56 protein-coding genes and 1 pseudogene (2 of these 57 only partly in view) are annotated in these 57671 nt (G+C 67.7%); 29 read left to right on the top strand and 28 right to left on the bottom strand.

Translation table 11 applies throughout. From position 1 onward, the window contains the following. Together xseA and OG225_RS29020 are read right to left on the bottom strand one after the other, a co-directional pair. Positions 1-1215, bottom strand: partial view of an exodeoxyribonuclease VII large subunit gene (gene xseA, locus OG225_RS29025; protein WP_405178148.1) — the 5' portion only. Its footprint begins 117 nt before the window's first position; the window shows 1215 of its 1332 coding nt (coding positions 1-1215); the start codon lies at positions 1213-1215; its stop codon lies off the left edge, out of view. A gap of 136 nt (positions 1216-1351) precedes the next feature. After that, on the bottom strand, positions 1352-2023 hold the full coding sequence (locus OG225_RS29020) for a lipid droplet-associated protein (RefSeq protein WP_405178147.1): 672 nt from the start codon (positions 2021-2023) through the stop codon (positions 1352-1354). A 111-nt stretch (positions 2024-2134) separates the two neighbouring features. On the opposite strand from OG225_RS29020, the gene OG225_RS29015 reads away from it, so the two are divergent. Next, complete coding sequence (locus OG225_RS29015; protein WP_216914310.1) at positions 2135-3145, top strand: 4-hydroxy-3-methylbut-2-enyl diphosphate reductase; 1011 nt, start codon at positions 2135-2137, stop codon at positions 3143-3145. A 15-nt stretch (positions 3146-3160) separates the two neighbouring features. On the opposite strand, the gene OG225_RS29010 is transcribed toward OG225_RS29015, so the two are convergent. Then, entirely contained in the window at positions 3161-4105 is a 945-nt protein-coding gene (locus tag OG225_RS29010; RefSeq protein WP_405178146.1) for a DUF6542 domain-containing protein, read from the bottom strand. Between the two features lie 134 nt (positions 4106-4239). Beyond that, positions 4240-5397 (bottom strand): DNA recombination protein RmuC, encoded by a 1158-nt coding sequence (locus OG225_RS29005; RefSeq protein ID WP_405178145.1) that lies wholly within the window; start codon positions 5395-5397, stop codon positions 4240-4242. Positions 5398-5607: 210 nt separating this feature from the next. On the opposite strand from OG225_RS29005, the gene OG225_RS29000 reads away from it, so the two are divergent. Both OG225_RS29000 and OG225_RS28995 read left to right on the top strand, forming a co-directional pair. After that, a complete protein-coding gene (locus OG225_RS29000; RefSeq protein ID WP_405178144.1) occupies positions 5608-6786 on the top strand; it encodes an exonuclease SbcCD subunit D in 1179 nt (392 codons plus the stop codon). Continuing rightward, complete coding sequence (locus OG225_RS28995) at positions 6783-9932, top strand: AAA family ATPase (RefSeq protein ID WP_405178143.1); 3150 nt, start codon at positions 6783-6785, stop codon at positions 9930-9932. The genes OG225_RS29000 and OG225_RS28995 overlap by 4 nt, the downstream gene beginning before the upstream one ends. A 59-nt stretch (positions 9933-9991) precedes the next feature. Here OG225_RS28995 and OG225_RS28990 read toward each other — a convergent pair whose 3' ends face one another. From OG225_RS28990 to OG225_RS28975, 4 genes are all read right to left on the bottom strand, one after another. Next, positions 9992-10498, bottom strand: a complete 507-nt coding sequence (locus OG225_RS28990) for a methylated-DNA--[protein]-cysteine S-methyltransferase (protein WP_405178142.1) — start codon at positions 10496-10498, stop codon at positions 9992-9994. A 38-nt stretch (positions 10499-10536) separates the two neighbouring features. Further along, entirely contained in the window at positions 10537-12111 is a 1575-nt protein-coding gene (locus OG225_RS28985) for a DNA-3-methyladenine glycosylase 2 family protein (protein ID WP_405178141.1), read from the bottom strand. Between the two features lie 217 nt (positions 12112-12328). Next, positions 12329-12625, bottom strand: coding sequence for a YbdD/YjiX family protein (locus tag OG225_RS28980; RefSeq protein WP_405178140.1), 297 nt, complete (start codon positions 12623-12625; stop codon positions 12329-12331). Next, on the bottom strand, positions 12622-14886 hold the full coding sequence (locus OG225_RS28975; protein WP_216914324.1) for a carbon starvation CstA family protein: 2265 nt from the start codon (positions 14884-14886) through the stop codon (positions 12622-12624). Before OG225_RS28975 ends, OG225_RS28980 begins: the two co-directional genes overlap by 4 nt. 262 nt (positions 14887-15148) lie before the next feature. On the opposite strand from OG225_RS28975, the gene OG225_RS28970 reads away from it, so the two are divergent. From OG225_RS28970 to OG225_RS28960, 3 genes are read left to right on the top strand one after another with little or no spacing between them, the layout of a single operon-like run. Then, positions 15149-16420, top strand: a complete 1272-nt coding sequence (locus OG225_RS28970) for an ABC transporter substrate-binding protein (protein ID WP_405178139.1) — start codon at positions 15149-15151, stop codon at positions 16418-16420. Next, entirely contained in the window at positions 16417-17343 is a 927-nt protein-coding gene (locus tag OG225_RS28965; RefSeq protein ID WP_405178138.1) for a carbohydrate ABC transporter permease, read from the top strand. Before OG225_RS28970 ends, OG225_RS28965 begins: the two co-directional genes overlap by 4 nt. Continuing rightward, positions 17343-18353 (top strand): carbohydrate ABC transporter permease, encoded by a 1011-nt coding sequence (locus OG225_RS28960; RefSeq protein ID WP_405178137.1) that lies wholly within the window; start codon positions 17343-17345, stop codon positions 18351-18353. The genes OG225_RS28965 and OG225_RS28960 overlap by 1 nt, the downstream gene beginning before the upstream one ends. Before the next feature lie 132 nt (positions 18354-18485). On the opposite strand, the gene OG225_RS28955 is transcribed toward OG225_RS28960, so the two are convergent. Together OG225_RS28955 and OG225_RS28950 are read right to left on the bottom strand one after the other, a co-directional pair. After that, positions 18486-18908, bottom strand: coding sequence for a VOC family protein (locus tag OG225_RS28955; protein WP_216914332.1), 423 nt, complete (start codon positions 18906-18908; stop codon positions 18486-18488). Positions 18909-18912: 4 nt separating this feature from the next. Continuing rightward, positions 18913-19755 (bottom strand): helix-turn-helix domain-containing protein, encoded by an 843-nt coding sequence (locus OG225_RS28950; protein WP_405178136.1) that lies wholly within the window; start codon positions 19753-19755, stop codon positions 18913-18915. A gap of 827 nt (positions 19756-20582) precedes the next feature. On the opposite strand from OG225_RS28950, the gene OG225_RS28945 reads away from it, so the two are divergent. From OG225_RS28945 to OG225_RS28930, 4 genes are all read left to right on the top strand, one after another. Continuing rightward, positions 20583-21500 carry a zinc-binding alcohol dehydrogenase family protein gene (locus tag OG225_RS28945; RefSeq protein ID WP_405178135.1) on the top strand — a complete coding sequence of 306 codons (918 nt, stop codon included), beginning with the start codon at positions 20583-20585 and terminating at the stop codon, positions 21498-21500. Between the two features lie 95 nt (positions 21501-21595). Beyond that, the gene (gene ychF / locus OG225_RS28940; RefSeq protein WP_405178134.1) at positions 21596-22675 is read left to right on the top strand and encodes a redox-regulated ATPase YchF; all 1080 of its coding nucleotides are present in this window, start codon (positions 21596-21598) and stop codon (positions 22673-22675) included. A gap of 480 nt (positions 22676-23155) precedes the next feature. Beyond that, positions 23156-23374 (top strand): type II toxin-antitoxin system VapB family antitoxin, encoded by a 219-nt coding sequence (locus OG225_RS28935; RefSeq protein ID WP_405178133.1) that lies wholly within the window; start codon positions 23156-23158, stop codon positions 23372-23374. Then, positions 23371-23784: a PIN domain-containing protein gene (locus tag OG225_RS28930; protein ID WP_405178132.1), complete on the top strand. Its 414-nt coding sequence runs from the start codon at positions 23371-23373 to the stop codon at positions 23782-23784. The genes OG225_RS28935 and OG225_RS28930 overlap by 4 nt, the downstream gene beginning before the upstream one ends. Before the next feature lie 287 nt (positions 23785-24071). Here the strand turns inward: OG225_RS28930 and OG225_RS28925 are convergent, their stop codons facing one another. Further along, a complete protein-coding gene (locus tag OG225_RS28925) occupies positions 24072-24917 on the bottom strand; it encodes a hypothetical protein (protein ID WP_405178131.1) in 846 nt (281 codons plus the stop codon). A gap of 287 nt (positions 24918-25204) precedes the next feature. On the opposite strand from OG225_RS28925, the gene OG225_RS28920 reads away from it, so the two are divergent. After that, entirely contained in the window at positions 25205-26512 is a 1308-nt protein-coding gene (locus tag OG225_RS28920; RefSeq protein ID WP_405178130.1) for a hypothetical protein, read from the top strand. A gap of 48 nt (positions 26513-26560) precedes the next feature. Here the strand turns inward: OG225_RS28920 and OG225_RS28915 are convergent, their stop codons facing one another. Continuing rightward, a complete protein-coding gene (locus OG225_RS28915) occupies positions 26561-27022 on the bottom strand; it encodes a hypothetical protein (RefSeq protein WP_216914343.1) in 462 nt (153 codons plus the stop codon). A 358-nt stretch (positions 27023-27380) separates the two neighbouring features. Between OG225_RS28915 and OG225_RS28910 the strand changes: the two genes are divergently transcribed. From OG225_RS28910 to OG225_RS28895, 4 genes are all read left to right on the top strand, one after another. After that, positions 27381-27929 (top strand): VanZ family protein, encoded by a 549-nt coding sequence (locus tag OG225_RS28910; protein WP_405178129.1) that lies wholly within the window; start codon positions 27381-27383, stop codon positions 27927-27929. Positions 27930-27969: 40 nt separating this feature from the next. Beyond that, on the top strand, positions 27970-28689 hold the full coding sequence (locus tag OG225_RS28905) for an SMI1/KNR4 family protein (RefSeq protein WP_405178128.1): 720 nt from the start codon (positions 27970-27972) through the stop codon (positions 28687-28689). A 144-nt stretch (positions 28690-28833) separates the two neighbouring features. After that, on the top strand, positions 28834-29511 hold the full coding sequence (locus tag OG225_RS28900; RefSeq protein WP_405183401.1) for a HEAT repeat domain-containing protein: 678 nt from the start codon (positions 28834-28836) through the stop codon (positions 29509-29511). After that, the gene (locus tag OG225_RS28895; protein WP_405178127.1) at positions 29505-30533 is read left to right on the top strand and encodes a MerR family transcriptional regulator; all 1029 of its coding nucleotides are present in this window, start codon (positions 29505-29507) and stop codon (positions 30531-30533) included. The genes OG225_RS28900 and OG225_RS28895 overlap by 7 nt, the downstream gene beginning before the upstream one ends. A gap of 52 nt (positions 30534-30585) precedes the next feature. On the opposite strand, the gene OG225_RS28890 is transcribed toward OG225_RS28895, so the two are convergent. From OG225_RS28890 to OG225_RS28875, 4 genes are all read right to left on the bottom strand, one after another. Continuing rightward, on the bottom strand, positions 30586-30954 hold the full coding sequence (locus OG225_RS28890; protein WP_405178126.1) for a hypothetical protein: 369 nt from the start codon (positions 30952-30954) through the stop codon (positions 30586-30588). A gap of 44 nt (positions 30955-30998) precedes the next feature. Next, positions 30999-31793: a 2-phosphosulfolactate phosphatase gene (locus OG225_RS28885; protein WP_405178125.1), complete on the bottom strand. Its 795-nt coding sequence runs from the start codon at positions 31791-31793 to the stop codon at positions 30999-31001. A gap of 57 nt (positions 31794-31850) precedes the next feature. Further along, entirely contained in the window at positions 31851-32294 is a 444-nt protein-coding gene (locus OG225_RS28880) for a nitroreductase/quinone reductase family protein (RefSeq protein WP_405178124.1), read from the bottom strand. An 88-nt stretch (positions 32295-32382) separates the two neighbouring features. Beyond that, positions 32383-32793 (bottom strand): VOC family protein, encoded by a 411-nt coding sequence (locus OG225_RS28875; RefSeq protein ID WP_405178123.1) that lies wholly within the window; start codon positions 32791-32793, stop codon positions 32383-32385. Between the two features lie 113 nt (positions 32794-32906). Here OG225_RS28875 and OG225_RS28870 point away from each other — a divergent pair, with 113 nt between their 5' ends. Then, positions 32907-33368 carry a hypothetical protein gene (locus OG225_RS28870; protein ID WP_216914361.1) on the top strand — a complete coding sequence of 154 codons (462 nt, stop codon included), beginning with the start codon at positions 32907-32909 and terminating at the stop codon, positions 33366-33368. A gap of 235 nt (positions 33369-33603) precedes the next feature. Beyond that, the gene (locus OG225_RS28865) at positions 33604-33936 is read left to right on the top strand and encodes a 2Fe-2S iron-sulfur cluster-binding protein (RefSeq protein WP_405178122.1); all 333 of its coding nucleotides are present in this window, start codon (positions 33604-33606) and stop codon (positions 33934-33936) included. 5 nt (positions 33937-33941) lie between these two features. On the opposite strand, the gene OG225_RS28860 is transcribed toward OG225_RS28865, so the two are convergent. From OG225_RS28860 to OG225_RS28845, 4 genes are all read right to left on the bottom strand, one after another. Beyond that, positions 33942-35624: a serine/threonine-protein kinase gene (locus OG225_RS28860; protein WP_405178121.1), complete on the bottom strand. Its 1683-nt coding sequence runs from the start codon at positions 35622-35624 to the stop codon at positions 33942-33944. A gap of 121 nt (positions 35625-35745) precedes the next feature. Then, positions 35746-36519, bottom strand: coding sequence for a hypothetical protein (locus OG225_RS28855; RefSeq protein ID WP_405178120.1), 774 nt, complete (start codon positions 36517-36519; stop codon positions 35746-35748). Next, entirely contained in the window at positions 36516-37076 is a 561-nt protein-coding gene (locus OG225_RS28850; RefSeq protein ID WP_405178119.1) for a hypothetical protein, read from the bottom strand. Before OG225_RS28850 ends, OG225_RS28855 begins: the two co-directional genes overlap by 4 nt. A 103-nt stretch (positions 37077-37179) precedes the next feature. Then, on the bottom strand, positions 37180-37662 hold the full coding sequence (locus OG225_RS28845; RefSeq protein WP_405178118.1) for a MarR family winged helix-turn-helix transcriptional regulator: 483 nt from the start codon (positions 37660-37662) through the stop codon (positions 37180-37182). Between the two features lie 74 nt (positions 37663-37736). Between OG225_RS28845 and OG225_RS28840 the strand changes: the two genes are divergently transcribed. Beyond that, positions 37737-39182, top strand: a complete 1446-nt coding sequence (locus OG225_RS28840; protein WP_405178117.1) for an MFS transporter — start codon at positions 37737-37739, stop codon at positions 39180-39182. A 10-nt stretch (positions 39183-39192) separates the two neighbouring features. Here the strand turns inward: OG225_RS28840 and OG225_RS28835 are convergent, their stop codons facing one another. After that, positions 39193-39489 carry a WYL domain-containing protein gene (locus tag OG225_RS28835; protein WP_405183400.1) on the bottom strand — a complete coding sequence of 99 codons (297 nt, stop codon included), beginning with the start codon at positions 39487-39489 and terminating at the stop codon, positions 39193-39195. Between the two features lie 88 nt (positions 39490-39577). Then, positions 39578-40192, bottom strand: a pseudogene (locus tag OG225_RS28830) (helix-turn-helix transcriptional regulator); the annotation flags it as partial. 85 nt (positions 40193-40277) lie between these two features. Between OG225_RS28830 and OG225_RS28825 the strand changes: the two are divergent. The 4 genes from OG225_RS28825 (at position 40278) to OG225_RS28810 (ending at position 43963) form a co-directional block, all read left to right on the top strand. Beyond that, positions 40278-40931, top strand: a complete 654-nt coding sequence (locus OG225_RS28825; protein WP_405178116.1) for a TIGR03086 family metal-binding protein — start codon at positions 40278-40280, stop codon at positions 40929-40931. Between the two features lie 95 nt (positions 40932-41026). Then, positions 41027-41635, top strand: coding sequence for a CHAP domain-containing protein (locus OG225_RS28820; protein WP_405178115.1), 609 nt, complete (start codon positions 41027-41029; stop codon positions 41633-41635). A 269-nt stretch (positions 41636-41904) separates the two neighbouring features. Then, the gene (locus OG225_RS28815) at positions 41905-43059 is read left to right on the top strand and encodes a hypothetical protein (protein ID WP_405178114.1); all 1155 of its coding nucleotides are present in this window, start codon (positions 41905-41907) and stop codon (positions 43057-43059) included. A gap of 196 nt (positions 43060-43255) precedes the next feature. Beyond that, positions 43256-43963, top strand: coding sequence for a DUF1906 domain-containing protein (locus OG225_RS28810; protein ID WP_405178113.1), 708 nt, complete (start codon positions 43256-43258; stop codon positions 43961-43963). Positions 43964-43981: 18 nt separating this feature from the next. Here OG225_RS28810 and OG225_RS28805 read toward each other — a convergent pair whose 3' ends face one another. Together OG225_RS28805 and OG225_RS28800 are read right to left on the bottom strand one after the other, a co-directional pair. Then, a complete protein-coding gene (locus OG225_RS28805; protein ID WP_216908886.1) occupies positions 43982-44341 on the bottom strand; it encodes a hypothetical protein in 360 nt (119 codons plus the stop codon). A 131-nt stretch (positions 44342-44472) separates the two neighbouring features. Further along, the gene (locus OG225_RS28800; protein ID WP_405178112.1) at positions 44473-45246 is read right to left on the bottom strand and encodes a hypothetical protein; all 774 of its coding nucleotides are present in this window, start codon (positions 45244-45246) and stop codon (positions 44473-44475) included. Positions 45247-45646: 400 nt separating this feature from the next. Here OG225_RS28800 and OG225_RS28795 point away from each other — a divergent pair, with 400 nt between their 5' ends. Further along, entirely contained in the window at positions 45647-46909 is a 1263-nt protein-coding gene (locus tag OG225_RS28795) for a mannosyltransferase (protein ID WP_405178111.1), read from the top strand. On the opposite strand, the gene OG225_RS28790 is transcribed toward OG225_RS28795, so the two are convergent. Beyond that, the gene (locus OG225_RS28790) at positions 46848-47144 is read right to left on the bottom strand and encodes a 4a-hydroxytetrahydrobiopterin dehydratase (protein WP_405178110.1); all 297 of its coding nucleotides are present in this window, start codon (positions 47142-47144) and stop codon (positions 46848-46850) included. The genes OG225_RS28795 and OG225_RS28790 overlap by 62 nt on opposite strands. Before the next feature lie 142 nt (positions 47145-47286). Continuing rightward, on the bottom strand, positions 47287-47463 hold the full coding sequence (locus tag OG225_RS28785) for a hypothetical protein (RefSeq protein WP_405178109.1): 177 nt from the start codon (positions 47461-47463) through the stop codon (positions 47287-47289). A gap of 156 nt (positions 47464-47619) precedes the next feature. Here OG225_RS28785 and typA point away from each other — a divergent pair, with 156 nt between their 5' ends. The 5 genes from typA (at position 47620) to OG225_RS28760 (ending at position 53139) form a co-directional block, all read left to right on the top strand. After that, positions 47620-49515: a translational GTPase TypA gene (typA, locus tag OG225_RS28780; protein WP_405178108.1), complete on the top strand. Its 1896-nt coding sequence runs from the start codon at positions 47620-47622 to the stop codon at positions 49513-49515. 222 nt (positions 49516-49737) lie between these two features. Beyond that, positions 49738-51483, top strand: coding sequence for an ABC transporter family substrate-binding protein (locus tag OG225_RS28775; RefSeq protein WP_405183399.1), 1746 nt, complete (start codon positions 49738-49740; stop codon positions 51481-51483). Beyond that, positions 51480-52355 (top strand): N-acetyl-1-D-myo-inositol-2-amino-2-deoxy-alpha-D-glucopyranoside deacetylase, encoded by an 876-nt coding sequence (mshB, locus tag OG225_RS28770; protein WP_308165221.1) that lies wholly within the window; start codon positions 51480-51482, stop codon positions 52353-52355. The genes OG225_RS28775 and mshB overlap by 4 nt, the downstream gene beginning before the upstream one ends. 128 nt (positions 52356-52483) lie before the next feature. Then, complete coding sequence (locus tag OG225_RS28765; protein ID WP_198654518.1) at positions 52484-52642, top strand: hypothetical protein; 159 nt, start codon at positions 52484-52486, stop codon at positions 52640-52642. Next, positions 52639-53139, top strand: coding sequence for a hypothetical protein (locus OG225_RS28760; RefSeq protein ID WP_405178107.1), 501 nt, complete (start codon positions 52639-52641; stop codon positions 53137-53139). The genes OG225_RS28765 and OG225_RS28760 overlap by 4 nt, the downstream gene beginning before the upstream one ends. A 10-nt stretch (positions 53140-53149) precedes the next feature. On the opposite strand, the gene OG225_RS28755 is transcribed toward OG225_RS28760, so the two are convergent. After that, positions 53150-54985 (bottom strand): APC family permease, encoded by a 1836-nt coding sequence (locus tag OG225_RS28755; protein ID WP_405178106.1) that lies wholly within the window; start codon positions 54983-54985, stop codon positions 53150-53152. Between the two features lie 194 nt (positions 54986-55179). Here OG225_RS28755 and OG225_RS28750 point away from each other — a divergent pair, with 194 nt between their 5' ends. Next, entirely contained in the window at positions 55180-56745 is a 1566-nt protein-coding gene (locus OG225_RS28750; RefSeq protein ID WP_405178105.1) for an FAD-binding oxidoreductase, read from the top strand. 13 nt (positions 56746-56758) lie between these two features. On the opposite strand, the gene OG225_RS28745 is transcribed toward OG225_RS28750, so the two are convergent. Next, a protein-coding gene (locus OG225_RS28745) for a PH domain-containing protein (protein ID WP_405183398.1) crosses the window boundary here: on the bottom strand, positions 56759-57671 show its 3' portion. 680 nt of this gene lie beyond the right edge of the window; the window shows 913 of its 1593 coding nt (coding positions 681-1593); the start codon falls outside the window, past its right edge; the stop codon is at positions 56759-56761.

The raw sequence follows: 57671 nt of genomic DNA, 5'->3' as shown, positions 1-57671 counted from the left end.
CCGCACGCGCAACTGACTGCCCGCGGGCGCGTCGTCGATACCGCGCACCACATGCCGCTCGCGGCCGGAAACCCGCTGCACCACAGCGTAGCCACGCGCCAGCGTCGCGGCCGGGCCGACCGCGGTGAGTTTCTCCCGCAGGTGCCGTGTCGTCGTGGACTCGGCGCCGATCAGATGGTCGGCGCAGCGTCGGGCCGCGATCCTGAGCCGTTCGACCTCCTCGGTGCGCCGGTCGATATCGCGGAGTGGATCGGCGAGCACCGGCCGCGACCGCAACTGCGCGAGCGCCGCGGTCTCGCGGTCGACCCAGCCGCGCAGCGCCGCCGCAGCGCGATCCCGCATATCGCGCACCCCGGCGAGTTCGGCCGCGGCGTCGGGCACGATCCGCTTCGCGGCGTCGGTGGGCGTGGCCGCGCGCATATCGGCGACCAGATCGCAGAGCGGATTATCCGGTTCGTGACCGATCGCGCTGACGATGGGCGTCGTCGCCGCCACGATCGCCCGGCACAGCGCCTCGTCGGAGAAGGGCAGCAGATCCTCCACGCTGCCGCCGCCACGGGCGAGCACGATGACGTCGACCGCGGGATCGCGATCCAGTTCGGCCAGTGCCCCCAGGATCTGCGGTACCGCCGTCGGACCCTGCACCGCGGTATTGCGGACATCGAAAAGTACTGCGGGCCAACGATTCCTGGCCACCATCAGCACATCGCGCTCGGCGGCGCTCGCCCGGCCGGTGATCAGCCCAACGGTGCCGGGCAGGAAGGGGACGGGACGTTTCAGACGCGGATCGAACAACCCCTCGGCGGCCAGCAGCGCCTTGAGCCGCTCGATACGCGCGAGCAGTTCGCCGACGCCGACCGGACGGATCTCGATCACGCGCAGCGAGATCGTGCCGCGCCCGACGAAGAACGACAGTTTGCCGAAGACGACGACCCGGCTGCCTTCCTGGAGCGGAACCGGCGATCTGCGGATCAACTCCGGGTCGCAGGTCACCGACAGCGACATGTCGGCGGAAGGATCGCGCAGGATGAGGAACGCGGTGCGCGTGCCCGGCCGCAGGTTCATCTGGGTGATCTGACCCTCCACCCAGATACTGCCGAGCCGGTCGATCCACTGCGAGACCTTGAGCGCGACCGTACGCACCGGCCACGGTTGTTCGGCGGAATTGGCTGGCGTCGCGGCACCGGTCCGCGCCGCCGTGCCGTCCTGAGTCATGCCGCCAGATATACGCGCCGGGTCGGACACGAACGCAACGGGTCGGGCGATTCGTCGCCGCGGCCCCGCGTCGAGCGCTCGGAACCGAGGCGCGGAGGTCGGCCGCGCGCGCTTCGCCGCCGTCGCGAGACCGGGCTCACTGGGCGCGGACGGTGGCGATCCGATTGGTCAGCATCGTGACGAACGGCGCCCTGTCCAGGGTGAGCTGTTCGTAGTCGAGCAACTCGGCGAGTTCCTCGACCGAGAGCATGCGCAGCCGGGCGCGCAATTGCGCCAGGGTCATGTTGGCGTAGTCGTAGCGCGTGGCGACCTCGGGTGCGACGACCTCGGGCGTTTCCTCGGCGATACCGACCGCGGTGTCGGCTGCCGTGGCGCCGGTCACTGTGGCGTCTGTCACCGGGGTATCCGTCACCGCGGAGTCGTCCTGCTCGTCGACCGTCGGTAGCGCGACCGGGTGCCCGTTCGTCTCACTCGCCACGGCGGGCTCGTCAGCGGTGTACAGATCGAAACGGCTGGTCCGCGCCGGATTGGCGAACGCCGGTTCCGCGGAGGAATCGGAGTCGAGATCCTCGTCGAAGGTGGCCCACTCCGGCCGTTCCTGCTCACCGCTGCCCAGACGATCGAAAACCGCGTCGCCCTTGAGTGCGAGGCTGGTCACGAACTGCTGGATATGCATGGAGGTCTGGAGCAGCTGGCTGATGGCGGTGATCGGAAAGTTCACGGCCGCCGTGGGCAGCCTGCGAGTCTCTTCCAGGGCGTACACGGCGGCACCGGCGGCGACCCGGGCCAGGAACGGAGGTCGGAACATGGTTCTAGCCTGCCCGATACGCCCGACGATGCAAAGGGTGGGTGTCACAGACAGATTGTCGCGTGTCCCTCCACCCGGCTCGCAACCGCCCGACGCAAGTAAGCTGTCGTCATGTCTTCGGCCATCCCCTTGAACGTCGGAATCGCCCGCTCGGCCGGTACCGGAACCGCGCTCGCCGACGGCGAGAAACGAGTCCTACTCGCGGAGCCACGCGGCTACTGCGCGGGTGTCGATCGCGCGGTGGAGACGGTGGAGAAGGCCCTGGAGAAGCACGGCGCCCCCATCTACGTGCGCAAGGAGATCGTGCACAACCGCCACGTGGTGGAGACCCTGCGTGAACGCGGTGTGATCTTCGTCGACGAGACCGACCAGGTGCCCGACGGGCAGGTCGTGGTCTTCTCCGCGCACGGCGTGTCGCCCGCGGTGCACGATTCGGCCGCGGCCAGGAATCTGCACACCATCGACGCGACATGTCCGCTGGTCACCAAGGTGCACCAGGAAGCCAAACGATTCGCCCGCGACGATTTCGACATCCTGCTGATCGGCCACGAGGGCCACGAGGAGGTCGAGGGCACCGCGGGGGAGGCACCCGATCACGTACAGCTCGTCGACGGCCCCGATGCCGTCGACAAGGTCACCGTGCGTGACGAGAACAAGGTGATCTGGCTGTCGCAGACCACCCTCAGCGTGGACGAGACCATGCAGACCGTGCAGCGGCTGCGCGAGCGGTTCCCACTGTTGCAGGATCCGCCGAGCGACGACATCTGCTACGCGACGCAGAATCGCCAGGTCGCGGTGAAGGCGATGGCGCCCGAATGCGATCTGGTGATCGTCGTCGGTTCGCGCAACTCCTCCAATTCGGTGCGGCTGGTCGAGGTCGCTCTCGGCGCGGGCGCGAAGGCCTCGTACCTGGTCGACTACGCCCGCGAAGTGGATCCGGCCTGGCTGGCCGGGGTGCGCACGGTCGGCATCACCTCGGGTGCGTCGGTGCCGGAGATCCTCGTACGCGGTGTGCTCGACATGCTCGAGGAACACGGCTTCGCCGACGTACAACCGGTCACGACGGCCAACGAGACCCTGGTCTTCGCCCTGCCGCGAGAACTGCGCACCGCCCGCCACTGACGGACGGGCACGCGCTCAGAGGTTCTCCGGCTTCCGGCGTTCGTTGCGCTGCGACTCCCGGTCGCGATACCGGACATTGGGCTGCGGGTGCGGTGGCACCTCGCCTCGGGGGCGACCGCCGCGTGGCACCTCGCTCTCGGCGCGCGCCGGCATCGCGGCCGCGGGGCGGGCCGTCCGTCCCGTCACGGGCCGACCGCCCTCCCTCGGACGGCCTTTGGTCGCGACCCGGGGCGGGGTTTCCGCCACCTCCGCGCTCGGACGCCTGCCGCCGGGGCGCGGCGGTTCGTACTTGTCGGTCTTCTGATCGCTGATATCGACGATGGGCTCGGGATCGGGCCGTTTGGGACGTCGTTTGGCGGCCTCGGGCGGCGCGGCCTTCGCGGGCCTCGCGTTCTTGGCCGGGGCTTTCGACTTGGCGGATTTGGCCGGGCTCGCGGATTTCGCCGGGCGGGAGCGATCGGCCGAGCCGTTGCGTCCCCAACTCGATCCGCGGCGCGCCTCGTCACCGCGTTCCTCGGCTTCGGCCCGCCGATGCAGGTAGATGCGCAGGCCACCGATCGCCAGACTCAGCGCGGTGGCGAGGAACATCGTCGGGAACCGCTCCACCAACGGGATCGCGAGGTTGAGCAGGATGTCCTTGATACCGCTCGAGTTACTGCCGGTCAGCTGTTGATACGACAGCGGAACCGCCAGGAACAGCAGCAGCGGCGGCAACACCATCGCGGTGAACAGGCCGCGATAGCGGACCGCGAGAACCGCGGCAACGCAGCCCGCGACATACAGCGCCGCGAAGGTGCCGGTCAGTTCCCCGGTGTTGCCGTTTGCATCGATCAGGAACCCCAGGAACGTGCACGCCGCCGCAATCAGGATCGCCGCACCGGCCGGGACACCCGGCACCGACGGCAAGATCGAACGTTGCGGCGCGGGCACCCGGGATCGCACACGTTGGGAAGCAGCCACGCTGAGAACACTAACCGGCGTGGCGCGTGTCGGCGTTACGGCACGGCCAGCGGCGCCGTCGTCGATCGATCGGCGCGATGGTCGTCGCCGGTCGACGGACGCGGGCGGCGGGTGGTCGAGCGGTGCGCGTACCACTACTCCTCCGCGTCGGCGAAGGCCGCCGCCCTCGGCATCGATTCCAGCTTGCCGATCTCGGGAATCGGCTGCTCAGCGATTTCCAGGTCGTGCAATTTCCTGGCCGTCACCATGACACGAGATTCTACCGACGCCACGGTGTAGTTGAATGCCTCGACCGCCTTGCCGAGTTGCGATCCGAGCCGATCCAGGTGTTTACCGGTCATTCCGAGCCTGGTGTAAAGCTCTCTTCCCAATTGCTGGATCGTCGCGGCGTCGCGCGAGAGCGCCTCCTGCCGCCAACTGAAGGCCACCGTGCGCAACAACGCGATCAGCGTGGTCGGGGTCGCGAGGATCACATTGCGACCGAAGGCGTGCTCGAGCAATCCGAAGTCGGCGGTGAGCGCGGCATCGAGGAACGGATCACCCGGGATGAAGAGCACCACGAATTCCGGGGCCGGATCGAAGGCGGCCCAATAGGCCTTGGCCGCCAACTTGTCGACGTGCACCCGCAGGTGTTTGGCGTGCCGGGCCAGCAGATCGGCGCGCAGATCCGGATCATCGGCCGCGCACGCGTCGAGGTATGCCTCGAAGGGCACCTTGGCGTCGACCACGATGCTGCGGCCACCCGCCAGATGGACCACCAGATCGGGGCGCACCGTCGCGGTCCGTTCGTTGTCACCGTCGTCGCGGGTGGCCCGGCTCACCTGGGTGGAGAAATCGCAATGCCTGGTCATACCAGCCAGTTCGACGACCCGTTCCAATTGGATCTCGCCCCAGCGCCCGCGTACCTGCGGCGCCCGCAGCGCGGAGACCAGCTGATTCGTCTGCCCGGCCAGCTGGTGCGAGGTGCGCTGCATACCCGCGACCTGTTCGCGCAGACCGGAATACGCGTCGACGCGCTGGTGCTCGACATGCTGGATGTGGCGTTCGAGCGCCCCCACCGCCTCGCGCAACGGTTCGACCATCGCGCCGATCGCGTGCGAATGCCTGCGCGCGGCGTCTTCGTTCGCCGCGGTGAGGGAGTGGCGTAGCAGCCGTTCGTTCTCACCCGCCGCCTCCAGTCTCGCTTCGGCGGCGACCGCCCTCCTGCCCGCCCGCGCGGAATGACCGAGCCAGCCGAGTCCCACTCCGGCGGCGAATACCAGCATCAGTGCGACGAGCATCGGTGCGGTCATAGCGCAGATAGTGCCGTACGTCACCGACAGGAATCAAAGCCGACCGGCTACCGATGGGCGACGCGTCCGCAAATCCTCGGCGCCACGGTGGAATCCACGTCGGGGTGGGAAAGGAAACACCGCCGGACACGCCGGTCCGAACGCGGCAATTCCGACACCCGGGTCGGGGCGATTGAATTCTGTCGGTGGGTACGCCTACGGTTTCGCCCCATGCGGATGCTGCACACCTCGGACTGGCACATCGGGCGTACCTTCCACGGCGTCGATCTGTTATCCGACCAGGAGCGCGCGTTGGGCGCGGTCGCGGAGCTGGTCGCCGAGGAGTCCGTCGACGTCGTGCTGATCCCCGGCGACATCTACGACCGATCGATTCCGAGCGCGGACGCGATCGCGGTGTGCGACCGGGGATTCGAGGCGATCCGCGCCGCGGGCGCCACGATCGTGGCCACCTCGGGCAATCACGATTCGCCGACACGTCTCGGCGCGGGCGCCAGTTTCGCCGCCGCGGGTGGTCTGCACCTGCGCACCACCGTCGCCCAGGCCGATCGGCCGGTCCTGCTCGCCGACGAGCACGGCGACATCGCGATGTACGGCATCCCGTACCTCGAACCCGAGATCACCCGCGCCGAACTCGGTGTGCCGCAGGCGCGTTCGCACGCCGACATCCTGGACGCGGCGATGGCCAGAATCCGCGCCGACCTCGCGCGACGCGGCGATATCCGTTCGGTGATTCTCGCGCACGCCTTCGTCGTCGGCGGCGCGGCGACCGGGTCGGAGCGGTCCATCTCGGTCGGCGGCGTCGAGACGGTTCCGCTCTCGGCGTTCACCGGGATCGACTACGTCGCCCTCGGCCACCTGCATTCGCCACAGACCCTCTCGGAATCGGTGCGCTATTCGGGTTCGCCGTTGCCGTACTCCTTCGCGGAGAACTCACATCGCAAGGCGGTGTGGATCATCGATCTGGACGAGTCGGGGCTGCGGGAGGTCCGGCGTCGCGACCTTCCCTCGGTGCGTGGCCTGAGCAGGCTCACCGGCACACTCGACGAACTGTTGGACGACCCGGCCCATGCCGAGGCGCAAGAACATTACGTCTCGGCGACCCTCACCGACACCGCCCGTCCCGTCGATCCGCTGCGTAAGCTCCGAGAACGGTTTCCGCACGTGGTGCACGTCGAATGGGCACGCCCGGAAGGCAATCCGGAACTGCGTTACCGCGAGCGCGTGCGCGGCAGGCGTGATACCGAGGTGGCGCAGAGCTTCCTCACCGATGTGCGCGGCGCACCGAGCGCGGGCGAGATGGCCTGGCTGGAAAAGGCACTCGCCGCGGCGGTCGCTGAACCCGACCGGCAGCCCGCTGCGCTGCCGCTCGCCGGGGAACTCACCGCGTGAGGCTGCATCGGTTGGAGATGACCGCATTCGGCCCGTTCGCCGAGCCGACCGTCATCGACTTCGACACACTGGGATCCGACGGACTCTTCCTGTTGCACGGGCAGACCGGCGCGGGAAAGACCACCGTGCTGGACGCGATCGCCTTCGCCCTCTACGGCAGCGTGCCGGGGGCGCGGGGGGAGAGCAAACGCCTGCATTCCGATCACGCCGACGAGCAGACACCGCCACGGGTGGTGCTGGAGGCCGTGATCGGCGGCAGGCGACTGCGGCTGACGCGGTCACCGGAATTCGTGCGGCCGAGTAAACGTGCCAAGGGCGGCTTGGTGAAGGAGAACCCCACCGCGACACTGGAATGGCTCGACGGTCCCGGCGTCAACCTGTCCCGGCTCACCGATATCGGCAACGAGGTCATCCGCCTGCTCGGTATGAGCGCCGACCAGTTCTTCCAGGTCGTCCTGCTGCCGCAGGGGGATTTCGCGCGATTCCTGCGGGCGCACAACGAGGATCGCGAGAAGCTGCTCGAAAAGCTTTTCGACACCGAACGTTTCGGCACCGCCGAGCAGTGGCTCGCCGAGAAGCGCCGCGCCTCCGAGGCCGAGATGAGACGGCGGACCGATTCCATCCGGCGTCTCATCGACAATGTGGCGATGGCGGCGGGGCGCAATGTCACCGAGGTCGTCGAACCCCACGAGGCGGTCACCTGGTCACAGGATCTGCTGGCCGCCGCCAGAGTCGATCTGACGACCGCCACCGCGGAATCCGAACGGTGCCAGCGGGATTCGGCGCGGATCCGATCCGAGGCCGAGGAACAGCGGCGCCTCGACGAACTACGCCGCCGGAGGGGAGCCGCCCGGGCCACCCTGGACGGTTACCTCGCCGGGGCGGACCATCGAGCGGCATTGCGCGCCGAATTGGAGTCCGCCCGTCGCGCCCAGCCGGTCACCGAAGCGATCGATGAGGCGAGAGCCGTGGTCGTCACCGCCCGAAAGCACGAGAAACGGCGGCGCGAGGCCGAGGACGCGCTGGTGACCGCGCTGATGGACCCCGCGGCCGCCGATCTCGGTCGGGCCGAACTGCTCACGACGCCGCCCGCCGGTACGGCGCGCGATGCGGACGACCGTGAGATCTCGCGGGCCGGTGATCGGCAGCCGGGAACACCTACCGGGCGGGGCACGACGGTGCGTCCCGACACCGATATCGATGCGGCGATCCGGCGCTGGAGCGCGCAGACCGGAGCGCTGGACGAGGTGCGCGGCGACGTCGACATCGCAGCCGGCCTGAGCAGGGAATTGACCGAACTGCGCGGCGAGGAGACCGCGCTCGCGGTCCGCATCACCACGGTCAACCGACGTCGCGAGGAACTGCCCGCGGCGATCGCCGCCGCGGAAGCGCGATCGCGCGAGGCCGCCACCGCCGCGGCCACCCTGCCCTCGGTGCGGACCGAACTCGAACGATTGCAGACGGCGGTGTCGGCCGCGGTCGAATTGGCCACCCGCCGAACAGCACTCGACCACGCCCGGATCGAATTCGAATCCGCCAGGTCCGATCACAATGATGCCAAAGAGCGGGTGCTCGACCTGCGTGAACGTCGTCTCGCCGGTATGGCGGCGGAATTGGCGGGTCAACTCGTCGACGGGCAGCCGTGCGCGGTCTGCGGTTCCGAGGACCATCCGGACCCGGCGCGCCCGACCGCGCACGCGGTATCCGAGGCGTCCGAGGACGAGGCCGTCGCCGCCGAACGGGTCGCCGAGGAAGCACGCAATCGAGTGCAGACACAGATCACGGAGCTGGAAAGGGAGATCGAGAAATTCAAGGCCGCGGGCGGTGACGCCGATCGGGTCGAACTCGCCGCCGCGCTGCGCGCCTGCACCGACCGCTACCGCGACGCCGAGGATATGGCCGAACTGGTCGACGGATTCGACGCCGAGCTGGCACGGCTGCGCGCCGAGCAGACCGGCCTCCTGGACGAATTGCGCGCCGCCGATACCCGGCGCAGCACCGTGTCCACGCGGATCGCCGGTGCGGCAGCCCGTCACACCGAACTCGCCGAACGGCTGCGCGCCGCAGCCGGTGCGGACCGCACCATCGATGATCGCCGTCGCCGTATCGACGCCCTGATCGGCGCCGCCACGGCGCTGCGCGAGGCCGTGGCAGCCGTCGTCAAGGCAGGTGAACAGGTGGTCGTCATGGCCGAACGCGTCGAAAGTCTCGCTCGTGCGGCGGGATTCGCCATCGACGCGCAGGTGCGCGCCGACGCCGTCGGTGACGATGTCGCCGTACTGGCCGCGTACGCGAAGGTCGTCGCCACCGCATCGCGCCCCCCGCGACGGCACGAGGAGATAGACGCCGAACTGCTCGACGCGGAGCACAGGAAAGGCAGCGCCGAGGCCGTCCTCGCCGAACCCGAGGTGCAGGCGGCCGCGCTCACCGAACCCCGCGATCCGGCCGAACTGCAACGCCAGGTCGCGGAAGCCCAAACCCGCCTGAACGCGGCGGTCGCCGCCCACGCCGAGGCCACCCGCCGGGTGAATCTGCTCGAGGATCTGGGCGGACAACTGTGGGTCGCGCTGGATCGGGTCGCGCCGTTGCAACGGGCCCACGACGAACTCGCCGGTGTCGCCGACGTCGTGGCGGGACGCGGGGAGAACAACCGCCGCATGTCGCTGCGGTCCTATGTCCTCGCCGCCAGGCTGGAGGAAGTGGCGCTCTCCGGCTCGGTGCGGTTGCGTCGAATGTCGGGCGGGCGTTACGAATTCGTGCACTCGGACCGGGAGGGACCGAACGGTCGACGTGGTGGACTCGGCCTCGACATCCGCGACGACTACACCGGCGCGATCCGCCCCGCCAAAACGCTCTCCGGCGGCGAAACCTTCATGGCCTCGCTGTCGCTCGCCCTCGGACTCGCCGATACCGTCGCCGCCGAATCCGGCGGCCAGGTACTCGACACCCTCTTCATCGACGAGGGTTTCGGCGGCCTCGACGCCGACACCCTCGACGCCGTTATGGGCGTGCTCGACGAATTGCGCGCGGGCGGCAGAGTGGTCGGCCTGGTCAGCCACGTGGACGAAATGCGCCAGCGAATTCCCAGCCGCCTCCACGTCATCCGCGGCCGGAGCGGATCACGCCTCGAGACGACCGTTTCGTAGCACGATCGCGGCCCCGCGCCACATAGGTCGAACAGTCGGTGTTTCGCGGGCAGACCCGGCTACCGCGAGCGCCCTTCGTGGTCGAGCAGCCAACGTTTCGCGGGCAGACCCCAGCGGAACCCGCCGAGCGCGCCGCCGATGCGCAGCACGCGATGGCACGGCACGAACAGGGCCGCCGCGTTGCGGGCACAGGCGTTGGCGGCGGCACGGGTGGCGGCGGGCCTGCCCGCGACGGCGGCGAATTCGGTGTAGGTGACCGGATCGCCCGCGGGGACCTTGCGCAGCACCTCCCACGCGTGCAGCAGGAACTCACCCGAGTGCTGGCGGACCGGGATCGCGTCGATCGCGTCGAGCTCACCCCGATGGTAGTCGGAGACGGCGGTCGTGATCGCACCGAGCGAATCGCGTTCACGCAGGTCACCGGGTCGCAGCCGAGTATGGATCAGCAGACGCAGGTTCTCGGCGTCGGCGGTCCAGCCTGCGGCCAATACCGCCCCGTCCCGATCCGCGAGTGCGGTGAAGGGACCGATGGGTGTGTCGACCGTGGCGTAGTCCGCGGTGCTCATGACGTATGCCCTTTCGCTGTTCGAGTTTGCCGGTCGACTCACGACGTCCCGGCCCGTTTGTGCCCGTTCTTGCGCGGTGCCCGTCCCGCCAACGCGGCCTTCCACATGTGCATCGACAGATACGACCGCCACGGCGCCCACCGTTCGGTGTCGGTGAGGTCGACGCCGAGCAGTGCGGCCCCCTCACGAACCACGAGGTCGGTGCCGAGCAGGATATCGGGGTCGGCGAGCAGTCGCATGGCCACGTAGTCGGCGGTCCACGGGCCGATGCCGTCCAGGGCGAGCAGGTCGCGGCGCAGGTCGGCGGCGGTGCGGCCCTGATGCAGTCGCAGTTCGCCCGAGGCGATCGCGCCCGCGGCCGCGACGATCGAGTGGACCCGCCGCGCGGGACCGGTGAGGACTTCGGCGCCGCGTTCGGCGATGATCGCGGGCGTCGGGAACAGCCGGGGGAGCGGCCCTTCGACTTCCTCGCCCAGCGCGTCGACCAGGCGTGCGGTATGTGTCGACGCGGCCGACACGGAGATCTGCTGGCCGATCATGGTGCGCAGCAGCAGTTCCGGACCGTCCAGGCAACCGGGAACTCGGATCCCGGGACTGAACAGCGGACGCTGGGTTCCGGTCGGCTGGGGTGGCTCACCGGTCGCGGGTGTGGTGCCCGCGTCGGGCAACTGCTCGCCGTCCAAGGGTTGGACGGCGTTGCGGCGCGACAGCACGCCGAGAACCTCATCGATGCCGACCGGATCGGCGTCGAGATCGAGCAGGTGCCGCAGTCGCGCCACGGTCGGGGCCAGATCGCGCATATCGTGCAGGGCGAGTTCGGCGCGCACGTGATCCCGCTGGAAGCTGAGCCGGGCCGTCGCGTGGCCGTGCGGTGTGCGCAGATTGCGGGTGTAGGCGTGGTCCTCCCACTGCTCCACGCCCTGCGCGACGTGCGAGGACAGGAACCATTCGAGCCAGGCGCGGTCCAGTGGTTCCCGGTAGGGCAGTCGCAATGTCAATGCCCCGTTGACGGCGGGGGCGATGGGCGTGTCCTTGCGCGCGCGCTGGGCCTCGGTGCGCATGGTGGTCGGACTGACGGCGAAGACCTCGCGCACGGTGTCGTTGAACTGCCGGATGCTGGCGAATCCGGCCGCGAACGCGATATCCGACATCGGCATCGCGGTGGTCTGGATCAGCAGCCGGGCGGTGTGGGCGCGGTGCGCGCGGGCCAGGGCCAGCGGACCCGCGCCCAGTTCGGTGGTGAGTACGCGCGTCAGTTGACGCTGTGAATACCCGAGGGTCGCGGCCAGCGCGGGCACGCCACCGCGTTCGATCACGCCGTCACCGATGAGTCGCATGGCCCTGGCCGCGAGATCGGCCCGTGTGTTCCATAACGGGGAACCGGGTGCGGCATCGGGTAGACAGCGTCGGCAGGCCCGGTATCCGGCGTGCTGCGCCGCCGCGGCCGTCGGCAGGAAGCTGACATTGGTTCGTTTGGGTGTGATGGCCGGGCACGAAGGGCGGCAATAGATCCCGGTGGTTCGCACCGCCGTGAAGAACTGTCCGTCGAACCGCGAGTCCCGCGTCGACACCGCCCGATAGCACCGCTCGAAATCCAACGCCGTGATCGTCACCCAATCAACAATGTCAGCTCGCGCGAGACCGTGCTAGCGGAAATCCGCCACGGATGCCCGAAGTTGCCCCGGACCCGGGAAATCAGGGCGGCGCAAACCGGCGTCGGAGGCCGTGGATCGGCCCGAACGCCGTCCGCCGCAACGCGAAACAGCAACAACCGGAAGGTATTACCGATAGGGATTTGTCGGCGTTTGCCCGCCACGGCGACAGGCGATGTCAGCAGCAGCGGTTCTGCGGATTCCGGTCCGCTTCCGCGTACCGGTCCCGCCAGTAGTCGCGCTCGGTCGGGATCTCACGACCGGGGTGATTACGCCGCAGATGTTCGACATACCTGCGGTAGTCCTGACCGCCGAGTACCGAGTCGACCCACCAGAGAACTGCCTTCACGCCGCCGCGCATGCGGCCGAGTGCGCCCGAACCGTCGGACGGGCCGACCAACCGGAGGGCACGCGCGCGCCGCCGGTCGGCCGATCCACCGGACCGGCCGACCCCCGACCCGGCTGTGCGCGTCATACGGACGAACGATCCACCGCGTGCGCCGCCCCCGGCGCCCGCACCGTCCCCGCCGCGATCAACTCGTCCCACTGCTTCTGCACCTCCCGCTCCGCGGCGGTGGCGACGAACCCGCTCGGCGCGAAGATCCGCGACGGTTCCTCCGGCGATTCGGTCGTCTCCGAACCGCCCGCCCGCCACGCCCGCACGCAGACGATGGCGCCGACGATCGCGACGATCAACACCAGCACCGCGAAGACAATCGACAGGGTGCCCTGGATGAACGTATTGCGCAGTGCGGTCTCGACCTGGTCCGGTTTGGCCGTCAGACAGCCCTTGCCCGCGTCCTTGGCCGCTTGGCACAGGCTGTGCTGTTTCCAATACCCGAGTTTCGGGTCGGCGGAGAAGATCTTCTGCCACGACGCCGTCATCGTCACCGTGAGATCCCAGATCAGTGGAATACCCGGTATCCAGGCGTATTTCACCAGGCCCTTCTTGATGATGATGGTCAGCACGACCGTCAGCGCCACGGCGGCGAGCAACTGGTTGGCGATGCCGAACAGCGGGTAGAGCGCGTTGATCCCGCCGAAAGGATCGTTGACGCCCATCAACAGGACCGAACCCCATGCCGCGACGACCACCAGCGAGCACAGCCACGCGCCGATCCGCCACGACGGATCCTTGAATTTGCGCATCGGACCACCGAAATTGCCGAGTGCGTCGGAGACGATGAAGCGCGCGACGCGGGTGCCCGCGTCGATCGTGGTGAGGATGAACAGCGCCTCGAACATGATCGCGAAGTGGTACCAGAACGATTTCATCGCCGAGCCGCCGAGAAATTCGGAGAAGACCTGCGAGATACCGATCGCCAGCGTCGGCGCACCGCCGGTGCGCGAGATGATCGTCTTCTCGCCCACGTCGGCGGCGGCCTGGGCGAAATCGGCCGCGGTGGCGGGTGGACCGGACAGTCCGAGCGAATTCGTATACGCGGCGGCGGTTTCCGGGGTGTTGCCGGTGAGCGCGCCCGGTGCGTTCATGCCGAAGTACAGGTGCTGGTCGATGATCGAGGCGGTGATGATGGCCATCACCGCGACGAACGATTCCATCAACATGCCGCCGTAGCCGATCATGCGGCCGTGGGATTCCTTCTCCAGCAGTTTCGGTGTCGTCCCCGACGCGACCAGCGAATGGAATCCGGACAGCGCCCCGCACGCGATGGTGATGAACAGGAACGGGAACAGGCTGCCCGCGAAGGCCGGTCCGGTCCCCGAACTCGCGAACTGCGAGACGGCGGGCGCTTGCAGCACCGGCATCGTGATCAGGATGCCGACGGCGAGCAGGCCGATGGTGCCGATCTTCATGAAGGTCGACAGGTAGTCGCGCGGCGCGAGCAACAGCCACACCGGCAGCACCGAGGCGAAGAAGCCGTAGGCGATCAGCAGCCACGCGATCGTCGTCTTGGAGAGGGTGAACCAGTCCTCGCCCCAGCCGGTCTCGGAGACCCAGCCGCCCGAGACGATCGCGAACAGCAGCAGCGCGATACCGATCGCGGACACCTCACCGACTCGACCGGGCCGCAGGAACCGCAGGTAGACACCCATGAACAGGGCGATCGGGATGGTCATGCCGATCGAATACACACCCCACGGGCTCTCCCCGAGCGCGTTGACGACCACGAGCGCGAGCACCGCCAGCAGGATCATCATGATGACGAGGATCGCGACGATGGCCGCGACGCCGCCGATGGCGCCCAGTTCGTCACGGGCCATCTGCCCGAGGCTGCGACCGCGTCGTTTGGTGGAGGCCCACAGCACCAGGTAGTCCTGCACCGCACCGGCGAAGACCACGCCGACGACGATCCAGATGGTGCCGGGCAGATATCCCATCTGGGCGGCGAGCACCGGTCCGACCAGCGGTCCCGCGCCCGCGATGGCGGCGAAGTGGTGGCCGTAGAGGACCCGCCGGTCCATCGGCATGTAATCCTTGCCGTTCTCCAGGATTTCGGCGGGTGTGGCCAGATCGTCGCGCGGTGTGGTGATCTTCCACTCGATGTAGCGCGCGTAGAACCGGTAGGCGATGACGTAGGTGCAGACCGCCGCGACCACGATCCAGACGGCGTTGACGTTCTCGCCGCGCGCGAGCGCCAGGATGGTCCAGGCGACCGCGCCGAGTACCGCGATTCCGGCGAAAACCGCCTTCTTGGCCGGTGTGACCGGGGACCGATCGACCACGCCGACGGGTGGCAGCTCCGGATCGGTCCGCAGATATTCGAGTGTCGCCATCGGCCTACTCCCCTGTAGAACTCCGCTGAAACACGTGCCAACGTATCCGATCGGCGTCGGCGGTCAGGCGGAATTCCGCTATCACGGGCTCATCGACGAAATTTGTCCCGTGTGTCGGGCGCTTCGTGATTGTTGCCGTCAGTAAGCTGCGTTGCCGTCCGTACTACGCCGCCTTCGCCCCCGCAGGAGTGCCGTACTGCACCCGACCCGCGCGGTTTCGCAACCCCGGCCGTCGCACCGGCCGGTCGTTCCCGCCGCGCGGTTGCGCAGGCGGACCCTGCTCGGCTCCGCACTCGCCTTACCGCTGCTGAGCGGCTGCGGCGGTGACGACGACGCGCTCACGTTCTTCTTCCAGGCCCGCCCCGAGGAAGCGCGGGTGCGCCGCCGGATCATCGAGGAATTCCGGAAACTGCACCCGGAGATCAGGATTCGGACCATCGTGTCCGGCCCCGACCCGCTCCAGCAGATGCTCACCTATTGCGCGGGCGGCAAATGTCCCGACGTCATGATGGCGTGGGAACTGCTCTATTCGGGTTTGGCGAAACGCGGTGTGCTGCTCGACCTGCGCACCCTGCTCGACCGCGATCCCGGCTATGCGGAGACGCTGCGCCGCGACAGTTTCCCCGCGCTGTACGACACCTTCGCCTACGCGGGCGGCCAGTACGCGCTGCCCGAACAGTGGTCGGGTGTCTTCCTCTACTACAACCGTGAACTGTGCGCCGGAATCTCGCCGACGACCCGGTGGCGCGATGCGTGGACCTTCGACGAATTCCTCGACGCCGCGCGTGCCGTCACCCGCCGCGACAGCTCGGGGCATACGTCGCGCTGGGGTTTCGTCGACGCCTGGGTGCCGTATTTCTCGGCCGCCTGCTTCGGCATGAACAACGGGGCCGACTGGTTCACGCCCGCCGTGGATCCGGTCCGCGCCAATCTCGACGACCCGCGCTTCGCCGAAGGATTCCAGTTCTACGCCGACCTCGCGCTCCGGCACCGGGTCGCCCCGCGCGTCGGCGAACAGCAGTCGGTCTCCGCGCCGGACCTGTTCCGCCGCGGCCGCGCCGGGATGGCGATGGGCGGACACTGGCTGTACTCCGAATTCGCCGGGCAGGACGATCTCGATATCGACCTCACCGTGCTTCCGGTCGGACCGCACGGCGGCCCGGGCGCGATCACCGATGTCGGCTGCACCGGCCTGGCGATCGCCGCGGGCAGTCCGCGTGTCGAACAGGCTTGGGAATTCGTGAAATTCGCGACCGGACCGGTCGGGCAGGAACTCATCGCGCGATCCGGGCTGTTCGTACCCGTTCTGAAGTCGGTGATGGCGGCACCGGGATTCGCCGACGCCCACCGCGATATCCGCAATCTCGCCGTACTCACCGACGGTCCGGGCAGTTCGCGCCCGCTGGCGGTCACCCCGGTGTGGGGCAAGGTGTCCGCGCTGCTGGAACGCGGCGGGAATCGGGTGCTGCGGGGAGCCGCCCGCGCCGACACGCTCGACCCCGGGGATATCGACGCGGTACTCGGCGCGTCATGACATCCGCGTCCGGCAGGCACCGCGCGAAGAAACGTCGCCCGACCCTCGCGCGTCGCCGTGAACGAGCGGGTTGGCTGTTCGTGGCGCCGAATCTGACCGCCGTCGCGATATTCCTGCTGTTCCCGCTCGGCTTCTCGCTCTATCTCAGCTTCCACGCCTGGGATCTGTTCGGCCCGCCCCGATTCGTCGGGACGGCGAACTATCGCAGGCTGTTCGGCTCGGATCCGTTGTTCCCCATCGCCTTACGCAACACCGCGCTGTTCACCGCGCTCACGCTGGTGCCGACGGTCGTCATCGGAATGACGGTGGCGTCCGCGCTGCATCGAAAACTCGCCGGTATCGCGGTCTTTCGCACCGCCGCCTTCCTGCCCCTGGTCGCGTCGACCGTCGCCACGGCCGTGGTGTGGCGGTTCATCTTCACCACCGAAGACGGGTTGCTCAATCTCGCGCTCGCCCGCGTCGGGATCGACCCGGTGCCGTGGCTGACCGACCCGAACTGGGCCCTGATCTCACTGAGCGTCGTGACGGTCTGGAAGAGCGTGCCGTTCGCGACCGTCATCCTGCTTGCCGCGCTCCAGGGCGTGCCGACGGTGCTGTACGAGGCGGCGAAGATCGACGGCGCGGGTGCGTTTCGGCGCTTCCGGTCGATCACGGTGCCGCTGATCCGCGGGCCGATGTCGTTCGTCTTCGTCATCACCGTCATCGACTCGGTCCAGGCTTTCGACCAGGCCTACGCGCTGACCGGTGCGAACGGCGGGCCGGAGACCGGCACGTATCTACTCGGAATCATGCTGTTCCAGCACGCCTTCGGCTTCTACGAGATCGGCTACGCCTCGGCCCTGGCCTGGGTCATCTTCGCGATCCTGCTGGTACTGACCCTGGTGCAACTGCGATTCGCCCGACGCGGCGAACTGGAGTTCTGATGCGCGTGCGGCAGATCGACGAGGCCGAGGCCGTCAACGGCGGGGCAACCGCCGGTACCCCCGGTGTACTGGGACGGGTGGCGCGCAGATTGGTGAGGTCGGGCTCCGGTGCGGAACGCGAGTCGGTGCCGTCACCCGTTCGCGGTTCCGGCGCCACACGCGAGTCCCGGCCCCGACGTTCCCATACCGCGCGGCGATTCCTCCACGGTTCCGCGATCTACGTGATCCTGATCCTCATCGCCTGGTGCGCACTGATCCCGATCCTCTGGGCGGTCTCCGGTTCACTGAAGAGCGACGGCGAAATCACCGAGCCGTCGATACTGCCCGAGCATCCGCAGTGGGCCAACTACGGCCGTGTCTTCGACACACTCCCCATGGGACGGATGCTGTTCAACACCACCGTCTACGCGCTGTGCGTGACCGCCGGACAGGTCTTCTTCTGCTCCCTGGCCGGATACGCCTTCGCCCGCTTACGTTTTCGCGGCCGAGAAGTGCTCTTCCTCGCCTACCTCGCCACCCTGATGGTGCCGCTGACCGTCACGGTGATCCCGCAGTTCCTGATCATGCGCACCCTCGGCTGGGTCGACACCCCGTGGGCGATGATCGTGCCCGGCCTGTTCGGCAGCGCCTTCGGCACGTACCTCATGCGTCAGTTCTTCCGCACCCTGCCAACGGAATTGGAGGAAGCCGCGATCCTGGACGGTTGCACCACGTGGCAGATCTACTGGCGGGTGCTGCTGCCGCACACCCGCCCCGCCCTCATGGTGCTGGCCGTACTCACCTGGATTTCGGTGTGGAACGATTTCCTGTGGCCGCTGATCATGATCCAGCGCAACGAATACGCCACCGCCACACTGGGTCTGGTTCGACTGCAAGGCCAGTACCACACCCAGTGGCCGCTGTTGATGGCGGCGGCGGTCGTCGTCCTGTTGCCACTGCTCGCGCTCTACGCCGTGGCGCAACGCGCGTTCGTGCACGGCATCGCCATGTCGGGAATGGGCGGGCGTTGAACGGTTCGATACGCCCCGGTCGTCAGGCGTGCGGCGAGTGCGTGCCATCGCGATCGTCCCCACGAACCACCTGATCCGAGGTCGAAGAAACTCAATCGAGCGCGCGCACGGTCGACGGCGTCGCGGCACGCTCTACTCGCCGCTGTAGGTACCGAAACTCCAGATATTGCCCTCGGGATCGCGCACCGCGAAACCCCGTGAGCCGTAATCCTCATCGCGCATATCGCGCACGACTTCCGCTCCCGCCGCCGTGGCGCGGGCGAAGAGTTCGTCCGGGTTGTCGCAGACGACATAGACCAGGTCGTTACCCGGTTCACGCTGGCCGAACGGGGTGTCGTCCTTGCCGACCGAGCCGAACATCACCCCGCCACCCAGCGGCCAGCGCAACTCACCGTGTTCGACGACGGAGGGATCACCCTCGCGGGCGTAGATCGCCGTCAGTTCGAAACCGAACGCGTCGACCAGGAAATCCGCCGACGCGCGGGCGTCACGGAAGGCGAGGCACGGCCACACGGCCGCGGCGATACGGGTAGTGGATTCTGCTGGATTCGTCATGTTCTCAGCCTGCGCTCTCGACGCCGGACCCGTCTTGGACGGATGTAACCTCCTGCGCCAGCCAGGTCGTCGGACTACACCCGGCCAACTCGGCGAAATCGCGATTCAGGTGCGCCTGGTCGTAATACCCGCAGGTGGCCGCGACCTGGGCGATCGTGATGTGCGCCGGAACGCGCTCGATCATCCGCCGGGCTCGTTCGAACCGGGTGATCCGCCCGGCCAGCTTCGGGCTCACCCCGAATTCGGCGCCGAACCGCCGCGCCAGATGCTGCCTGCTCCACCCGATCCGGTCGGCCAGCCGCCCGATCGCCACACCACCGCCACTGTCGATGAGAGTCCGCCAGGCCCAAGCCAATTCGGGCGTCACGAGACGATCGGGATGCGCCAACCGCCCCAGCACGTCATCGCAGATCGCGAACCGCCGCGACCACGGCGCGGGCCCCTGCAACCGCTCCCACAACTCGTCACCTGCGGGCCCCGCCACATCCGCGCATTCCAGCGAGGTATTCCACAGCGCACTCGCGGGCGTCCCGAACAAGGTCCGACACCCCATCGGCGTCAACGCGATCGTCACCCCCTCCTGATCCCCCGAATGCGCGATCGCCGCCGAACTGGCCTGCAACCCGCTGAGCACACAGCGGTAATCCTCCGGCCGCTGCCTCGGATCCGTCTGCGCGACCACATCGATACTCGGCCCGATGGACACGATGAACGTCAGATGCCGCGACGGCAGACCCCGGTGCAATCCGGGCGGGTAACCGGTCATCCGGTAGCCGAGGTAGTGGTCGATGAACCCGGCCAGCGCGGGCGCGGGTCGTGCCGTCACCACCTCCGTGGTCGGCTCCATATGGTCACGGTACGCCGGGGGTGGGCTGTGCATGGTGTGAGTGGTGACGAACGAGGGCGTTGCGGGCCGAGTGCGGAGGTTCCCGCCCGGTTTCAGGCATTGCCCGGGTCGGCACAACGAAGTTTCGCGTGCTTCGCTCGGCGACGGAGGTTTCGCGCGCTTCGCATTGCGGCTGAGCGGGGCGCGTCGCTCAGCGACCGGAGGGCGCGCGCCTTGCGTCGGTGACCGGGGCGCAGCGCACTCGCGTGGCAGCGTCCGGAAGTGGCGCAGTTGGTCGGCGCTTCGATGCCCATCTCGGGCAGCGCTTGGAGGGCGTCCACTCTCCAGGCCGACGGTGTCCGGGGCCGGCCCGGCCTGCGCGGACGTTTTCGCCGCAGATCGGCGGAAACCTCGCAGCCGACGCAGTGAATGTCCACGCAGGCCGGACCGATCCCGCACATCGCATGTCGGACGCATTGCGGGGTGGGTTGCCCGAGGTCAGAATGATGCCCCGGACTCGGTCGTCGGCCCCGCGATGCCTTGCCGCACGTTGCGAACGCTGGGACCGAGCGAACGAGCGTCGAGCGACGACCACCGTGCCGTTGAACACCGCGACGACCGGTTTGCCGCCGGCTCCCAGACGGCGCAGATCGGCGGCGAGCGCGCGTGATCGCTCGGGGGTGGCCCGGAGGCCTGACCACCGCACCTGCCGGTGATTCCGCAGCGTGTCCAGTGTCGAGCCCTCCCGGAGACGGTCGTGAGATGCCGCACAACAACGCCAGTGGATACGTAATATCCGCAGGTCCTCCCGTTACCGTTACGCCTTCTGACGATCAACGGAGGTCGGTATGCGTCGGGTCGGATATGCGCGCAACGGTGGTCCCGAGGTGCTCGAGGTGGAATCGGTGGATGTGCCGACACCGGGCCCCGGTCAGCTCCTCGTGCGCGTCGACGCGATCGGCGTCACCCTGCCTGTCGTGCGGAGAGTCCGGGAGACGGCGCAACCCGGCCCGCTCGGCGGCGAGATCGCCGGTGAAGTCGTCGCGGTCGGCGAGGGCGTCACCGACTGTATGCCCGGCTACCGGGTTACCGGTCCGTGCTTCGGCCACGCCTACGCCGAGTACGCCCTACTCGACGAGTCGATGGCCTCGACCATCCCGGACGGCGCGTCCGCCGTCGACGCCGTGGCCCTCGTGCGCGGCGGCCTGGTCGCACTGGGCGCGCTCGATGCCGCGAAACCGGAATCCGGCGATTCGGCGCTCATCACGGCGGCGGCGAGCGGTGTCGGTCACCTCGCCGTCCAACTCGCCCGGATCCGCGGAGCCAAACGTGTCACCGCGGCCGTCTCCGACCTCTCGAAAACCGATTTCCTCACCGATCTCGGCGTCAACGACGTCGTCACCTACGACGCTCCGACCTGGGGTGACCCCGTCGACTTCGCCCTGGACGCCGTCGGCGGCGACCTGCTCACCTCGACCTTGGCCGCACTCGCTCCCGGCGGCCGCCTGGTGACCCTCGGCTCCGGCGGCACGATCCATGCCGACGACCTCGCCGACGCGAAATCCGTGGTCGGCTTCCGGATCGCGCGCATCGCCAGGGAAGCCCCGGAAACCTACGACCACTGGCGTCAAGAGCTGTGGCAGTATGTCGCCTCAGGCCAGCTGCGCCCCGCCGTCCACGCCGAATTCGCCCTCGATGACGCCGCCGCGGCGCACGCCGTCATCGAAGCCCGCGCCAACCTGGGCAAAGTCGTCCTCATCCCCTGATCCCGCCCCACCCGGGGAGTACCGCACCCGCTGGGCGCGCGTTCCCGGGAGCGGCGGACCGCGAGGTCCAACGCGACGCGTAGACTTCCTGACTCGTGAGTCTCACCCTCGGAATCGTCGGCCTGCCCAACGTCGGAAAGTCGACGCTTTTCAACGCGCTGACCAAGAACGACGTGCTTGCCGCGAACTACCCGTTCGCGACCATCGAGCCGAACGTCGGGGTGGTCCCACTGCCCGACCCACGTCTCGAAACCCTCGCGAATATCTTCGGTTCCGAGCGCATCGTGCCCGCCGTCGTCTCCTTCGTCGATATCGCGGGCATCGTGAAGGGGGCGTCCGAGGGCGCAGGTCTCGGCAACAAATTCCTCGCCAACATCCGCGAAGCCGACGCCATCTGCCAGGTCGTGCGCGTCTTCGCCGACGACGACGTGATCCACGTGGACGGCAAGGTCGACCCGGCCTCCGATATCGAGGTCATCGAAACCGAACTCATCCTCGCCGACCTGCAAACGCTGGAGAAGGCCGTCCCGCGCTTCGAGAAGGAAGCCAAGATCAAGAAGGAGCGCAAGCCCCTCGCCGACGCCGCCAAAACGGCGCAGGAGATCCTGAACAACGGAACCACCCTCTTCGCCGCGGGCAACAAGGTGGACACCGAACTCCTGAAGGAACTTTCGCTCCTCACCACCAAACCCTTCCTCTACGTCTTCAACGCCGACGAATCGGTGCTCACCGACGAAGCGAAGGTCGCCGAACTGAAAGCCGCCGTCGCCCCCGCCGACGCCGTCTTCCTCGACGCCAAGGTCGAAGCCGAACTCCTCGAACTCGATGACGAATCCGCCCTCGAACTCCTCGAATCCATCGGCCAGGCCGAACCCGGCCTGCACGCCCTCGCCCGCGCAGGTTTCCACACCCTCGGCCTCCAGACCTACCTCACCGCGGGCCCGAAAGAGGCCCGCGCCTGGACGATCCACCAGGGCGGCACCGCTCCCAAAGCAGCGGGCGTCATCCACACCGACTTCGAACGCGGCTTCATCAAAGCCGAGATCGTCGCGTTCGCGGATCTGGTGGACGCGGGATCGATGGCGGCGGCGAAGGCGGCGGGCAAGGTGCGCATGGAGGGCAAGGATTACGTCATGTCCGACGGCGACGTCGTCGAGTTCCGTTTCAACGTCTAGATCAGCGTCTGCGAAGAAGTGACCGAGTTGGGGGCGATCGGCCGAAGCGGGCCGATATCTGCTGACGCTGACTTGTCTCACCTGGGTGTTCGTGACCTGCTTCGACTCGAGGCCGGTATCAGTCGCGGAACTGCGCGGTCGCGGGTTGGTACGGACCAGCAATAGGCCTTTGGGGGACATTGCCGAGCAAGTGGTCTTGTGTGCACGGGGTGGGGTACTGGAACCCAACTCCACGAAATCGCACGACATCACAGATCCGGGTGGGCGCCGCATTCAAGTGAAGGCGATGACTGGTCGAAAAGCAGGTGGAGCTGCGAAGTTCAGTCCGTTCAGGCCTACGTCAGGCTCGATGGCGCGGTTCTCTAGACCTGTCGGACGTGAAGCGAAACGATGCCCCGTTCGGGGCTGTCCGCAGGCTGAGATGGCTCTGTGACACCGTTTGTTATATAATCAGTCATATAGTTTATAGAGGGGGTCATCATGGCAGTCACAAGTGTCGATCTGGATCCGCAGTTGATCGAGCGTGCCAGGGCGCTCACAGGCGAGCGATCGAACCGGGCCGTCCTCGACCTCGCCTTGCGCCGACTCATCGCCTCGAAGCAGAAGGGCGCGATGATCGACGGTATCGCCGCGTTGAGCGACCTCGAGAACGAAATCGGGGCCCCGGTGGTGTCTCCGGACGAGTCCCGGTCCGCGTGACCGACTACCTCGTCGACAACTCGGTCTGGGCAAGGCTGGCCACTGGAGATCCGGGTATCACCGCGCGGCTGCGCCGCATCGAGCGGGCGCCGTCCGACCTGTTCGTCACCTGTCCGCCGCAGGTGCTCGAGTTCTGCCACAGTGCCCGCACGCCCGAGGAGCATGCACACTACCGAGAGCAGATCTCACTCGGGTTCCCGCTCGAGCACGCACCCGACGAATTGCTCGTGCTCGATATCCAGGCGGCACTGTGGAACGCCGGGCTCGTCCGTGCGGCCGGATCCCTCGATATCCTGATCGCGGGCTACGCCATCGTGAACGATGCGACCGTGCTTGCCGCCGACCACGACTACGAGCACATCGCAAAGGTGTCAGACCTGCGGTGTGAGTTTGTCGCGCCTTCGTCGTGACGTTGCTTCGCGCCACAACGCGGCGGTGTGCCGTAGTCGGACAACCTGGTGACGAACCAGGTCGTCGGCGTGGGTAGCGGTTCTGGCAGAATCCGAGCCGCGATCGAGTTCCGTTTCAACGTTTGATCGCCGCATGGTCCGCGAACCAACAGAGCGGACCATATACCGCCACCGGCGGACGTTCTGCGGATTCCATCCCACCTTCGGGTGGAGGATCCGGCCGTTTCGTCGGCACCATGTGCCGCCTACCGGGGCGCAAACGGTAGGCGCACCGCGACGTGGTCGGTCTATCGACGCCATCTCCGACGTGTCTTGCCACCGGCCGCCAGCTCCACGACGATCCCGCCGAAACGACCCTCCCGCATCGTCGCGGCGTGTCCGTCGATAAAGCATGTACCGGTGCGGGTGACCTCGACGCATTCTTCTCTCTGGGAGCCGGAGTCGAGCGTGTCCGCGTAGTAGGCGATCATTCCACCACTGAAATCGGTGTTGAAGCCGGTGACCCGGCGCCCAGCGTTGTCGGTGGTGCGATTCAGGCACTGATCGCAGACCGCGCGGGGATAGCGTTCCGCGTAGATCGTGGGCCGCTCGCAGCGCGGGCAGGGTTGGGTGTATCGACGCCCCGCGGTCGGGCTCTGCAACAGGAAGTCATTGCGGGCGAGGACTTTACGCCCGGAGTCTCCCCGATTGCCGCTGCGCCGCAGGACGATGAGAACGAACTCGGCGTAGTCTGCCGTCTCGGGATCGATCGTCCCGTGCCCGTCTATGTGTGTGAGGCCGAAGTCGTAGGCCTCGAGCGCCACACGGTGCGCCACCGAGAGTTCGCTGTCGGGGATGTCTCTGTTGGCGTGTTCGGCTCGGGCCAAGTGCTCGGCGATCACCGTGTCGATGGTGTCGTCGCTGACCGACAGTAGCCCGCCGCCGTGAGCTGTAGTTGTCACCAGGACATAACCCGCCATATCGCCGCGATCGGTGCTGATCGTTTCCAGGAAGGCGAAACCTCCTCCGTACCGGGCATTCTCGAGCCCTGGATGCGGATAGGGGATGAGCGTGTCGGGATCCCGAGCCAGATCACGCGCGATTCGCAGCGCTTCCTCATAGGTCGGCGGCAGGCCTGGGTCTGGCGGTTTCATGTCGGCCAGCCTATCGAGCCGGGCTTCGATGGGTCCGAATGTGAAATCGGCACTTCAGGTTTGGTCGCGCTGGGAACCTTGGGTGCGCGGCAACACGACATGGCCTCCATCGACGCGACCGACAGCTCGGTGTTGAGCATCTCAGAGCCACGACCGAGGTTAACCTCCTTACCGACTCCCGGTTGCGAGCCGTGGATTCGCTGATCGCGATCCAGGGAGAGGCCGAATGATCCTGTGTGTAAGGACTTTCCGGTGTCTACGTCGACCCGGCCTCGATGAGCGGGCACGTGAACGACGGGAGCGGTGTCGGAGGTGCTGTAGCAGGCATCGGCCGTCGTCGAGGGGCTGCTCTATACTCGGCTGTGCCGGGGTCTGCCAAGCCGGTGCAGGGGGAGGGGCAAATCGTGGGTGTTCGTCGCGGCCACCGGATAGTGGTGGTGTCGGGTGTTCTGTGCATGGTGGCATGGCTGGTCGGCTGTGCCACTCCCGAGAGTTTCCAGCTGAAGTATCAGCCGGGTTTCTCCTCACTTCCTTCGACATGCGCCGCTGCGGTACGACCCGCGGAGTCCGCGGTGGAGGCGTACGCGGATGAGTTGTACGACGCGGGAGCCGATTTCGAACATACCGATGGCAACGACAGCGACCAATTCTCGGACCTGTACTGCGTGATGAAGTACTCCGATCCGATCTTGCGTGAACCGGTCGCGCCCCATCGGGTCGCGATGTCGCGCAGTTTCGCGATCTCGATGAGCCTCGATCGAAGCCCGAGATCCGTCGGGACGACGACGAGCCGATTGGCGGCGCAGGCCACCACGACCGGCAACAACGCGCGACCGCAACCGCTTCCCGGTATCGGCGAAGACGCGATCGTCTGGGTGGAGGAGTTCGAGCGGCGCGTTGCCCGCGTGGGGGTCCGGTTCCGGATCGGCAACCTACAGGTGGAGGTGGAGACCTTCGGCAGGGATTGGTCGGGCGTGCCGCAAACCTTCCCGGTCGCCAACTCACCGGAATTGCGCGAGGATCTGCGGGCGGGCGCCCAATCGATCGCCGAAGCGATTGCCCAGCAGGCGCAGTCGGCGTATCCGACCACGGTCTACGACTACGAATCGCCCACGAGGGTGACCAGCCGGACCCGCACCACGACATCGACGACCATCACGCCTTCGGCGGAGAAGATCTGGGATTCCTGTGCGGTACCGGAGAGTGACCTCGCCGCAGCCGATATCCGGATCCAGCAGAAATCATCCGGATGCAGCTGGCGCGGAGAATGGTTCCAGATTCTTGCTCCCGGTGTCGCCGCCAACTATGAGAGCACGCTGTTCGACCTCGGCCATCAGACCTACGCGCGGCCGACACCGCTGACCATCGGCGACCGTTCCGCGGTGATGTTGCACTGGGAGACCACCGACAGCTTCTGTGTTCTGGCGTTCGATGTCCTCGCTGACCCGCAGGCCCCTCGGGAACCGCGGGTGATCATCTTCGAAGCGTCGAAAGACAAGGGGCACACGCGAGACGCGCTGTGCACCGAGCTGGTACGAGTGGCGACCGTCATCGTCGGATTGCTACCGCCCGCGGCTCGAGCCTTCCCGAGATGACCATGGCGATCCGATCCTCGGATCAGCCGCCATCGCGCTTCGGGCGATTCAGAACGCGGGCACGCTGCTGGTGCTGGCATTGCCGCCGAGTGACGGTTGCAGGGTGATCTCCCAGTCCGATTCCGCGTCGAACGGATCATCGAATTTCTGGAAGGTGCGGGAACGGGTGAATCCGAGTGTGGCGCTGTCCCAGTCGACACCGGATTTCAGGTAGACGAAGTAGGTGCCCGCGATCCCGGTGAGCGTGGCCTCGGAGTTGCCCTGCACGTAGATCGTCGCCTGCGGGGCATTGGGGCTGCCGTTGGTGACCACCACCGCGAAGTCCGCGCTGTTGCCGTTGTTGATGAGCAGGGTTCCCGATCCGTTGAGACCCGCTTCTTGGACGACCTCGCCGTTCTCGGCGCGACGGTTCAGCACCGGCGCGGGCGGTGGGGCGGGGGTTGTCGTCGGTGCGCGCGAGGTGCTGAACGGGCTCGGTCGCTGTGTCGTGGTGGATGCGGTCGTGTCCACCGACGTCCCACACCCGACGAGCGCCAGAGCAGCAGCCACGACTGCGGCGCCCACAAGCCAGCCTTGTTTTCTCGACATGATTCCCCCGTTGCCTCAGAGCGCTGATCGGCTCTCGCGTACCCAGTATCGCGCGTAACAGCGGTGATGTCAGTGCAATTGATGCCGTGTTCGTCGACTGGACGAGAGGCGGACCAGCAGCCGGATCGAGCCCGTCATGGGTGAATGGCGGCTGCCTCGCACTGTGAGCGGACAACGGTCGGCCGGGGCTGTGAATCCGTACGTCGGCCGATGTGTGGGTTGTGTGGAAGGTCTGTGGAGCCGACCGGTGGCGCGGGGGATTCGGGTGATACTGGGCGGTGTGAACGGGACGTGGGAGGCATGGGGCGGAGTCGCGTTCGCCGCGTTCGCGGCGATACCGATCGCGGGTCTCGTGGCGTGGTGGTTGGCTCGGCGGCGCGGGTGGCGTGCGGCGCTCTGCGAGGTCGGGATGGTGGTGGGCACCGTGCCGTGGTTGTGGATGATCTTCACGCCGCTCGGAACCGGTCGATCGGTGAATCCGGTGCCGCTGCGTGATCTGGCCGAGGTACTGGCGGACAATCGCGTCGTCGAGCAGCTCGGAGGGAATCTGCTGGTCTTCGCGGCACTCGGCTTCCTGTTGCCGGTCCGTTGGCCGTGGTTCACCCGCTCGTACCGCATCCTGTTGGTGGCAGGGACGGCGTCGATCGCGGTGGAGGCCGCACAGTTCGCGCTCGCGATCGGCCGCCACTCCACCGTCGACGACGTGCTGTTGAACGCGCTGGGCGCATACCTGGCGGGCAGGCTCTCGCGACGTTGGTGGGCGCCGCACCCGCCGGACCGCTTCGGCCCGCCATCCGTGAGTGAGTCCCGCAGCAGCGTGGCGATGTAGCAGACCGGCCGACCGTGCGAGCACTTGATAGGTTTCGACGGTGCGGGCGATCACGCTTTTCGAGGAATACGTCGACTGGCTCCGTGTCAATGTGCCACTGGCATACGACAACCTCGGGCCACCCGCCGACCGCGCCGAGATCGATGCGCTGGAACAAGCACTCGGGCAATGCCTTCCGGACGATGTGAAATCCGTCCTCATGCTGCACAACGGTCAGCGCCGGACGGTGACATCGACGCGCGGCGACCATGCGGTGCCCTGCATTCCGACCCTGACCTTCCTGTCGACATCTTCGATACTCGACTGCTGGTCGGAATGGATTCCGGTGCGCGCGAGCAAGGACATCGAGGCCCTGCAAGCCGCCGGTGCTGTCATGCCGGGTGCGGAAGGCCGAGTCGAACCGCTGTATACCTCGCCCGGCTGGATCCCGCTGTGGTCGGATACCGCGCGCGCCGACTATATCGGCCTCGACCTGGACCCCGATTCCCAAGGAGTCCACGGCCAGATCATCAACTTCGGACGAGATGAAGAGCGGCACTACGTCTGCGCGGACAGCTTCACCGACTTGCTGGGGTTTCTCGTCGACGAGGTTCGATCCGGACGGTGGCCCGCATCGATCTTCATCGATGACGATTACGAAGACGACGACCGGTCGGAGCTCGAAGAGCTGCCGTGGTTCGGCAATCCCGGCGACCATTTCTTCAACGCGCTCTACGACCGAGCCATGAACTCTGCCCGGTCCCGAGCGTCGGAGTCGTGAAGAGGGCACGAACCGCCCGACACCGCTGACCCACCACACGTGCGATGGTCCAGACCGCCGATACGATCGTCGCCTACATCCTCACGTTCGCGCTTGACATTGTCACGGTGTCAAGGCCTTCACTGGCTGTCGGAGGTGGTCCCCATCAATTCGACACACACGAACCCACAGCACACCCGACTGCTCGACGCTTTGGCCGCGGGGAACTCGTCCACGCGGCTCGAGGCGGCGATGGCGCTGGGCACGTATCCCGATCCCGGTCTTGTCGACGCGCTGGTGGGGCGGTGCGCGGTCGAGCCGGATTTCTTCGTTCGCGACATGCTCACCTGGGCGCTGACCCGTCTCCCGTCGGATATCACGGTGCCGAAACTCGGCGTGGAACTTCGTTCCGAACGTGCTCAGGCGCGCAGTCAGGCGCTGCACACGTTGTCCAAGATCGGGGATCCGAAGGCGTGGTCGGTGATCACGCGGGCGCTGTTGCGTGATGCCGATGACGAGGTCGCGCGGAGCGCGTGGCGCGCCGCCGTCGTTCTCGTGCCGGACGCGGAGAAGGAAGCGTTGGCGGTGACGCTGGCCACGCAGTTCGGGCGCGGAGACCGGGAGGTTCGGCTGAGTCTGAGTCGTGCCCTGGTCGCGCTCGGCGAGGTGGTCGAACCGATCCTGCGGACGGCGATGGACAGTCACGACGAAGCGGTGCGTGCGCACGCGCGTGCGACGCTGGGACTTCTGCGTGATCCCGACGCCGGGTTCGATCTCGCCGTCGATGCGGCGAAGCGGGTCGTCGCGCTGGGACCGGAACGGGAGGAGTCGACGACGTGCTGATCGGCGAGGTGGCGCGCCGCTCGGGGGTGAGTGCCAGGATGCTCAGGCATTACGACGCCCTCGGGCTGGTGCGACCGACGGGCCGCACCGTGGGCGGCTACCGGGAATACGGCCCCGAGGACATCCGGCGGATCTTCCACGTGGAGGGTCTGCGCTCTCTGGGGCTGTCGCTCCGCCAGATCGGGCGGGCGCTCGACGATCCTGGATTCACCCCGTCCGCGTTGGTCGGAGACCTCATCCACAAGACCGAACAGCGACTGAACCGGGAGCGGGAACTCCTCGACCGACTCCGCGCGGTCGATGCCACCGGCCCTTCCGGCTGGCCGGACGCCCTGCGCACCATCGAACTCCTGCACAAACTCCGTTCGCGGAATTCCGCCAGGCGACAGCAGGCCGTCCTCGCTCCGGCCGAGGACGTGGTTATGCCCGCCGAACTGCTGGCCGAGGCGATTCTGACCGAATCCGACCTGAATGTCGCCGGAGCGTTGCGGTGGGCCCTCGCGCGCGCGGGCGGTGACGGTGTGGCGATCCTGGAGTCGGGAATGGGCTCCGATGACGTCGACGTCCGGCTGCGCGCGACCCTCGCGCTCGCCGAACTTCCGGGCGACGACACGACCGCCGTGCTCACCGACGCGCTCGAGGACGCGGACCCGACGGTCCGCAGACGTGCCGCCCTCGCATTGGGCGCGCGGGGCGTGACCCGAGCCGTGCCGGAACTCGTCGGGTCGGTGGTCGAGGGCGGCAACGATGTGGAGGCGGCCGAGGTCCTGGGAACCTTGGCGCGGGGCGTGAAGTGGGCCGAACGGATCATGAACGCGCTGGTCGACGAGCTCACCGCGCACGCGGCGGATTCGGCCGTGCGGATACGGCTGACGCAGGCGCTGGCCGAGATGCCGGGAACGATCGCCCTGAACCTGCTGCGGGAACTGGTCCACGACGGAGATCGGTCGGTGGCGCTGCTGGCCGCGGCGCTCGTGGAGATGCTCGAAGAACGGTCGGACGAGGGACTGGCGAGCGAATAGTGACCATCATCGGCGATGACGCGGTCCGACTTCGGTATTCGTGTCGCGGTGATCAGCCGGTCGGCCGCAGCATGGTCCAGAAGCGGGGCAGGCCCCCGGCGCGTTCGCCGAAACCACCTCGAACCCGTGTCGCTCGTAGAAGGGCACGTTCGCCTCGTTGGTTGTCTCGAGGTAGCACGGATACCCCTCGCTGCCCGCCTGCGCGAGCGCGGAGGTGATCAGTGCGCTGCCGTCCACGCCCCTGCTCGGTCGGGTCGACGCCGAGAAGGCGCTCGAGCTTGCCGTACTTCGCGCCCGGTCGAGCCGCGGCGCCGAAGAACCACGGCAGTACCGCCGCGCGTCGTTCGGCGTCGGGCTCGATGAAGGTGAACATGGGATCGTCATGGAAGGCGCGGGCCAACACCGTTCCCGGACCGGTCATGCTCGAATTCCAGGCCGTCATCCCGCCATCTGCCCCTCGGATGCTCATGCGCCGACGCGCGCGTCGACGAACGCGCCGCGGGTCAGAACCGGTACGGCGGAACTGGATTCGATCTCCACGGCGACGGCGACGTCGTCGGCGAACCCGATACTCGCCAGCTCCAGACCGGACGCGCACCCCGAGACCAGTGCCGCCACATCGGCGTTCCCGGTGTAGGAACTCCGTGCCAGCGTCGCTTCCGGTGACAGCGGTCCGGCCCCGTATTCGACGAGCGCCGCGATGACGGCGGCGGCTCCGAGCCAATCCTCGATCGCCGGTCGCAGCACATCGCGGCCCGGCCAGTGCTCACCGGCGGCGATCACCGAGACCGGTTGCTCTCGCGTGCCCCATCCCTGGTCGACGATCCAGCGCGCGACCGCCGACGCGTTGCGCAGGCACGCGGCGATGACGGGAATCCCGTCGACCGCCGCCGAGATGGCCGATCCGTTCGGTGACGGAAGGACCAGGCGTCGCGGTGCGGGAGCGCGGCGCAGCGCAGCGGGCGACAGTGACCACGGTCGACGCTCCGAGACCTCGCGTCGGCCGACGGCCAGTTCCGCGTCCGAGTCCGCCGCGAATCGCGGAGCGGTCCCGTCGCGCCACCGGTAGGGCAGCACCTCGGTCCCGGCGTCCACGGCTACCGATACCGATGTCGTGAACGACAGGACATCGACCACGACGACCGCCGCGCTGCCCGGTCCCAGCGCCTGTGCGCCTACCGGGCCCCAATCGACCCGTATACCGAACCGACGCTGCTCGGCCCAGCCCGGAATCACCCTCGAGATCTGTTCCCCTCCCATGCCCGCGACTCTATCCGCGCCCACCGACATCTCCGAGTGGGAACGGGAGGTTCCGCGTCACCGCGCGCTGAGCAGAACGACGGGGTATTCCCGCTCGGCTTTGCGCTGGTATTTCGCGTACCGGGGCTGAGCGGTGGTGATCCGCTGCCACGCGCGCTCGCGGTCGGCGTCCTCCAGCACCCGGGATGTCACCGGGACGGCATCGCGGCCGTGGAATTCGATCGCCACGCTGTCGGGGTGCGCCCGCAGGTTGACGTACCAGTCCGGGTGCACGGCGCCGCCGCCGGAGGCGACGATCAGCCAGGAGCCGTCGCCGTCGCCGAACCACGAGAGCGGGGCCTGTCGCGGCCGCCCGGTGCGTTTGCCCACGGTGTGCAGGATGAACATATCCATGCCCATGATCTTGCCGGTTTTGCGCCGGATCCTGCGGTTGGTCCTCACGTTCAGCTTGCGCTGGAACCACAGCGACAGGGCGTTGGATTTCTGTGCTTTCTCGGTCATCAGTACCTCCGATCGATCCATCGGTTTCGTGACACCCGTCCGGGACGAACAGTATCGGCAGTGCGCGTGACCGGACGTCGTTCGCGTCTCAGGCGCGCTCGTCGATGCGCACCATATTGCCCGCGGGATCGCGGAAGGCGCAGTCGCGCACGCCGTAGGGCTGGACGGTCGGCTCCTGGACGACCTCGGCCCCGTCGGCCCGCACCCGTTCGAAGACGCCGTCGAGATCGGAGGTCGACAAGAGGATGGAGGCGTAGGTTCCCTTCGCCATCATCTCGGCGATGGTGCGACGTTCTTCGTCGGTGACGCCGGGCGCGGCGGTCGGCGGGTGCAGCACGATGGACGTCGCGGGCTGGTCGACCGGGCCGACGGTGATCCAGCGCATCTCGCCCTGTCCGATGTCCTTGCGGACCTCGAAGCCGAGGGTGTCGCGGTAGAAGGTCAGCGATTCCTCGGGATCGGCGTGGGGCAGGAAACTCGAATGAATGATGATGTCCATACCGATGACGTTAGGTGCCGGGTCGGGCGGTCGCTTCTCGATTCCTGACCGGTCCGCCGGGTGCGGGGTGCGCCCCGATGCGACCGCCACCGGATCTGGACCAAGATTGCGACATGTCTGTAGATCCCGACCTCGCCGAGGCGATCACCGCCATGCACTCCGATCTCGCCGAATGGATCGGTTCGGCCGCGCCGCCGAAGGTGTTCGACCGGTTCGCCCATGTCTTGCACGAGGGGTTCTCGGCGGTGACGACGGTGGGACAGGTGGTCGACAGGGACACCTTGCTCGCCGGGTTGTGGTCGGCCAGGAATCTGCAACCCGGTCTGGAGATGGACATCACCGATATCGCGGAACTCGTGCACGGCGGCGGTCTCAGCGTCGTCCGATTCACCGCGGCCAACCGTCTCGGTGACGTCTCGTCCGCGCGGCGCCTCGCGACCGCGGTCCTCGTCCCGGGAGATTTCGGCTATCAATTGCGAATATTGCACGAAACGAACACGCCGACAACGGAAATCGAGGACCCCTCGGTCGAGCGGATCGCGAACAGTTCGAGACGTGGGGAATCGACGGGATGAGTTTCGCCGTCGATGGTGAGATCGTCGGTATCCGCGAGTTTGCGAACTGATACCGAATTCAGAAATCGTCTCATAAGCGGAGCGGGCCGAATATCGCCACGGCCGCATCGACCCGGCCGAGGTCGCGAAATACGAAGCGGATCAATGGTTTCTGTGCGGTCCGAAGGAACTCGTCGCCGAAACGGCACTGGCGCTGGGGAAACGCGGCATCGACCGATCGCGGATCGAAACCGAGTTGTTCGAGACCCACATCCCGGACGTGACGCCGGTGACGACCGACACCCGGACGAGTACGGTCACACTCACCGGCTACGGCGCGGATCTCGATGTCGAGGTGCCGCGAACCGCCCTGATTCTCGACGTTGCGCTCCGGCAGCGGGAAGACCTGCCGTATTCGTGTCTCGGTGGCTCGTGCGGAACCTGTATCGCCACTGTCGAATCCGGACGGGCGCGAATGGAGCCGGAGCCGCTACTGGCGATCACCGAGGACGAGATAGACCGCGGGCTGGTACTGGCCTGTCGTGCGCGTCCGGTATCGGATGAGGTGACCCTGCGCTTCGGTCGCTGAGCGTCTCACCGGCCCCTCGGATACATCGTGACGATACTTCCGTCGAGGTTGGCGGCGAGGTAGGCGCCGCCGTAATCATCGGTCAGGTAGATCAGCAGGGTGGGGCGTTCGTCGTTGAAGGTCCAGGCCGGATTGACGATCACGTAGCGCAATGTCGGTTCCGGAACGCCGAGTTTCTCGTTCGCGGTGGCGAAGAGTCCGGGTACCAGATCCCAGTTGATCGTGTTCAGCGCGATGGTGGCACTGTCGGCGTCGAGTTCGCCGCCCGCGCCCTTGCGGCTGGCCGAGCCGTTGCGGAAAACGTACTCGTCGTACACGCTCGGCCTGTTCCGGACCGGCGCGGAGGCGTTGACGTAGTTCGGGTAGAAGGTCACCTCGGTGAATTCTGTTCCACCCGAAGCCTTTTCCAGGGCGGAAACGGCTTGGCGCATCCCCGTCGGGGTCAGCAGGTCGGTGCTGTCCCCGGCCGGTGAATTGGTCACCCGCACACCCGGACTCGTGATGACACCCGAACCGGGCACGATCAGGGGCTCGGTTCGTGAGCCGGTGGTGAGTGTGGTGCCGGGGAACGCGGTCGCGCCCGGACCGTCGTCGCCGGAATCGGGACGCAGGGCCAGCGCCGCCAGCGCGACGACGGCGACCACCAGGACCGCGGCGGTGGCCATGCCGAACTTGGCTCCGCGCGAGACCTTCCCGCGCGCGGGGTGACTCGCGTGCAGGTCGGGCCGATACGGGGCCGGACCGGAGCCGACAGCGTGCGACGGCGGGGTATAGGGATCGGTCCGGTACGGGGGCCGTGGCGTCGGGCCGGACACGATGGGCTGCGACGGCGGCGTCGGCGGGGGGCCGGGAACGAAGGAGTGGGGTGCGGTGAGCACCTGCGTGAGCAGGTGATCGACCTGTTCGGCCGACGGCCGGTGATTCGGATCGGCCACCAGGATCGCCTGGAGCACCGGGGTCAGCGGGCCCGCGCGATGGGGAACCGGGACCGTGCCCTGGAGGACGGCGGCGAGGGTGGCGACGGTGGTGTCGCGCCGCATGGGGTGGTACCCCTCGACCGCGAGGAACAGCACGATGCCGAGCGACCACAGATCCGACGCCGGGTTGCCCTCCTGCCCGCCGAGACGTTCCGGGGCGATGAATTCCAGTGAACCGACGAGATTGCCGGTGCCGGTCAATCCGGTGGCGTCGTGCAGCGCGGCGATGCCGAAGTCGGTGAGCACGGGCGAACCGTCCTCGCGCAACAGCACATTCGCGGGTTTGATATCGCGGTGCAGCACACCCACCTGGTGGGCGGCACGCAGACCCGCCAGGATCCCGCGCCCGATCTGCGCGGCCCGGTCCGGCGGAATCGGCCCCTGGGCGAACAGATCGGAGAGGGTGCGGCCCCGCACCAGTTCCATCACGATCCACGGGTGCGCCGGGGGCGGGGAGTCGACGATATGGTGCACGGCCACCACATTCGGGTGGCCGATCCGGGCCAGCGCCCGCGCCTCGCGCAGCACCCGCTCGCGCTGCACGCCGGGTGCCCCGCCCTGCCCCTCCGGTTCGAGCGGACGGACCTCCTTCAGCGCGACCTCACGATGCAGGGCCAGATCGTAGGCCCGCCACACCGTTCCCATGCCACCGCTGCCGAGCGGCTCGAGCAACTCGAAACGCCCGTCGACCACTGTCCGCCCGGAATTCACGGCGCAAGCCTATGTGGCGCGGGGCGGCGACGCGAGAGCGCGGTGTGCGGGGGCGGCACGCCGAACCGCCCGAGCGCGGCCGTGCTCGTCGCGCTCGGGCGGTTCGGTGGTGCGGTCCAGGTCAGGAAGTGGGCGAAAGGAGCTGATTGAAGAACGCGCGGTAGCTGCGCAGCGCGTGCCGCAGTGATTCGGTGTCCGGGTCGTCGGACCACCGGTCCGCGATGATCTCCTTGCGTTCGGCGTAGGTACTGGTGAGTTCGTGGATCAGCTCGGCGACGAGGTCGTCGGCGCGGGACACGGCGTCACGGGGATCATCGACGAAGGTGCCCTGGAGGTCGCGCCACCGTCCCCGCAACTGCTCCAGGGACTGCTCGTCGAACAGCGGGACCACGGCGTCGTCGTCGGGAGCCGGGCTCTGCTGTCGCACGACCGGCTCGGATTCGGCGCTCTCCTCGACGGTGTCGACACCCGGTTCGGGCTCGTCGGTGGCGATCAGGTCACGTTCGGTGTCGGCGGTGTGCGCGGCATCCGCGTCGGCTGTCGCGCGGTCGGGGAGATCCGCCTCGGATTTCGCCGCGTTCTCCTCGTGCGTCCCGACGCCGCTGCCGGTGCCGTATTCGTCATCGGCCGACAGACGTCCGGTTTCCCCGTCGTCCGCGCTCGACCCGCTCCCGGCGACGAAGACCTGCCCGTCGTCATCGACCGAGGACGGCGTCCGTCCGGTCTCGGTATCCCTGGTCTCGGCGTCGATGACCTCGGCGTCGATCACCTCGTGCTCGCCGGGATCGAAACTGTCGGCGGCACCGGAATGCCCGTGCGTGTTGTCGGTGTTGTCGATATCGGCCGGGTCCTCGGTGAGCGAACCGGTGCGGTTGCGGTCGTATTCGGTGCTCATGACACTGTGTCCTTCTTGTGCGTGGTGTGGCTGCCGTTCGTCAGATCGAGGAACAGGGCGCGGTAGTGCACGAGGGCGGTGCGAAGGTCCTCGGTGCTCGCCTTGCCGTCGGCATGTTCGATCGCGATGGCGTGGGCGGCGCGGTAGTGGTCCAGAGTCGCCGCGTGTTCCACGGAAAGGTCGGCGACCTGCTGGTCGAAACCTTCGGTCGGGTACCCGCGTTCGGCCATCACATTCGTGACCAGCTTGTCGGCCGCGCCGACGGCGTCGGCGGGCTCGTCGACGAACCGTTCCTGCACGCTCGCCCATTCGGCGGTGAACTCTTCCTTGCGTTCGGGCGTCAGGTCACGCAGTTCGAGTTCGTCGTGCCTGCGTTCCCGTTGCGCCAGTTCGCGTTCGGCGGCGCGGCGATCCTCGGTCTCTTCCACCGCGCGCTCGTATTCCGGGCCGAATTTGTCGCGCAGACGCTTCCTGCGTAGATATGGGGGCGCCAGCACGGCCGCACCGACCAGCACGACCACGACGACGATGACAACTACCAGGATTCCGGAAGACACGGGGTTCTCCTTCTACGAGCCTCTTGTCCCGGTAGTGCCTCGAAATTCGCTCTTCAAACCTACGACCGCGCATTTCGCCCGGCCGTGATCGAAGACGGCTCGGCTAGATCTCCTCGAGTGGCCGCGGCCACCAGTTCTGCTCGAGCGCCTCGATGGACTGGTTGAAACGTGTGATGAGCGAACTCAATTGGGCCACGTCGGGCTCCGCCCAGTCGGCGACGACATTGCCGATGCCCTCGTAGCTGCGGGCGCGATCGTCGTTCAGCGCTCGCAATCCCTTGTCACTGGCGCGGATCTTGCGTGCGATACCGCCGTCCGGATCCGATTCGCGTTCCACCAGATCCTGTTTGAGCATGGCTGCGATCTGTCGGTTGATGGTCGAGATATCCAGCTGGAGCGCGTCGGACAACTCGCGAAGGCTCAGCGGGGCGTCGAGTTCGAGCCGGGTCAGGATGACGTAGGCGGAACGGTCGAGCTGGAATCCGGGACGGCGCAACATGGAAGCGGGGTAGTGCCGGGAGAGCAGCGTCAGTTCGAAGACGAGTCGCCGCAGCGCCGTGCTGTCGACGCGGGCCTGGTCTGACATTGCACCACTATGTCGGTCCGATGTCGGCAAAAGCAAATGGTGCACCATACATATGGTGTGTATTGTACACATTCATGTCCATCACCGCCGACGCGTCCGCGACCGTCCCCAGCGCCGACGATCAGCGGCGGCCGTCACCCGCAGTACTGATCGCGACGCTCGGCACGGTCGGCATTGTCGTCTCGCTCATGCAGACGCTGGTCATCCCGATCATCCCGTCGCTGCCGTCGCTGCTGAACGCCTCCGCCGCCGACGCCTCCTGGGTCATCACCGCGGCGCTGCTCGCGGGTGGGGTGTTCACCCCGATCAGCGGCAGGCTCGGCGATATGTTCGGCAAACGCCGGGTGCTGCTGGCGAACCTGCTCATGATGATCGCGGGTTCGGTGATCTGCGGGGCCTTCTCGTCGCTGGTGCCGGAGATCATCGGCCGGGCGTTGCAGGGCGCGGCGATCGGCGCGATTCCGCTCGGGATCAGCATCATGCGCGACGAACTGCCCGCCGAGCGGGTGGGGTCGGCGATGGCGATCATGAGTGCGACGCTCGGCGTCGGCGGCGCGGTCGGCCTGCCCGCCGCCGCGTTCATCGGGCAGAACGCGGACTGGCACGTGCTGTTCTGGACCGCGGCCGGGCTCGGTGTCCTGTGCGCGATCCTGGTCTTCGTCCTGGTACCGGAATCGCCGGTGCGCACGCCGTCGCGTTTCGATTTCGGCGGTGCCGTCGGGCTGTCGATCGCGCTGCTGTGCCTGCTCATCGCGATCACCAAGGGCGCGGACTGGGGTTGGGCCAGCCCCTCGATCCTGGGGCTTTTCGCGATCTCGCTCCTGGTCTTCCTCGGCTGGGGCTATTTCGAACTTCGTCAGCGCGCCCCACTGGTCGACCTGCGGGTGTCGGCCCGGCCCCGGGTACTTTTCACCAACCTCGCCTCCATCGGGGTCGGCTTCTCGCTCTATGCCATGTCGCTGAGTCTCCCGCAGCTGCTGATGGCCCCCGAAGGCACCGGCTATGGATTCGGGCTGACGATGGTCAACGCCGGTCTGGTCCTCGCGCCAGCGGGTCTGGTGATGATGCTGCTCTCGCCGGTGTCGGCGCGATTGACCGCGGTGCGCGGGCCCAAGGTGACCCTGATGCTCGGGGCCTCGGTGATGGCGGCCGGACACCTGTCCGCGGTGGTCATGATGAACGGCGTCTGGCAGATCATGCTCGCGTCGGTGATCGTCTCCGGCGGTGTCGGACTCGCCTACGCGGCGATGCCCGCGCTGATCATGGGCGCGGTGCCGATTACCGAGACCGCGGCGGCCAACGGCCTGAACTCGCTCATGCGCTCGATCGGCACCTCCACCTCCGCCGCGGTGATGAGTGTGGTGCTCGCCCATATGACCTTCGCCTACGCGGGCCACTCCCTGCCCTCGCGCGAGGGATTCCACACCACCTTCTTCATCGCCATGTCCGCCGCGATCCTGGCCGTCGTGCTGACGGCCCGCATTCCGATGGGCCGCAAGATCGAGAAGGCCGCGATCTGATCCGACGGCGTCACCCGGGGACGTCGGCCACCGCTTCGGTGTAGCGCCGCGCCAGGGTGCGCAGGTGCTCGACGAGTTCGGGCGGTCCGTCCACGCGGAAGTCCATCATCAGCATGCTCAGGTAGATGGCGATGGTTTCCAGCGCGTCCGCGCCGGTGAGCAGTGCGCAACTGCGGTCGTCCACCGGTTCCACCACCCCGACGGCCGGATTGATCCGCGCGATCACCGTCTCCGCCGGGGCCAGGACCGTCACCCGCGCGTGCACCTTCCAGCCGGTGCTGGCGATATCGCGGATCACGAACGCCATCGGATCTTCCCCCCGGCAGCGCGCGTGCGGCGAAGCGGCGTTCCCCCGGCGTCGCCCGCGAGATCCTGGCGACGGGAATCGCGCGCCAGCTGTGGGTTCGCAGCGAATAGGCGACCAGGTACCAGCGGCGCTGCCAGTTGATCAACCGATACGGCTCGATCTCGGCGGCGTCGGAACCGGTCCCGGTGTCCTCGATGTCGACCAGCACCGTCGCGCCGTCCCTGACGGCGCTCGCGAGGGTGGTGAGCAGCGCGGCGGGCACCGGTGCGTCGGGTTCGCGCGAACCCGTCGTCGCGGGGCCGATATCCGTCGCGGTGCCGAGTGCGGTGACCTTGCGCTGGAGTCGTTTCGGCAGGATCTGCTCCAGTTTGGCCAGGGCGCGGCCCGCGTGATCGGTGATATCGGCCAGTCCGGTCGAGCCGTCCTCCGCGAGTCCGATGGCGACCGCGACCGCGACCGCGACGGCCTCGTCGTCGTCGAGTAGCAGCGGCGGCATCGTCGTGCCGCGACCGAGGCGGTATCCGCCGACGGCGCCGCGCGTGGCGTGCACCGGGTAGCCGAGTTCGCGCAGTCGCCGGATGTCGTTGCGCAGGGTGCGATCGGTGACGCCGAGCCGTTCGGCGAGTTCGCGCCCGGTGTGCGCGCGGTCCTGCAACAGCCCCAGCAGACGCAGCACTCGCGATGTGGTCCGCGCCACATTCATCCCCGTTCCTATTAGGAAAGAAACAGCCCTAATAGGGTCATACGCTCATGTCAGCACCGAGAACAACCCGACCGAAAGGGCCGACATGAACACCACCGCAGCCTCCCGGAGCACCGCCTCCCTGAACGCCGTCTGGCGCACCGTCCTCGCCGAGTCGTACCGTGCGCTCGAAGACGCGGTCGGCGGCGTCGGCGACGATCAATGGCAATTGCCGACTCCCTGCTCGGAGTGGACCGTCACCCAGGTGGTCCAGCACGCGGCGGGCGATCAGCTCGCCTACGCGGCGTCCCTCGGTTTCGGTGTCGGACCGGCCTACGACCCGTTCGACCCGTCGGGTGAACTCGCCGACGCTCCGCTGGCACTCGTCCGCGCCGCCATCGAGCCGACCGCTCTGGCCTGGTCGACCGTCACCGACGAGACCCCGACCGTTCCGACTCCGCTGCCGCACGGCGAGCTGCCGACCGCCGTCGCCGCCGTGCTGTGCGCCCTCGACGCCGCCGTTCACGCCTGGGATGTCGCCGTCGCGACCGGCCGGCCCTCCCCGCTGACCGATGAACTCGCCACCCACCTGCTCACCGCCGCGCGCACCGTCGATCCCGGCCCCGGCGGTAGCCCGGACATGGAGATCGTCGAGCCGCTGCGGCAGTGGGGCGCGTATTCGGCGGTGCTCGACGGCGAACCCGGTGACGGCCCGGTCGAGGAGCTGCTGCGCTACCTGGGCCGCGACCCGCGCGGCTGAACCCCGGTCGGTTCGCGACCGGGGATGGGGAACCGTACGGCCCGCTCGTTCGTCCAATTCATGAGGCCGAGGGTCGGCCGTGACGGCGGGGGAGTATGTCGCAAGGACAATCGACGAGGACGCGCGCGGGTCTGTGGATCACCGTGGGGATATTGGCGGTCGCGCTCGCGGCCGGTGCGGCGCTCGGGGTGCGCTGGTGGCAGTCGCACAACCCGAGGGCGGCCGTCGTGGGGGAGAGCCCGGCCGAATTCCCGGTCATCGATCGCGCCGCCCTCGATCCTGCGCAGGCGCGGCTGGTCGCGGTCGTCGAGCGCGAATTCGCCGATCCCGGTGACGGCACGAAATATTCCGAGGGCGTGGACGAACCGTGGTGCGCCGATTTTGTGAGTTGGGTCATGCGGGAGGCGGGCGTGACGCTGGAGAATCCGCATTCGGGATCGTGGCGGATCCCCGGTGTCTACACCCTCCAGGAGTACTACCAGAACGCGGGCCGCTTCACCCCGATCGCCGCCGACTATCGGCCGCGCACCGGTGACGTGCTGTTATACGGCGACGGCAGTCCGTTCACCCAGCACACCAATATCGTTCTCGAGGTCGCGAACGGGCTCGTCACCACCATCGGCGGCAACGAGTTCGGCGAGGTGAGGATCCATCGGTTCGCCCTCGCCGGGGTGGCGGGCGTGGTCGGATTCGGACGACTGTGAGAGTCATTGCCGCTCAGCCGAAATGGTCGGCGCGGGCGGGTTCGGTGAGTCCGCCTCGAGGACTTACCATGGAGTAGTCAGCGCCCGGCAGCGCTGTCACCCGGAGCCCCGCTGTGTTTCCCCCTCATCAACATGGCGGGGCTCCACCTCGTGAGCTGGTCTCTTGTCGGTATTCGGACCGGACGGGCGCAAACCCGACCGCGTCGATGGGAATTCCGGCTCGCGTAGCGTGTCCGATGTCCCGTCCACAGGTAAGGGTTCCGGAACACATGCAGCCGACGACGCAGCAGTCCGACGAAACGAGCGGTGATCCGATCTGGATCGATTACGCCGAATTCGGCGAGCGCTTCGTCACCCACGCGGTGACCGAGGAGCGGATCGTCGCGGCGGTATCGGGAATCGCGGGCCGGGGTATGACGATCGGCCCCTTCTCGATCGGACCCGCCGGTCTCGCCGGATTCGTGGCCGAGGGCAAAGTCGGCGAGCCGGTGCTGTTCCGGCACGACCCGCATGTCGTCTTCGAACTCACCGTCCCGCTCTCGCTCGCGGTGAAAGTGCTGCTCGGCGGACGCAGACTGCGTTTGACGGCCGTGGTCGAAATCGATCTGACCCTGCACGCGCGCACCGCCGATCCGGTGCTCGTCGTCATCGATATCCCGCCGATCAGCGCTCGCGACGTCAGTTTCGTGCTGCGCGCGCAGGCCCTGGACTCGGTGGGGGAATGGTTGCTCGATCCCATCGCGGGCATGGTGCAGCGCGAGGTCGCCAACCGGGTGAACGCCATGCTCGACGAACCGCAGGCCCGGCGCGGCCGGGTGTTCGATATCGAGGCGCTGGTCGGGGGCACCCGCTCCGAACATCGTGAGCGGGCCGAATTCGACTGGATCGATTACGGCAGGTTCGGCACGAACTTCTTCCACCACGTCGTGACCCGCGACCGGGTCTTCGATGTGGTCGAGCGGATGGCGGGGCGCGCGATCGATGTCGGTCCGTTCCGTACGGGGCCGGGCCGGAAGGCCACGGTCACCGTCCGCGGCGCGATCAGGGTGCCCAAGCTGACCGCGCGCCCGGTCGAGGATCCCGAGCACGAGCCGGTCCGTTTCGATCTGATGTTGCCGGTGAGTCTGGATATCACCGTCGACGTGCTCAAGGCCAACCACTACCGCGTCGACGTCGAGGTCCCGCTGGTCCTGACCGCGCGTGCCGCGGACCCGCTACGCCTGGTGATCGATGTGACGCCGCCCGATCCGGACGATATCCGGATGGAGTTCAAGGCGCAGGGCATGCGCGCGGCCACCCTCGGTGCACTCGCGGGCATCAAGAAACAGATCGTCGCCCAGGTCGCGCGGGTCGTGCGGACCGAGTTGGACGACAGCTCCCAGCGAACCATCGATGTGGCCGCGCGGATCGACACCATCGCCTGATCGTGACGCCTGTGGCGAGTGTGATGAGTGTTTCCGATGGGTCTGGCGGTTCCAATGTGAATGTGGTGAAATTAGTACACGTTCGAGGCTCCCGGCGCGCGATCTACCTTGGGGAAGGTGCGCCGGGCACGCTGCTTCCTGCTGCTTCTGAGACCGTCCGATGTCGTCGTTCGGGGGGAGCGCGAAGGAGTCTGCGATGCGTTCGTTGGACCTGTCCCGCCGTGAACTTTTCGCCCTGACCGCCGCCGCGGCCGTGGTCGGCATCACCGCACCCACCGCCACCGCCGCGGGTGAACTCGGCACCCTCATCGATTACGCGGGCGGTGTGCCCGACGCCGAGGCGATCCGCGCCGCGGGCCACGTCGGCGTCATCCGCTACGTCTCCGATCGCCGCCCCGGCGCGGAATGGATGACGGGCAAACCGCTGCGCGCCGCCGAAGTCGACGCGCTGCACGAGGCTGGTCTGACCATCGTCTCCAATTACCAGTACGGCAAGGGCCCGACCGCGGACTGGCGCGGCGGACTCGAAGCGGGCAAACGCCATGCCGCCCGTGGTCTGGAACTGCATCGCGCGGCAGGCGGCCCGGACGATCGGCCCATCTACGCCTCGATCGACGACAATCCGTCCGCGGTCGACTTCGCCACGATGATCGCGCCCTACCTACTCGGCTGGGAATCGGTACTCGGCAAGGAGAACGTCGGTATCTACGCGAATTCGCCGACCATCGACCTGGCCCGTATCGCCGGTCTCGGTTCCTGGTATTGGCAGCACAACTGGGGAACGCCGAAGGGTTTCGTCCACGCGGCCGCGCATCTGCATCAATTCGAGATCGACAAACGCGCGGTGGACGGTATCGGCGTCGACCTCAACGCAGTGCTTCGGCCCGAATACGGTCAGTGGTAGGGGCGGCGCGTTCCGTGCTCACGTCTGGCAGTGCGAGACCGGAGTAATCCGCAGATCGGGTTCGTCGTCGGGAACAACCCGCAGATTCGGGCGTGAATCCGGCGCGTCGTGATCGCCCTGCCACGAGAACAGCGACCACCGAGACAGACCGGAGAAGGCCGACCCCAGGCTGCCGAACGAGCCGGAGGATATCGCCGAACCGAAGGATCCGACCGATCCGATCGACAGAATCGACCCGACACTGCCGATCGACAGGATCGAATACGCGGAACCGATGGACAGGATGGAACCCTCCGAGCGGATGGACAGTATCGATCGGCGAGATCGCCTGCTTCGCATCGAACGGTCGGGACGAACGGTTCCATCGACAGTCGCCATGACTTCGGTCTACCACAGCGCCCGGGCCGGTACACCCCATCGCCCGGATCGGCGTGCGTGTCGTCGGCGTGGCAAAGACGAACCGCCTGCCACCGGATGACGGTGGCAGGCGGTTCGGTTCGAAGAGGGGATCAGACGGTGAAGAATCCCAGCGTCGGGAGGAACGAGCAGGTGCGCGGCTCCGCGTCCTCGGCCTTGGTGGTCAGCGAGCCGCCGACGACCGCGACGATACGACCCGAACCGGTGTTGGCGATCGCCGACAGGGTGGCGGGGCCGTCCGGGTTGATCTTGGCCTCGTCGGTGAGCGCCTGAACACCGCTCTGACGGGTGTCGAGGTTGAGCCACTGCACCGTCATCGGCGGATTCTGCGCGACGGTCGGCGCCTTGGTGCCGAGCGCGGTGAAGACGAATCCGGTCTGTCCGGCCGCGGGTCCGGGCGGCGGCAGCTGCGCCGGGCCGGGGACGGCGAGTGCGGTGCCCACCGAATCGGCGGAGGCGCTGATGCACCCCTTGCCGATGGTCGGGTACAGGAACTGGGCGATGACCGGCCCGTCCTGGGGGACCTCGGGACCGCCGCCGCCGCTGCCGTCCAGGAACGTGATGATCCGTTCCAGGGTCGACTTGATCTGCGGCGGCAGGTTCAGGGTCGCCAGCAGCGCACGCGCCTGGGCGAGGATGGCTGACTGCGGGCCGTCCGCGATATCGGCGGGCCCTGCGATCGAGCCGACGATCGCGGGGGTAAGCGCGGCCAGCGCGTCTACCGGAACACCCTCGGGAACCATGGGGATGTTGTTCGGGACCGCGGCGGGCGCGGGCGCCGCCAAAGCGGTCGGCGCGGCAAGCGAAGCACTCGCCGCCAGGGCGAGAGCGGACAATGCAATCCGCGTTCCTCGGGTGCGAAGCACTGGTCTAGCCGTCCTTACCTTCGGGTACATCTGGAGCGATGCAAAAAGCCATCGTTTCGGGGTCACTCTAGGGACAACGCCACCGAGTTGTACAGCTGCGATGTCCGACAGGTGCGTGGACGAACAGTGTTATCGGAACGTAGCCCCTCACCGGCGTTACTGGTTGGAAAGGTGATGCAAATGTTACTTGCGAGTATTCAACCATCGAGTGGCGGTGCACGGGACGCCGTGAGCGAGACCGAACCGAAATCCGACGACGTCTCGGATTCGTACGTCCGATCGGGTGGATCGGGGCTCCGGTTAATGTAGTCGCAGCCTTCGGCACTTGTCGCCGAACACACCGAACATTTTTCCGACGGGTCGAAGAAGACGGCTCGCACCGACGTCGAAAGCATGCGATGTGAACCGAGAGAGCGCTCGGACGGACAGCCGTCCGGCCGCCGCACCCCTACGGCTGGCCGTGCTCGCGCTCGCTCTGTCGGTGCTGGCTCGGCTGCTGTGGATGCTGCTGTCGGACAACGGGATGAATCTCGTCGATCTGCACGTCTACGTCGGCGGTTCGGCCGATCTGCTGACCGATCGGCTCTACGACTACACCTACGCGGAGAAGACGCCGGACTTCCCGCTGCCCTTCACCTATCCGCCCTTCGCGGCGCTGGTCTTCTTCCCGCTGCACTATCTGCCGTTCACCGCGGTCGCCATCGGTTGGCTGCTCGCGACGGTCGCGGCGCTGTACGGGGTGGTGTGGATCAGCCTCGAACTCGTTCTCGGCCGGGAACGGCCGCGCGCGCCGGGGTGGCGGGTGGCCGCGATCGGCTGGACCGCCGTCGGCCTCTGGCTCGAACCGGTGCGGACCACGATCGACTACGGCCAGGTCAACGTCTTTCTCGTACTCGGGGCCATGGTCGCGGTACGGAGTTCGCGGTGGTGGTTGTCGGGCGGGTTGGTCGGGATCATCGCCGGTATCAAGCTGACACCGGCGATCACCGGGCTGTATTTCGTGGCGCGTCGGCGCTGGACCACGGTGGTGTGGTCGGCGGTGGTGTTCGGCGCGACGGTCGGGGTCAGCTATCTGATCAACAATCACGAGGCGACGCGGTACTTCGGCACGCTGCTCGGCGACGCCGACCGGATCGGGCCGGTCGGCTCGGTGTGGAACCAGTCGATTCGCGGGACGCTGAGTCGCATACTCGGCCACGACGTCGAATCGGGGCCGTGGTGGATCGCCTCCGCGCTCGTGGTGGCCGTACTCGCGTACTTCGCCTGGCGCGCACTCGATTCCGACGACCGGCTCGGCACCCTGGTGATCGTCCAGTTGTTCGGGCTGATGGTGTCGCCGATCTCGTGGTCGCACCACTGGGTGTGGCTGCTGCCGACGGTCCTGTGGCTGGTCTACGGACCGCTGCGGCACGCGCCGGGCGCCCGCGTACTCGCCGGCTACTGGCTGGTGACGATGCTGGTCGGCGTGCCGTGGGTGCTGTCGTTCTTCCAGCCCACGATCTGGGAGATCTCCCGTCCCGGCGTGCTGTCCTGGCTCGGCGCGGTCGACGTCCTCGGGGTGCTGGTCTTCTACGGGTGGGTGATCCGCTCGGGTCGGCTGCTCAGGAGAATCGCGGAGCCAGTCGATCGATCTCGTGAGCCAGCGATACGTCCAGTCTCGTGAGTCCGCCCGCGGAGTGGGTGGACAGCGCGAAGGTGATCTTGCGCCAGCGGATATCGATATCGGGATGATGGTCGGCCGCCTCGGCGACCTCGGCGACGGCGCCCACGAGTTCGATACCGGACAGGAACGAGCCCGCCTCCAGGGTGCGGGTCAGCGTGGATCCGGTACAGGTCCAGTCGGGGAGCGTGGCGACGGCTTCGGCGATCTCGGATTCGGTCAGCAGTTCGGTGCTCATGATCCGGTTCTACCCCGCCTCGCGCGGTTTCATCGCGATCTCACGCGTGGATGCGCGATCGGTGTCCGGATAGTCGTGAATCTCGCGTTCGCCGACGCGGGCGTGTCGGCGCGCGACGACAGGTGTGCCGCGAGTTCGCCGGTCAGGCCGCGCGCGCTTGTTTGAGTGCCTTCTTGAGATCCTTGCCACAGCAGCCCGCGGCCTCGGCCTTCTTCATACGCATAATGACCACAGGGCATTTCACGCAGCGTGTCTTCTTGCGACAGCACTTCTTCTTGGGTTTCAACGAGGAAACCTTGTTTGCTTTGGCCTTGCCCACGATGGTTAGCATACCCTTACTGGAGTGCCGGGGGATCGGGGGTGGTGCCCCGGGCGGTAAGGTGTAAACCTGGCCGCAATGCCCGGTGAGTTTCGATTCTCCACCTGTTTGCAGGGGTCGGCCCGAACCTATACCCAACAGCAGGAGGATTGAGGCGTGTCGTCACGCGATTTTCGCAACGTCGCCATCGTGGCCCACGTCGACCACGGTAAGACGACGTTGGTCGACGCCATGCTTCGTCAGTCGGGCGCGTTCGCCGAACGTGCCGAACTGGTCGACAGGGTGATGGATTCCGGCGATCTGGAGCGCGAGAAGGGCATCACCATTCTCGCCAAGAACACCGCCGTGCACCGGCACAACCCGGACGGATCGGTGACTGTGATCAACGTCATCGACACTCCGGGGCACGCCGACTTCGGTGGCGAGGTCGAACGCGGCCTCTCGATGGTCGACGGCGTGGTGCTGCTGGTCGACGCGTCCGAGGGACCGCTTCCGCAGACCCGATTCGTGCTGCGCAAGGCGCTTGCCGCGTCGTTGCCGGTGATCCTGGTCGTCAACAAGACCGACCGGCCCGACGCCCGGATCGCGGAGGTCGTCGAGGAGAGCCACGATCTACTGCTCGACCTGGCCTCCGATCTGGACGACGCCGCCGCCGAGGCCGCCGAACTGGCCCTCGATCTGCCGGTGCTCTACGCCTCCGGGCGCGAGGGCAAGGCGTCGCGGGAACAGCCGGAGAACGGCAACGCCCCCAGCGCCGAGAACCTCGACGCGCTGTTCGATGTGCTGATGGAGTACATCCCGGCGCCCAAGGGCGATCCGGCCGCTCCGTTGCAGGCGCACGTCACCAACCTCGACGCCTCGGCATTCCTCGGCCGCCTCGCGCTGGTCCGCATCTACAGCGGTGAACTGCGCAAGGGGCAGAACGTCGCGTGGATGCACGCCGACGGCGTCAAACAGGTCAAGATCACCGAACTGCTCCAGACCATCGGTGTGGAGCGTCAGCCGGGCGAACTCGCCGTCGCCGGTGACATCGTCGCCATCGCGGGCATCTCCGACATCATGATCGGCGACACCCTGGCCGACGTCGAGAACCCGGTCGCGCTGCCTCGCATCATGGTCGACGAGCCCGCGATCTCGGTCACCATCGGCACCAACACCTCGCCGCTCGTCGGCCGGGTTCAGGGACACAAGCTGACGGCCCGGATGGTGAAATCGCGTCTGGACGCGGAACTGGTCGGCAACGTCTCGCTGCGCGTGCTCGATATCGGTCGCCCCGACGCCTGGGAGGTGCAGGGCCGCGGTGAGCTGGCGCTGGCCATCCTGGTCGAGCAGATGCGCCGCGAGGGCTTCGAGCTGACCGTCGGCAAGCCGCAGGTGGTCACCAAGCAGGTCGACGGCAAGATCCACGAGCCCTTCGAAGAGCTGACGATCGACAGCCCCGACGAGTACCTCGGCGCGATCACCCAGCTGCTGGCCGCCCGCAAGGGCAAGATGGTCCAGATGAACAACCACGCCGCCGGATGGGTGCGCATGGAGTTCATCGTCCCCTCGCGCGGACTGATCGGTTTCCGTACCGACTTCCTCACCGAGACCAGGGGCACCGGCATCGCCAACGCCGTCTCCCACGGGTACGCCCCGTGGGCCGGTGAGATCCGGGCCAGGCACACCGGTTCTCTGGTCTCCGACCGCGCGGGCAGCGTGACGCCGTTCGCGATGATCCAGCTCTCCGATCGCGGCCAGTTCTTCGTCGAGCCGGGCGCCGACACCTACGAGGGTCAGGTCGTCGGGATCAACCCGCGCGCGGAGGATCTCGACATCAACGTCACCCGCGAGAAGAAGCTGACCAATATGCGCAGCTCCACCGCCGACGTGTTCGAAACCCTCGCCAAGCCGTTGCAGCTCGATCTCGAGAGCGCGATGGAATTCTGCGCGGGTGACGAATGTGTCGAGGTCACCCCGGAGATCGTCCGGGTGCGCAAGGTGATTCTCGGTGCCACCGAGCGTGGCCGGGAACTGTCCAGGCGGAAGGCTCGGGACCGGGCCGCGCTGTAGTGCCGACGTTCGGCGATCAACCCGGGCACGGTCGTGCCCGCGCCGACACGAACGCCGGATCCGGCGGACCGCGAGCCGATGGCGACCGGTCCGCCGGATCGTGTCCGGCCGGGTCTCGGCGCTTCGGGCGGGGTTACGTCGGCCGGTGGTCGGCCGACGGCGAGGCTGGGTAGAGTGCGCTCCGTGAGCTCGGGGGCAAGACGACGCGCGACGACGCGCACCATGCTGGCAGTGGTGTCGATGATGGCGGTCTCGGTCACGGTGCTGGCCGGTTGCACCGCGAATCCGCCGCCGCCGATCGAGAGCACCGACAGCCCGAAGACGACACCGGCCAAACCGGGTAAGCACACCGTGGTGGTGGCGATCGACGACATCGGCATCGGATTCAATCCGCATCTGCGCGCCGACCAGTCGCCCGCCAACGCGGCGGTGGCCTCGATGGTGCTGCCGAGCCCGTTCCGTCCGGTGCCCAATCCCGCGGTGCCCGGCGCCACCGAGTGGGTGCCGGACACCGCGCTCGTCACCTCGGCCGAGGTGACGGCGCAGGAGCCGTTCACCATCACCTACACGCTGCGCAATCAGGCCAACTGGTCCGACGGAGCGCCGATCGCCGCCGAGGATTTCCGGTACCTGTGGCAGCAGATGATCACCCAGCCCGGTGCGGTCGATCCGGCGGGCTACCGGCTGATCGATGACGTGAATTCCTCCGGCGGCGGCAAAACCGTCACGGTGACCATGAATCAGCCGTATCCGGCGTGGCGCGAACTGTTCGTCGACCTGCTGCCCTCGCATCTGCTGAAGGATTCGCCCGGCGGATTCGTCAACGGACTGGAGGAGCCGAGCCAGGTCTCCGGCGGCAATTTCGCGATCAAATCGGTGGATCGCGGACGCGACGAGATCCTGCTCGAACGCAACGACCGGTACTGGGGAACACCCGCCGCGCCGGATCAGATCCTGTTGCGCCGCGGCGGAACTCCCGCGCAACTCGCGGAATCACTGCGCACCGGTGACGCGCAGATGGCGCTCGTGCACGGCGGCGTCGCCACCCAGGCGCAACTGGCGGCGATTCCCTCGGTGCGTACCGCGATCATGCCGCAGTCGCGCGAACTGCAATTCGTCTTGAACGGGCGCAGTGGGGATCTCGGTGATCCCCGGGTCCGGCGCGGTGTGGTGGCGCTACTCGATCCCGCGCTGCTCGCCACCGTCGGCGCGCAGACCGGCGGCTGGGTGGAGCCGGTCAGGGCGCAGATCCTGACACCGTCCGATCCCGGTTATCTCCCGACCGCGCCCCCGCGTGCCACCTCCGACGAGGCGTTCGCCCTGCTCGCCGAGGCGGGTTATGCCCGTGCGCCCGAGCAGCCGACGGCGTCCTCGCCGACCTCGCCCGCGCCGAAGCCCAGGACCGTCGCGAAGAACGGCAAACAACTGGCCATTCGGATCGGCGCGGTGACCAACGACGCGACCGCGCTCGCTGTCGCCAATACCGCCGCCGACCAATTGCGCAGTGCCGGAATAGATGCCAGCGTTCGCAGCCTCGCCGCCGACGCGCTCTACGGTAAGGAAGTGGTCGAGAGCGGTGTCGACGCGCTGGTGGGCTGGGAGGTCGCGGGCAGTGATCCGGCGACCGTGCTGGCCTCGCGCTACGGCTGTCCGCCCGTCGCCGATCCGGCCGTGACCGACAGCGAGACGCGCGCCGCGGTCGAAGCGGCGCGACGCGCGCCGAGCAATCTGTCCGGGGTGTGCGATCCCGCGCTGCAACCGGGGATCGACGGCGCGCTGCGCGGTATCGACGTCGGCAGGACGCTCGCCGACGCCGAACCGAGCCTGTGGAACCTGGCGACGGTACTGCCGATCGTGCAGGACAACGTCGTCGCGGCCTCGGGCCCGTGGGTCGACGGCGCGTCGCTGAGCGGTGCGATCCAGGTCGGCATCTTCGGCGATGCCGCGATGTGGAGACGGATTCCGTGACCGGCGGCCTGCTGCTGGTCCACGCCCATCCCGACGACGAATCCATCACCACCGGCGGCACCATCGCCCACTACCGTCGTCTGGGGGTACCCGTCACCGTGGTGACCTGCACTCTCGGCGAGGAGGGCGAGGTCATCGGGGATCAGTGGGCGCGACTGGTGGCCGATCGGGCCGACCAACTCGGCGGCTACCGGATCCTCGAATTGACCAGGGCCCTGGCCGCGTTGGACTGCGCGCCCCCGCGTTTCCTCGGCGGAGCCGGGCGGTGGCGTGACTCCGGAATGGCCGGAACCCCGTCGGCCGAGAACCCGAGGGCCTTCATCCATTCCGGTGCCGAGGCCGTCGACGCGCTCACCGAGATCGTGCTGGAACTGCGCCCCGACGTGGTGATCGGCTACGACCCGCGCGGCGGTTACGGTCATCCGGATCATGTTCGCGCACACCGGATCACGACCGACGCGGTACACGCGGCGGCCGAACGCGGTTGGGACACACCGAAGTTCTACTGGACGGTCACCGACGGCGAGATGCTCCGCCTGCACACCGAGGTGCTCGCCCGCCGCACGGTCGAAGGACTTCCCGGCGCGCTCCCGAAAGGCTGGCGGCTGCCCGCCGTGGACGAATTGGCCAGTGTGCCCGGCCATTCGGTGACGACGACCATCGAGGTATCCGACGTGCTCGCCGCCAAACGCGCCGCGCTGCGCGCCCACGCGACCCAGGTGACGGTCGCCCCTTCCGGCCGAGAGTTCGCCCTGTCGAACAATGTCGTGCAGCCGGTCCTGCCCGAGGAGCACTACATCCTGGTTCGTGGCGAACGCGGCCCGACCGGATCGGACGGCCGCGAACACGACCTGTTCGCGGGACTCGACTGAAATCCGGACATCCCGGGAGCCGTGGATCCGAGCTGTGACCGGAGTCGGAGTTCTGGGATGGCGGTAGGGCCGGAGCCTGTGGGAAGAGGGCCACGACCCGCGAATGTCCAGCGGAATAGACTCGTCATATGTACAACTGGCATCTCCAGGACGCCATCGTGGCGTTCGTGGACAGCATGAAGCCGAACTGGCCGGCGCAGCACGAGCTGTACATGTCGGTGCTGTACACGTTCGTCGACATGCAGAGCCACCTGCTGTCGCTCCTCGGCTATCCGCCGGTGTCGTGACGGCCACCGTCGACAAGCGGCCCGGAGCGTCCGGCGCCGCTGGAAATCGCCCGGCGGGAATTCCGGCCGTCGCGTTGATGACGGCGCTGGTCCTCAGCGGCCTGTTCACCCTGGTGTTCGAGGTACTCTACCTGCCGGTCTACCTCGGAAGCGGCAGCCTGCCCGCTCCGGAACCGGAGGTCATCGCCGCGCCTGCGGGTCTCGCGAGCGTCCTGACCGAAGGGGCGGTCGCCTTCCCGATCACGGCTCTGTTGGCCGCTGTGCTGAACGTCGCGCTGGTCGCCGCGATGCGCACCCTCACCGACCGGCCGGGGATCACGCTGCTCCCGGTGCTCGCCTGGGCGGTCGGTTTCTTCGCGTGTTCGGTCAGCGGTCCGGGCGGCGACATCATGCTGATCAGCGACTGGCCGACGCTGCTTCTGCTCCTGTGCGGACTCGGCCCGCCGCTGGCCTACGCCTACCTCCGCACCGGTCCGCAGGCATCGCGCCCGAGTTGAACCGCCCGGGTCAGTAGACCCGCACCGCCAAGGTGGCGACCACCGCGTCGGTACGGGCGCGCAGCGCGGCCGCCAGGACCGGTCCTCGGGGATTGTGGAGCGGCCGGTGCCACCAGCGGCGCGGCTCGACCTGGGCGAGCAGGACAGTGACCTCGTGACCGGCGGCGGTCTGTTTACGGACGTATCCCACCAGGGTCGCGACGAGGCTGCGGTGCGGACAGGGCAGCACGGTCAGTGGGATGCCGGGATCCCACTGCTTCCACTGCGCGCTGAGCCGGGTGATCGACTCCTGGTCGATCGCCGCCGCGACGGCGACGATCTCGCCGCGCATCCGCAGCGCGGCCCGGAGTGCGCGCGTGGTCACCTCACTCATCGTGACCACCGGGACGATCACCATCTCCCGCGCGACCGGCGCCTGTCTCGGCCGCGCGGGCAGGATGCCGAGATGTAATTGATCGGCGATCCCCCGGTAGTACCCCTCGGTCCTGGCGAACAGGATGATCAGGGCCGGGATGATGATCAGCAGCAGCCACGCGCCCTCGGTGAACTTCTCCGCCAGCAGCACCACCGCGGCGACGGCGGTGAGGATCGCGCCGAAGCCGTTGAGCGCGGCGCGTGACACCCAGCCCGATCCACGGTCCCGCCACCAGTGCCGCACCAAACCGGTCTGACACAGCGTGAACCCGATGAAGACCCCGACCGCGTACACCGGAAGCAGTCGATGGGTTTCGGCGTCGACCGCGATCAGCACGAGCGCGGCGACGGCCGCGAGCGCGCCGACCCCGTAGCGGAACACGGGACGTTCGGCGCGCAGCGCGAACAGCGAGGGGATCCGCCGATCCTTGGCGAGCAGTGACAGCAGGATCGGCAGCCCGCCGAAACTGGTATTCGCGGCCAGTACGAGTACCGCCGTGACCGCCAGATTGGTCAGATAGAAAAGCCAGCCGGTGCCGAACGCGGCTGCCGACAACTGCGCGAGCACGGTGACGTCCTCACGCGGCACGACCCCGTGCTTACGGATCAGCCACGACAACCCGAGCAGCAGGGTGCCGAGCAGCAGTCCCAGCGCGACCTCGGTGTGCTGGGCGCGGCGCACCCGAGGGGTACGGAACGACGGCACGGCGTTGGCGATGGCCTCGACACCGGTCAGCGCCGAGCAACCCGCGGCGAAAGCTTTGAGCACCAGGATGATTCCGACGGCCGTGATCGGGTCGAACGGACGGTGTGCCGATCCGATCACCGCGACCGAATGCGAACGGGTCAGCCCGACCACGATCACCGCGCCGATCAGCCCGACGAACAGGATCGCCGGGCCCATCAGCACTTTCGCGGATTCGGCCACCCCGATCAGATTGACCACCGTCAGCACCGCCAGGGCGAGCAGCGTGAGCAGCAGCAGATTGTCGGCGAGTTCGGGGAAGGCGCTCGCGAGACTGGCCGCGCCCGCGCTGAGACTGACCGCGACGGTGAGTACGTAGTCGACCACCAGACTCGCCGCCGCCAGTAGCGCCGCACCCCGCCCGAGCTGTCGCTTCGACACCGCGTACGCGCCGCCACCGTCCGGATGGACCGCGATCACCTGCCGATACGACAGCACGAGAACCAACAGCAGCGCGGTGATCGCGCAGGCGATCGGAAAGGTCAGCGAGACAGCGGCCGTCCCCGCCGCGACGAGCACCAGCACGATCGCCTCCGGCCCGTAGGCCACGCTGGACAGCGCGTCCAGCGACAGCGCCGCCAGACCACCGACCGCCGTCAGCCGGTACTTGTCCCCCCGCTGATGTCGACGGACCCGCCGATCGGCGATCGGCAGCTCCTTGGTCCGCGCGTTCGAGGTCTCGACCACGTCGTCCATTCAACGTCGCCGGAACCCGGCAACCGATCAGCCACACCGCAATGCGCTGGATAGCGCGACTGCCTACCGTCCCCGGAGCGCCGGCCCCGGGCCGGGATGGCAGCCTCGCGGGGATGTTTCGCGCGGTAACCGACGAACAGCTAGTGTCTGGTTCGCCACACAGACATTTCAAACAGGGGGAACAGATGCCGCTGTCTCGTCGCCGCTTCCTCGCCGCGCCATTGGTCGGCGCCGCGGTGAGCACGCTGGGCCTGCCGGTCGCGCACGCGGTGGAACCGCGCATGGTGCGGGCGGGCGACGCGGATTACGTGGCGTTGACCACCCGTGGCTACAACCGGCGTTTCACCGCGCGGCCGCAGCAGATATTCGTGCCGGGCAATGCCGAGGAGGTGCGGGTCGCGGTCGAGCGGTCGGTGAAAGAGGGTTCCGCGCTCGCGGTGCGGTCGGGTGGGCACGGGTTCGAAGATTTCGTGGACAACGACCGGACGCGCGCGATCGTCGACCTCCAGCGGTTGAATACGGTGTCGTGGGACGAGACCCATCGCGCGTTCTCGGTGGACGCGGGCGCCGATCTGGGGGCGGTCTACGAGCGGTTGCTCGGCGGCTGGGGTGTGACGCTTCCCGCCGGGATCTGCAAAGGGGTCGGTGCGGGCGGGCATATGAGCGGTGGTGGCTACGGCCCGCTGTCGCGGCGGCTCGGGCTGGTCGCCGATCACCTGTACGGGGTCGAGCTCGTCACGGTCGATTCGAGTGGCGCGGCGTCGGTCGTCGTCGCGACCGAGGACGGTCCGAACGCGGATCTGTGGTGGGCGCATACCGGCGGCGGTGGCGGCAATTTCGGTGTGGCCACGCGTTACCTGCTGCGTTCCTCGGGGTCGGACGGTGTGGATCCGGCCCGCGCGCTGCCGAAACCGCCGGGGACCATGTTGCACACGCGGCTGACGCTGCCGTTCGCGACCGAGGAGTCGTTCGTTCGCCTCGTCGGCAACTACCTGGCGTTCTTCGAGCAGCACAGCGCGCCGGGCGACCCGTTCACCGGTCTGTACGCGCCTCTGCACATCAAACCCGGTATCGCGGGTTCGGATGTACTCGTCCTGCTCGACGGCGACCTGCCCGATGCCGCGAAGATGTTCGACGAGTTCGTCGCCGCGATATCGGCGGGCGTGACCCCCGGGCTGGTCGGTCCGCCGCCGACCACCTCGTCCTACGCCGATACCCTCGCGAACGTCTACTACGCCAAGGGGATGCCCGGGTTCCGGGTCAAGGCGAAGTCCGCGTATCTGCGCAAGTCGTTCTCGTCCGAACAGTTGCGGACTCTCTACCGCTATATGAGCGATATCCGCTTCCTCGGTGAATCCCAGCTGGAATTCATGCCTTTCGGCGGTGTGACCAATGCGGTGGCGGCCGACGCCACCGCGGTCTCGGCGCGGAATTCGTTCATGAAGCTGCTCATCCATGCCGCGTGGCGTATCCCCGGCGACGACGATCGTCAGATCGCCTGGGCCCGTGAAATGTTCCGCGACGTCTACGCGGCGACCGGTGGCGCGCCGGTGCCGAACGAATCCAACGGCGGCAGCTACATCAACTACCCCGATCCCGATATGGCCGACCGGCAGTGGAACACCTCCGGGGTGCCGTGGCACGGCCTGTACTACGGCGGCAATTACGAACGGCTGCGCGGGGTCAAGACGACATGGGATCCCGGCAATGTCTTCCAGCATCGACTCTCGATCGGCCGCCCGGACTGGTGAGTGGTCGCCGGATTCAGCTCGTGCGCCGAGAAGGCTCCGACGGCGGCGGGCGGGTGCCGAGACGCCCCGGGGTGATCGCCTCGATGAGGGCCCACGCCTCGTCCAGCGGGAGGTCGACCACCAGGTACCGCTTCTTTCCCGCCGCGGTGGCCGCGACGACGGTCGCGACTCCCGATCGGCGCTGCCAGAAGGAGCGGCGGACGGTCCAGCCGATGATGCCGGGGCCTTCGAGGCAGTCGCGGTCCCGGTCGAGTGATCCGGCGCGGGTGATCAGCCAGGCGGGAGTCGACGGTGTCGCGGGGAGGACGGCGTGGCCGAGCCCCCGGTAGCGGTCCTCGGCGAGAGCCATCGCGAACGGAGCGGTCACGGCGGGAATCAGCCACAGCCACGGTGATACGTCGAGTCCGATGACGGTGAGCAGCAACAGGATCGCGGCGGCGATGAGAGTCGGGGTCAGTGCCCGGGTATGGCGGCGGCGGCGCGCGACGTTGCCGTGGGACGCGAGAGGAACGCTGCCCTGGGCGCTCGTCCGCGGCGAACCGGGGCAGGCGCGGGTCGGTGGATCGGACGCATCACCCTGTGCGCCAGGCGCTATCGAGTCCCGGGTATCGGGGATCGCGGCGCGGGAGAGGAGAAGTTCGGCCAGGGTGCGTTCCACGGCGGCGCGGGGTGCCTGCGGCAGGATCTTCTGACGCGCGTTCTCTCCGACCATGATCGCCTCGAGTTCGGCGGCGCCCGACAAACGCAGCAGCAGTGGCTCGTTGACGGTCACGCCGCGGAACCGGGCGAGATCCAGCGTGATCTGTCGTTTCGTGAACAGTCCGTGCCGCAGGTGCAGGGTGCGGCCGTTGTCGAGCACTCTGAGCCCGAAATAGGTTGCGAGATAACGCGTGCAGGCGGCCAGGCTGACCAGTGAGACGATGGCG

The sequence above is a fragment of the Nocardia sp. NBC_01377 genome (assembly GCF_045040005.1).
In the GTDB taxonomy this organism is placed as follows: Bacteria; Actinomycetota; Actinomycetes; order Mycobacteriales; family Mycobacteriaceae; genus Nocardia; species Nocardia noduli.
This window is presented reverse-complemented; position numbering and strand designations above follow the sequence as displayed.

Bases quoted from the DNA above. Each gene is read 5' to 3' on its own strand.
- OG225_RS29020 (WP_405178147.1), bottom strand. From the start codon at position 2,023: ATGTTCCGACCTCCGTTCCTGGCCCGGGTCGCCGCCGGTGCCGCCGTG.
- OG225_RS29015 (WP_216914310.1), top strand. From the start codon at position 2,135: ATGTCTTCGGCCATCCCCTTGAACGTCGGAATCGCCCGCTCGGCCGGT.
- OG225_RS29005 (WP_405178145.1), bottom strand. From the start codon at position 5,397: ATGACCGCACCGATGCTCGTCGCACTGATGCTGGTATTCGCCGCCGGA.
- OG225_RS29000 (WP_405178144.1), top strand. From the start codon at position 5,608: ATGCGGATGCTGCACACCTCGGACTGGCACATCGGGCGTACCTTCCAC.
- OG225_RS28990 (WP_405178142.1), bottom strand. From the start codon at position 10,498: ATGAGCACCGCGGACTACGCCACGGTCGACACACCCATCGGTCCCTTC.
- OG225_RS28980 (WP_405178140.1), bottom strand. From the start codon at position 12,625: ATGACGCGCACAGCCGGGTCGGGGGTCGGCCGGTCCGGTGGATCGGCC.
- OG225_RS28975 (WP_216914324.1), bottom strand. From the start codon at position 14,886: ATGGCGACACTCGAATATCTGCGGACCGATCCGGAGCTGCCACCCGTC.
- OG225_RS28965 (WP_405178138.1), top strand. From the start codon at position 16,417: ATGACATCCGCGTCCGGCAGGCACCGCGCGAAGAAACGTCGCCCGACC.
- OG225_RS28960 (WP_405178137.1), top strand. From the start codon at position 17,343: ATGCGCGTGCGGCAGATCGACGAGGCCGAGGCCGTCAACGGCGGGGCA.
- OG225_RS28955 (WP_216914332.1), bottom strand. From the start codon at position 18,908: ATGACGAATCCAGCAGAATCCACTACCCGTATCGCCGCGGCCGTGTGG.
- OG225_RS28950 (WP_405178136.1), bottom strand. From the start codon at position 19,755: ATGGAGCCGACCACGGAGGTGGTGACGGCACGACCCGCGCCCGCGCTG.
- OG225_RS28945 (WP_405178135.1), top strand. From the start codon at position 20,583: ATGCGTCGGGTCGGATATGCGCGCAACGGTGGTCCCGAGGTGCTCGAG.
- OG225_RS28935 (WP_405178133.1), top strand. From the start codon at position 23,156: ATGGCAGTCACAAGTGTCGATCTGGATCCGCAGTTGATCGAGCGTGCC.
- OG225_RS28925 (WP_405178131.1), bottom strand. From the start codon at position 24,917: ATGAAACCGCCAGACCCAGGCCTGCCGCCGACCTATGAGGAAGCGCTG.
- OG225_RS28890 (WP_405178126.1), bottom strand. From the start codon at position 30,954: ATGACCGGTCCGGGAACGGTGTTGGCCCGCGCCTTCCATGACGATCCC.
- OG225_RS28885 (WP_405178125.1), bottom strand. From the start codon at position 31,793: ATGGGAGGGGAACAGATCTCGAGGGTGATTCCGGGCTGGGCCGAGCAG.
- OG225_RS28880 (WP_405178124.1), bottom strand. From the start codon at position 32,294: ATGACCGAGAAAGCACAGAAATCCAACGCCCTGTCGCTGTGGTTCCAG.
- OG225_RS28875 (WP_405178123.1), bottom strand. From the start codon at position 32,793: ATGGACATCATCATTCATTCGAGTTTCCTGCCCCACGCCGATCCCGAG.
- OG225_RS28870 (WP_216914361.1), top strand. From the start codon at position 32,907: ATGTCTGTAGATCCCGACCTCGCCGAGGCGATCACCGCCATGCACTCC.
- OG225_RS28855 (WP_405178120.1), bottom strand. From the start codon at position 36,519: ATGAGCACCGAATACGACCGCAACCGCACCGGTTCGCTCACCGAGGAC.
- OG225_RS28845 (WP_405178118.1), bottom strand. From the start codon at position 37,662: ATGTCAGACCAGGCCCGCGTCGACAGCACGGCGCTGCGGCGACTCGTC.
- OG225_RS28840 (WP_405178117.1), top strand. From the start codon at position 37,737: ATGTCCATCACCGCCGACGCGTCCGCGACCGTCCCCAGCGCCGACGAT.
- OG225_RS28835 (WP_405183400.1), bottom strand. From the start codon at position 39,489: ATGGCGTTCGTGATCCGCGATATCGCCAGCACCGGCTGGAAGGTGCAC.
- OG225_RS28825 (WP_405178116.1), top strand. From the start codon at position 40,278: ATGAACACCACCGCAGCCTCCCGGAGCACCGCCTCCCTGAACGCCGTC.
- OG225_RS28820 (WP_405178115.1), top strand. From the start codon at position 41,027: ATGTCGCAAGGACAATCGACGAGGACGCGCGCGGGTCTGTGGATCACC.
- OG225_RS28815 (WP_405178114.1), top strand. From the start codon at position 41,905: ATGCAGCCGACGACGCAGCAGTCCGACGAAACGAGCGGTGATCCGATC.
- OG225_RS28810 (WP_405178113.1), top strand. From the start codon at position 43,256: ATGCGTTCGTTGGACCTGTCCCGCCGTGAACTTTTCGCCCTGACCGCC.
- OG225_RS28805 (WP_216908886.1), bottom strand. From the start codon at position 44,341: ATGGCGACTGTCGATGGAACCGTTCGTCCCGACCGTTCGATGCGAAGC.
- OG225_RS28790 (WP_405178110.1), bottom strand. From the start codon at position 47,144: ATGAGCACCGAACTGCTGACCGAATCCGAGATCGCCGAAGCCGTCGCC.
- OG225_RS28775 (WP_405183399.1), top strand. From the start codon at position 49,738: ATGCTGGCAGTGGTGTCGATGATGGCGGTCTCGGTCACGGTGCTGGCC.
- OG225_RS28765 (WP_198654518.1), top strand. From the start codon at position 52,484: ATGTACAACTGGCATCTCCAGGACGCCATCGTGGCGTTCGTGGACAGC.
- OG225_RS28750 (WP_405178105.1), top strand. From the start codon at position 55,180: ATGCCGCTGTCTCGTCGCCGCTTCCTCGCCGCGCCATTGGTCGGCGCC.